The sequence below is a fragment of the Rhodanobacter sp. 7MK24 genome (assembly GCF_014842995.1).
Taxonomy (GTDB): domain Bacteria; phylum Pseudomonadota; class Gammaproteobacteria; order Xanthomonadales; family Rhodanobacteraceae; genus Rhodanobacter_A.
Map to the genome: position 1 here is coordinate 1 of NZ_JACYXL010000005.1, position 57,671 is coordinate 57,671.

Annotated in this window: 44 protein-coding genes and 1 pseudogene (1 of these 45 running past the window's edge); 17 read left to right on the top strand and 28 right to left on the bottom strand. The window is 63.7% G+C overall.

The window, feature by feature from the left end; all coding sequences use genetic code 11:
* Positions 1 to 95 (top strand): integrase core domain-containing protein (locus IHE49_RS10215; RefSeq protein WP_192157515.1); only part of this gene is annotated, 95 nt, incomplete at its 5' end.
* A 45-nt stretch (positions 96 to 140) separates the two neighbouring features.
* On the opposite strand, the pseudogene IHE49_RS10220 reads toward IHE49_RS10215, so the two are convergent.
* From IHE49_RS10220 to IHE49_RS10235, 4 genes and pseudogenes are all read right to left on the bottom strand, one after another.
* Positions 141 to 638 (bottom strand): annotated as a pseudogene (locus IHE49_RS10220) (IS3 family transposase); the annotation flags it as partial.
* A gap of 51 nt (positions 639 to 689) precedes the next feature.
* Positions 690 to 1,517 carry a hypothetical protein gene (locus IHE49_RS10225; protein WP_192157519.1) on the bottom strand — a complete coding sequence of 276 codons (828 nt, stop codon included), beginning with the start codon at positions 1,515 to 1,517 and terminating at the stop codon, positions 690 to 692.
* A 49-nt stretch (positions 1,518 to 1,566) separates the two neighbouring features.
* A complete protein-coding gene (gene dsr1, locus IHE49_RS10230) occupies positions 1,567 to 5,370 on the bottom strand; it encodes an anti-phage defense-associated sirtuin Dsr1 (RefSeq protein WP_192157521.1) in 3,804 nt (1,267 codons plus the stop codon).
* Between the two features lie 109 nt (positions 5,371 to 5,479).
* On the bottom strand, positions 5,480 to 6,565 hold the full coding sequence (locus IHE49_RS10235) for a site-specific integrase (protein ID WP_192157523.1): 1,086 nt from the start codon (positions 6,563 to 6,565) through the stop codon (positions 5,480 to 5,482).
* A gap of 104 nt (positions 6,566 to 6,669) precedes the next feature.
* Between IHE49_RS10235 and IHE49_RS10240 the strand changes: the two genes are divergently transcribed.
* The 3 genes from IHE49_RS10240 (at position 6,670) to IHE49_RS10250 (ending at position 9,915) form a co-directional block, all read left to right on the top strand.
* The gene (locus tag IHE49_RS10240; protein ID WP_192157525.1) at positions 6,670 to 7,554 is read left to right on the top strand and encodes a DNA-binding protein; all 885 of its coding nucleotides are present in this window, start codon (positions 6,670 to 6,672) and stop codon (positions 7,552 to 7,554) included.
* Between the two features lie 24 nt (positions 7,555 to 7,578).
* Positions 7,579 to 8,124: a hypothetical protein gene (locus IHE49_RS10245; protein ID WP_192157527.1), complete on the top strand. Its 546-nt coding sequence runs from the start codon at positions 7,579 to 7,581 to the stop codon at positions 8,122 to 8,124.
* A gap of 714 nt (positions 8,125 to 8,838) precedes the next feature.
* Positions 8,839 to 9,915: an oxidoreductase gene (locus IHE49_RS10250; protein ID WP_192157529.1), complete on the top strand. Its 1,077-nt coding sequence runs from the start codon at positions 8,839 to 8,841 to the stop codon at positions 9,913 to 9,915.
* Positions 9,916 to 10,044: 129 nt separating this feature from the next.
* On the opposite strand, the gene IHE49_RS18660 is transcribed toward IHE49_RS10250, so the two are convergent.
* The 13 genes from IHE49_RS18660 to IHE49_RS10310 all read right to left on the bottom strand — a co-directional run bounded on the left by IHE49_RS18660 (position 10,045) and on the right by IHE49_RS10310 (position 29,900).
* The gene (locus IHE49_RS18660) at positions 10,045 to 12,336 is read right to left on the bottom strand and encodes an EAL domain-containing protein (protein WP_192157531.1); all 2,292 of its coding nucleotides are present in this window, start codon (positions 12,334 to 12,336) and stop codon (positions 10,045 to 10,047) included.
* Positions 12,337 to 12,784: 448 nt separating this feature from the next.
* The gene (locus IHE49_RS10260) at positions 12,785 to 14,005 is read right to left on the bottom strand and encodes an EAL domain-containing response regulator (RefSeq protein ID WP_192157533.1); all 1,221 of its coding nucleotides are present in this window, start codon (positions 14,003 to 14,005) and stop codon (positions 12,785 to 12,787) included.
* Positions 13,980 to 16,667: a response regulator gene (locus IHE49_RS10265; protein WP_343227571.1), complete on the bottom strand. Its 2,688-nt coding sequence runs from the start codon at positions 16,665 to 16,667 to the stop codon at positions 13,980 to 13,982. Before IHE49_RS10265 ends, IHE49_RS10260 begins: the two co-directional genes overlap by 26 nt.
* A complete protein-coding gene (gene cheB, locus IHE49_RS18465) occupies positions 16,664 to 17,725 on the bottom strand; it encodes a chemotaxis-specific protein-glutamate methyltransferase CheB (protein ID WP_343227567.1) in 1,062 nt (353 codons plus the stop codon). Before cheB ends, IHE49_RS10265 begins: the two co-directional genes overlap by 4 nt.
* Positions 17,722 to 20,049, bottom strand: coding sequence for a response regulator (locus IHE49_RS10270; RefSeq protein WP_192157537.1), 2,328 nt, complete (start codon positions 20,047 to 20,049; stop codon positions 17,722 to 17,724). The genes cheB and IHE49_RS10270 overlap by 4 nt, the downstream gene beginning before the upstream one ends.
* 6 nt (positions 20,050 to 20,055) lie before the next feature.
* Complete coding sequence (locus IHE49_RS10275; protein WP_225578365.1) at positions 20,056 to 21,765, bottom strand: methyl-accepting chemotaxis protein; 1,710 nt, start codon at positions 21,763 to 21,765, stop codon at positions 20,056 to 20,058.
* A gap of 29 nt (positions 21,766 to 21,794) precedes the next feature.
* Positions 21,795 to 22,331 carry a chemotaxis protein CheW gene (locus IHE49_RS10280; RefSeq protein ID WP_192157539.1) on the bottom strand — a complete coding sequence of 179 codons (537 nt, stop codon included), beginning with the start codon at positions 22,329 to 22,331 and terminating at the stop codon, positions 21,795 to 21,797.
* The gene (locus IHE49_RS10285; protein WP_192157541.1) at positions 22,328 to 23,770 is read right to left on the bottom strand and encodes a protein-glutamate O-methyltransferase CheR; all 1,443 of its coding nucleotides are present in this window, start codon (positions 23,768 to 23,770) and stop codon (positions 22,328 to 22,330) included. Before IHE49_RS10285 ends, IHE49_RS10280 begins: the two co-directional genes overlap by 4 nt.
* Positions 23,748 to 24,218 (bottom strand): chemotaxis protein CheW, encoded by a 471-nt coding sequence (locus tag IHE49_RS10290; RefSeq protein ID WP_192157543.1) that lies wholly within the window; start codon positions 24,216 to 24,218, stop codon positions 23,748 to 23,750. The genes IHE49_RS10285 and IHE49_RS10290 overlap by 23 nt, the downstream gene beginning before the upstream one ends.
* A gap of 395 nt (positions 24,219 to 24,613) precedes the next feature.
* Positions 24,614 to 25,618 carry a cell division protein ZipA gene (gene zipA / locus IHE49_RS10295; RefSeq protein WP_192157545.1) on the bottom strand — a complete coding sequence of 335 codons (1,005 nt, stop codon included), beginning with the start codon at positions 25,616 to 25,618 and terminating at the stop codon, positions 24,614 to 24,616.
* Positions 25,619 to 25,699: 81 nt separating this feature from the next.
* Complete coding sequence (smc, locus tag IHE49_RS10300; RefSeq protein ID WP_192157547.1) at positions 25,700 to 29,209, bottom strand: chromosome segregation protein SMC; 3,510 nt, start codon at positions 29,207 to 29,209, stop codon at positions 25,700 to 25,702.
* 143 nt (positions 29,210 to 29,352) lie between these two features.
* Positions 29,353 to 29,604 carry a BolA family protein gene (locus tag IHE49_RS10305; RefSeq protein WP_192157549.1) on the bottom strand — a complete coding sequence of 84 codons (252 nt, stop codon included), beginning with the start codon at positions 29,602 to 29,604 and terminating at the stop codon, positions 29,353 to 29,355.
* Positions 29,601 to 29,900, bottom strand: coding sequence for a YciI family protein (locus IHE49_RS10310; RefSeq protein ID WP_192157551.1), 300 nt, complete (start codon positions 29,898 to 29,900; stop codon positions 29,601 to 29,603). The genes IHE49_RS10305 and IHE49_RS10310 overlap by 4 nt, the downstream gene beginning before the upstream one ends.
* A gap of 137 nt (positions 29,901 to 30,037) precedes the next feature.
* Between IHE49_RS10310 and yidC the strand changes: the two genes are divergently transcribed.
* The gene (gene yidC / locus IHE49_RS10315) at positions 30,038 to 30,673 is read left to right on the top strand and encodes a membrane protein insertase YidC (RefSeq protein ID WP_192157553.1); all 636 of its coding nucleotides are present in this window, start codon (positions 30,038 to 30,040) and stop codon (positions 30,671 to 30,673) included.
* A gap of 59 nt (positions 30,674 to 30,732) precedes the next feature.
* On the opposite strand, the gene lysS is transcribed toward yidC, so the two are convergent.
* From lysS to prfB, 3 genes are all read right to left on the bottom strand, one after another.
* On the bottom strand, positions 30,733 to 32,238 hold the full coding sequence (lysS, locus tag IHE49_RS10320; RefSeq protein WP_192157555.1) for a lysine--tRNA ligase: 1,506 nt from the start codon (positions 32,236 to 32,238) through the stop codon (positions 30,733 to 30,735).
* A 165-nt stretch (positions 32,239 to 32,403) separates the two neighbouring features.
* A complete protein-coding gene (locus IHE49_RS10325; RefSeq protein WP_192157557.1) occupies positions 32,404 to 32,751 on the bottom strand; it encodes a hypothetical protein in 348 nt (115 codons plus the stop codon).
* 87 nt (positions 32,752 to 32,838) lie between these two features.
* Positions 32,839 to 33,964, bottom strand: a protein-coding gene (gene prfB / locus IHE49_RS10330; protein ID WP_192157559.1) for a peptide chain release factor 2 whose coding sequence is annotated in 2 segments (ribosomal slippage) — positions 32,839 to 33,888 and positions 33,890 to 33,964 — 1,125 coding nt in all. Because the reading frame shifts where the segments join, the coding sequence is not laid out codon by codon here.
* Between the two features lie 122 nt (positions 33,965 to 34,086).
* Here prfB and IHE49_RS10335 point away from each other — a divergent pair.
* Positions 34,087 to 35,376: an aspartyl protease family protein gene (locus IHE49_RS10335; RefSeq protein ID WP_192157561.1), complete on the top strand. Its 1,290-nt coding sequence runs from the start codon at positions 34,087 to 34,089 to the stop codon at positions 35,374 to 35,376.
* A gap of 339 nt (positions 35,377 to 35,715) precedes the next feature.
* Here IHE49_RS10335 and asnB read toward each other — a convergent pair whose 3' ends face one another.
* The 5 genes from asnB to abc-f form a co-directional block, all read right to left on the bottom strand.
* Positions 35,716 to 37,380 carry an asparagine synthase B gene (gene asnB / locus IHE49_RS10340; protein WP_192157564.1) on the bottom strand — a complete coding sequence of 555 codons (1,665 nt, stop codon included), beginning with the start codon at positions 37,378 to 37,380 and terminating at the stop codon, positions 35,716 to 35,718.
* Positions 37,381 to 37,844: 464 nt separating this feature from the next.
* Complete coding sequence (locus IHE49_RS10345; RefSeq protein WP_192157566.1) at positions 37,845 to 38,216, bottom strand: STAS/SEC14 domain-containing protein; 372 nt, start codon at positions 38,214 to 38,216, stop codon at positions 37,845 to 37,847.
* A gap of 351 nt (positions 38,217 to 38,567) precedes the next feature.
* The gene (locus IHE49_RS10350) at positions 38,568 to 40,427 is read right to left on the bottom strand and encodes a DHH family phosphoesterase (protein ID WP_343227568.1); all 1,860 of its coding nucleotides are present in this window, start codon (positions 40,425 to 40,427) and stop codon (positions 38,568 to 38,570) included.
* Positions 40,379 to 41,293 (bottom strand): phosphoglycerate mutase, encoded by a 915-nt coding sequence (locus tag IHE49_RS18470; protein WP_225578366.1) that lies wholly within the window; start codon positions 41,291 to 41,293, stop codon positions 40,379 to 40,381. The genes IHE49_RS10350 and IHE49_RS18470 overlap by 49 nt, the downstream gene beginning before the upstream one ends.
* A gap of 6 nt (positions 41,294 to 41,299) precedes the next feature.
* Positions 41,300 to 43,246 (bottom strand): ribosomal protection-like ABC-F family protein, encoded by a 1,947-nt coding sequence (gene abc-f, locus IHE49_RS10355; RefSeq protein ID WP_192157574.1) that lies wholly within the window; start codon positions 43,244 to 43,246, stop codon positions 41,300 to 41,302.
* A 135-nt stretch (positions 43,247 to 43,381) separates the two neighbouring features.
* Here abc-f and IHE49_RS10360 point away from each other — a divergent pair, with 135 nt between their 5' ends.
* The 4 genes from IHE49_RS10360 to IHE49_RS10375 all read left to right on the top strand — a co-directional run bounded on the left by IHE49_RS10360 (position 43,382) and on the right by IHE49_RS10375 (position 46,328).
* The gene (locus tag IHE49_RS10360) at positions 43,382 to 43,729 is read left to right on the top strand and encodes a hypothetical protein (protein WP_192157576.1); all 348 of its coding nucleotides are present in this window, start codon (positions 43,382 to 43,384) and stop codon (positions 43,727 to 43,729) included.
* 188 nt (positions 43,730 to 43,917) lie between these two features.
* Positions 43,918 to 44,955, top strand: coding sequence for an agmatine deiminase family protein (locus IHE49_RS10365; protein WP_192157578.1), 1,038 nt, complete (start codon positions 43,918 to 43,920; stop codon positions 44,953 to 44,955).
* 8 nt (positions 44,956 to 44,963) lie between these two features.
* Positions 44,964 to 45,713, top strand: coding sequence for a helix-turn-helix transcriptional regulator (locus IHE49_RS18665; RefSeq protein WP_192157580.1), 750 nt, complete (start codon positions 44,964 to 44,966; stop codon positions 45,711 to 45,713).
* Between the two features lie 90 nt (positions 45,714 to 45,803).
* Positions 45,804 to 46,328 carry a YbhB/YbcL family Raf kinase inhibitor-like protein gene (locus tag IHE49_RS10375; RefSeq protein ID WP_192157582.1) on the top strand — a complete coding sequence of 175 codons (525 nt, stop codon included), beginning with the start codon at positions 45,804 to 45,806 and terminating at the stop codon, positions 46,326 to 46,328.
* 68 nt (positions 46,329 to 46,396) lie between these two features.
* On the opposite strand, the gene IHE49_RS10380 is transcribed toward IHE49_RS10375, so the two are convergent.
* Positions 46,397 to 48,196, bottom strand: coding sequence for a chloride channel protein (locus IHE49_RS10380; RefSeq protein WP_192157584.1), 1,800 nt, complete (start codon positions 48,194 to 48,196; stop codon positions 46,397 to 46,399).
* A gap of 168 nt (positions 48,197 to 48,364) precedes the next feature.
* Here IHE49_RS10380 and IHE49_RS10385 point away from each other — a divergent pair, with 168 nt between their 5' ends.
* The 4 genes from IHE49_RS10385 (at position 48,365) to IHE49_RS10400 (ending at position 51,847) form a co-directional block, all read left to right on the top strand.
* The gene (locus tag IHE49_RS10385) at positions 48,365 to 49,255 is read left to right on the top strand and encodes a carbon-nitrogen hydrolase (RefSeq protein WP_192157586.1); all 891 of its coding nucleotides are present in this window, start codon (positions 48,365 to 48,367) and stop codon (positions 49,253 to 49,255) included.
* Positions 49,256 to 49,514: 259 nt separating this feature from the next.
* Positions 49,515 to 50,747 carry a TraB/GumN family protein gene (locus IHE49_RS10390; RefSeq protein WP_192157588.1) on the top strand — a complete coding sequence of 411 codons (1,233 nt, stop codon included), beginning with the start codon at positions 49,515 to 49,517 and terminating at the stop codon, positions 50,745 to 50,747.
* 403 nt (positions 50,748 to 51,150) lie between these two features.
* Positions 51,151 to 51,483, top strand: coding sequence for a cytochrome c (locus IHE49_RS10395; RefSeq protein WP_192157590.1), 333 nt, complete (start codon positions 51,151 to 51,153; stop codon positions 51,481 to 51,483).
* A 13-nt stretch (positions 51,484 to 51,496) separates the two neighbouring features.
* A complete protein-coding gene (locus IHE49_RS10400; protein WP_192157592.1) occupies positions 51,497 to 51,847 on the top strand; it encodes a cytochrome c in 351 nt (116 codons plus the stop codon).
* A 118-nt stretch (positions 51,848 to 51,965) separates the two neighbouring features.
* Here IHE49_RS10400 and IHE49_RS10405 read toward each other — a convergent pair whose 3' ends face one another.
* A complete protein-coding gene (locus IHE49_RS10405) occupies positions 51,966 to 52,574 on the bottom strand; it encodes an NfuA family Fe-S biogenesis protein (RefSeq protein ID WP_192157594.1) in 609 nt (202 codons plus the stop codon).
* Positions 52,575 to 52,729: 155 nt separating this feature from the next.
* On the opposite strand from IHE49_RS10405, the gene IHE49_RS10410 reads away from it, so the two are divergent.
* Together IHE49_RS10410 and IHE49_RS18670 are read left to right on the top strand one after the other, a co-directional pair.
* Positions 52,730 to 53,071 (top strand): 4a-hydroxytetrahydrobiopterin dehydratase, encoded by a 342-nt coding sequence (locus tag IHE49_RS10410; RefSeq protein WP_192157596.1) that lies wholly within the window; start codon positions 52,730 to 52,732, stop codon positions 53,069 to 53,071.
* A gap of 14 nt (positions 53,072 to 53,085) precedes the next feature.
* Complete coding sequence (locus IHE49_RS18670) at positions 53,086 to 54,576, top strand: CPBP family intramembrane glutamic endopeptidase (protein WP_192157598.1); 1,491 nt, start codon at positions 53,086 to 53,088, stop codon at positions 54,574 to 54,576.
* Here IHE49_RS18670 and IHE49_RS10420 read toward each other — a convergent pair.
* A complete protein-coding gene (locus IHE49_RS10420) occupies positions 54,554 to 55,558 on the bottom strand; it encodes an RluA family pseudouridine synthase (protein WP_192157821.1) in 1,005 nt (334 codons plus the stop codon). The genes IHE49_RS18670 and IHE49_RS10420 overlap by 23 nt on opposite strands.
* A 345-nt stretch (positions 55,559 to 55,903) precedes the next feature.
* Here IHE49_RS10420 and IHE49_RS10425 point away from each other — a divergent pair, with 345 nt between their 5' ends.
* A protein-coding gene (locus IHE49_RS10425; protein ID WP_192157600.1) for an Rne/Rng family ribonuclease crosses the window boundary here: on the top strand, positions 55,904 to 57,671 show its 5' portion. Its footprint extends 1,253 nt past the window's final position; the window shows 1,768 of its 3,021 coding nt (coding positions 1-1,768); its start codon is at positions 55,904 to 55,906; its stop codon lies off the right edge, out of view.

Here is a 57,671-nt window from a genome sequence, read left to right on the forward strand (position 1 = left end):
AGATCGAACGCTGGCGCCGGGAGTACAACGAGGAGCGACCGAAGAAGGCGTTGGGCGGGCTGACACCGGCCGCCTACGCGAAGCAGTTAAAGTAACTCCGGACTCTAAACCGACCCGCTACTCAAAGCGGGGGGACGTCGGTATTGCACGCCCTGATCGGAGTGAATCACCACGCCGGCTTCGGGACGTCGCCGCCAAATCGCCATCAACAACGCATCCATGGCCAACTCGCGCGCCAGGCTCGATTTCATCGACCAACCGATGACTGCGCGCGAATACAAGTCGATGACCACGGCCAGATACAGCCAACCTTCGGCCGTTCGTAGGTACGTGATGTCGGTGACCCATGCTCGATCAGGATGCGCCACGTTGAACTGGCGTTGCAGCCGACTGGGCGCGACGACTGCCGGCTTGCCGCCCTTGTAACGACGACGAAGCGGAGAACGTACGGAACGAAGACCATGTTTGCGCATCAATCGCTCCACACGCTTGCGACTGATGTGTTCACCGACCTCGGTCAAGTCACAATGCACGTTGCGGCTGCCGTACACACCGCCTGACGCAAGGTAAGACTCTTCGATGTGCACCATCAGGCGAGCATCTTCCTTGGCGCGTGCTGACAGCGGTTGCTTCAACCATCGGGGGCGTACCACGGAGGAGGGAATTAAGCGACGTCGTATTCACATCGGTTACTCATTGACAGCCCACCCGGCGTCTTGAAGTAAAAAGGCAAGCGCACTGATCGCCAGCTCTGCATCAAGGCGGGAGACAGGTCGGGTGCCATGACTGGCGGCAGCATTGGCTTTAGCGCGACTATGCAGCTTATTGATCAGATCACCCGCATCGGCAAGTGCATCCTTTTTTTCGGTGCCTAGATACTTCACTAACTTGCCAAGATCGTTCTTACCGCTCTGGATTGAAGCGGGATACATGGCGCTGATTACATGGGAGGCGGCATTCCGGCAGGCATCGATCACGGACTGAGAGGCTTGCACCGATGCTGCCTCAACCACGACATTGAGCGAACTCACGACATCATGCCTATTGGACTCTGGTATCCCTTCAAGTATTAGCTCGGGAAGCACACCGAACAGTGTCTTCGACTTGAGCGTGAGAAAGTGCCCTTCGAGGCCGATCCGTTCCGATAGAACAACAATCCAGCGGGAACCGCTACCTTTCTCCCCAAGCTCGATTTCCGTTCCCGGTGGAATTTGAGTGTCCGCAGTCTTGTAAGCGCGATTCACATTGAAGACATTCGCGGGGTTGCTCAATTCTCGGTTGGGGAAACGCGCTACGCAATTCGCATCCCAACCATTACGTAGGTCTCTTTGGAATACTCGGCCACGTCGAATTCGCGTCGCTGAATTGAAATAGTCTTCGTGAAACAATAATTCTTGACCGGGCGCTCCTTCAGCTACGGAAAGAGGAAGAATCATGGGATTGCCCTGGATTCGTCGCAGCCACGATTCGCTCCCTTCATACCAAAGCCCCTGTGCCTCGGCAATGAACTGAATCATATTGACTCCTTCTCGCCTTTAAGTGCACGTGAAATTGAGTTCATTCATATCACTGTATTTTGCGACGCTCGAGATATTCCAACAGAGATCGATAGCGGAAATCAGTATTAGCGCTTGGCCAAGCGTTACCGATGGCAGACAGACAACTCTGCAAATTCATCGGAGCCCATTGCTTCTCCTCAATTATCGCATGCAACAAAATTAGAGCATCGCGCGGATACTGATCGCATAAATTCGATTGACTCAGAAGCAGAACAACGTGATCGGGATGATCTAAAGGTTTTAGCCACGCCTGAACCACACTTAGAACGTCGGGGAAGGCATTCCCTGCTGTAATTGCAAGCTGTGCCAATTGATCAGCAATGGCGGGGGACTCATAGGCAACAGATTTCGGCCAGACTCCCTGCCAATATGGCTTAATTCTGTTTGCCCAAAAGATCTCGCGCTGCTCTCCCGCGCCACTTAGCGCGCCGACAAGCGCCCGTGCTGCTTGTATCAAACCTTCTGGAGGCAACTTTTCAGTGGCGCTCTGAAGCTCGGAATAGGTGAACGTATCAGCAGAATCGAACGCGGCATAAGTGAGAATGTTGGCGTATTGCCGGCCCCGCTCGCCCAGTTCCGCGTAATGGTTGGCGGTGTCGAGAAATTCTGACTTGAATTTGGCTAAAAGTGGTCTATAGAGCCTTGGTGACCAGAGAAATCCCTCCCATGCGGCTGCTGCTTCAACTTTGGAGCTTTCCCAAGAAAAGTTAGGTAGCAGATACTGCTCAGTCCACGCTTGATCTACGCGGAAGAGTGCGACGACATTCGAGGCCAGAAGTACCCTGGCGCTTAGATATTGCTTGATCGTGATATCACACAAGCTTGAAAAAATTCCCTTTAGTGACGCCGAAAGGCCTTGGCCATCCTCAAGTGTGTCGCGGAACCAGCAATTTAAAAGTGCCTGCGTGACACGGCCAACAGGATGGTTTATTGCATAAGTCATTACTTCCTCTTCAGGAGGCATATCAGGGTAATTCAATGAAAGGACTTGTCGATTTAGACTGAAAAATATTTCGTCTTGACCCAGAAAAACTTTCGATTGTGCCTCAAGCCACCAGGTGAATTCGCCAGAAATTCCAAGCAATACCTCGTCAGGAACCTTTTGCAACACCCTCGCTAAGTAACGCCAGGATCGGCGCAAGAAGATCTCAGCACTCCACACCTGCAACGCATCTCGCCAATAATCAGTAGGCCAACTGTCTTCTTTTCCGAGGGCGCCCAGGGCGCAGGCTGCCAGGGGGAAGTTCTCGCGACAAATATCGCCCCAGTCCGACCGATTAAAAGGCCCCTCAGGGCGAGGGCTCATGAGCCATGTCATAAGCTCGCGACGTCGGCGTGGTGCTCTTTCCAAAACAAACGGAGACTTGAAGTCTGGGTCCCCGGTTCCGCTCATCCAATGCGAGAATTCGTCCCTATCATCTTCCAACTTCCACGTTGGGTGGATGGAACTAATTTCTTGAAAACGCTCGGATGCTGTTTGCCCTAACTCCACACCGCCAGAAATGAGTTTCGCCAGATGTAGCCATATGGTGTGCTCCAAAAGCGCTTGCCATTCTTGCGATTGCAGATCGCTCCTAAACATGTCACGGGGCGGCCCAGCCAAAATGGACGATTCCACTCGAGCTAACTCGGCTGAAGGCAAGTTTGCTGCAAGAAGCACAAGAGCCCGCATTGTTTCGCGCTGCGTTTCGACTGACCATAGCCACCAACTGTTGTCGCTTAACAACCAGTCAACCCATGTGTTAGCTAGGTACTCTTTACACTGTGTCGACGCGAAAAGAGCGAGCCGCTTAAACGCTGGATACGGCTGTAACCACCAATCATGTGCAATTCCTGCGGCCCTAATTGGATTCGTCGCCGCAATTGCCAGCCACGCATCTCTTAGAAGCTCAATAGGTACAACCCAATCACGGAAGCCACGATTTTGCCAATGGGGGCTGATGGATGGTAAGTCCCAATGACTGCGGCTACTCTGTTTATCGGCTTCCCCAAGTTCCTGCATCAGATCGAGTGCGTCGCGCAGTGCGATCTTAAAGTCATCAATGAAATCCGGGAGCACTTCTTGCCAAGCCGGCAATTGCGCCAATTCTTTCGTGACGAGATCGGCATAGTTTGCAGATAGCACGACGTCCCATCCGATGAAATCTTTCAGCTTCCTTGATGCTTCTTCTACGGTCGATTCTCCCCTCCATCTAAATGGTTCACGCAGTAAAAGCTTTGGCGACAAAAGCGTACGCAATTCGTAACGCACGCTGGAAGTTGCACCGTCACGTAAAAAAAGATTTTTCCATCGATAGAAATCAGGTTCGTTTTGTTGTGCCCTCACTCGGTCAGAGAGAACAAGTCGCCACAAAGTACGCATTTCTTTACTTGGGATTGCATTTGCTGCATTTGATCTTATGTTTTCGAGCTCGGTACTATTACCCCCGGTTTCCAGCTTAGAGATGTGATCGAGTTGATGCTCCAGAATTGCTTTCAAGTGACTATGAAGGTGTGCGCCGCGCTTAACGAACCACCACAAAAGGGCGGGGTCATTCAAGTGGCGTGACAGCCACCGCGCGAGGTGGAGCATTACGTCATCCCAAACGCCATCCCTCCTAAAACTCACAACCAGGCTCATCCACGGAGCATGTGTATATGGCGATGGTCTGCTGATGAGGCTAAATGCAAGCTTCTCATCTAATTGTTGTTTGGGAACGACACCGAAGCGTTCCAAATCAGAGTGGCGATATCGCTCGTCGCAAAATGGCTCCAGCCACTCGAGTGAAGGTACCGGATTAAGTTCTGCGAAATGCTTTGCGGGAAGGCCTTTGTTGTCACTTAATGCCCATATTAGGCGCCCTACAAAATCGTCTTGCTTCGTACTAGATAGCGGACGAGCCATTGCATACTGCGCAACAATTTGTTGCTTACCTCGTATTCCGTCACGATACGTTTCTGACCAAGCTTTCAGAGTTTGATGCAGAATCAAATGCTTCTTGTCGTCTGGTGCCACCTCATACAGAATTGGCGTTACGCCCTTGGCCTCCCACTCGATTCGCTTCTCGGCTTGTTCTCCTGGCTTCGTGTCGCCGAAAGCAAAAGCCTGTGGCGTGACTTCGCCAAGCATCCTGTCGGCAGCTAAAGCATCCATCATGTAACGAAGCACGGGATCGTTGATGCTGTAACCCACAAAGCAAACGATGTAGTTTCGGAATAGCTCGCTAACAAATCGCGATGCCCATCGCTCAGTAAGATATGCGAGACCAAAGTCCCCGCTTGATAGCACCAGGCGATTTAATTGGCTTTCCTCAGACGTCTCCGGTAGCAAGCCATGTAAATAGACAACTCCATTCCAACGACTGTTCTTGGGGATTGGAAGAAATGGTGCGGGATAAAGTGGCACCTTGGGCGCTGATTTGCCCATCAAACGAAGGAAGATGCGATCGAAATTCGTTGTCACTAGGCGTACAGCATTGTGTCGATCGTGTGCTAGCTCAAGCAACGCTTTGTGAGTATCAGTTGCGCGCTTGAGTCGAAGGTTTGGTTTCAGAACCCTCATGAGAGCAGTTCTAACTGCATGCCTGCGACCAGGGTATCGTCGCTCAAGTAGATCCAGAGCTGCGTCGTATTGATATTTACCGAACGCCTCCCGTTCGATAGGAAGAAATTCTGTATTGAGCTCTTTATATAGCTTTTCAACTAACCCTTTAAAGTCCGGGAGCCCTGCGGGATATGAGATACCAGCGCCGCAGAAGAAAATAACGCGCCCCTCTTCATGCGCGAGCAAAAGGGCCTCGGGAATGTCAGGACCGTCCTTGATGAACTGCATAGGTTTTGCACGTTCCTTTACGCCACGAGGGCATTGGACACTGAAATGACGGAAGTTAGTCAGTTACGTACAGAACTTGATGGCTCTTGGTGATGTTCAGACGGATTAGTCAGTCCTCAAGCAGTCGTGCCGCTGGATTCTCATCCGCCTGTCCAGACTGAAAATACCCGATCACGCTGGATACGGCGCGGTGCTCGGTCATCGCCATGATCGCCGGCAGCGACACCCCTTGGCGACTTGCCTCGGTCACAAACCCCGAACGCAGGCTGTGTCCACCGAAGTCCCCCTCTAGCGCCGCAAGACGCGCCCGCCGTTGCACGATCTCGCCCACAGCAGCCGGGGACAAAGCCGGACCGACTTTGTGTTTCCACAGCCGCCGAAAGATCGCCCCTTCGGAAATCTCGCTGGCGGCCAGCCACGCCTCAAGCGCGTGAGCGGCGCGCTCGAGAATGGGTTTGTCCGGTGTGGAGGAGGCGGTCACGCCGGCCTGTTGAGTTTTACTGTGCTCCAGCCGATAGATGTAGCCCTGTGGGCCGATGCGACGCAAGTCACGCAGATCCGCGGCAGCGATCTCGCTGCGCCGGCGGCCGCCGCTCGCAAAGCCGAAGCAGAGCAGGGCGCGGTCACGCACCCCTTCGAGCGTGTCATCGCAGGTAGCGAGCATCGCCTCCAGCTCCGCCAACGTAACGGCCGTTTTCTTGTGCGGCCGCTCACCGCGCTTGACCGCCGCGCGTGCAGCGCGGCTTAGGACGGTACGGATGGCCGGCTGTTCACACGGATTGGTTGCATGTTTGAGGCGATGGGCTGTCGACAGCACAGCCACCCGGTGGCGAACCGTGGCCAGTGTCCACGGACCCAGCTTGGCTTTCAGTCCTGCAGCAACCAACGCCTGGTCGACAGCGGGTGGCAATTCCCACGCTAATTCACGTTCGGCCGAGCGCCGCGCCACATGATCGACGACGAACTGCAGCACCGTGGCTTCCGCCACCGGCAGCGTCATGTCAATGCCATAGCGCGCCGCGTGCCATCCCGCCCAGTAACGCAAGGCGCTGGCGTAGCTCCGTGTGGTGTTCGCGGCAGCCGCTTCGGCAAGCAGTTCGTGCACGGCATGGGCGGCTTGCTCGGCCAGCTGGATCGGCAGCGCCAAAGCGGAGGCAGGTTGGGCAAGGACAGGGATAGTGGAATTATCATTCATAATATGTAATATACATTACGAAATAGGGTGTATAGCCACGATAATCATCACTTATCGCGAGTACAAAGCCAAGCGGGCAGGGCGCCGATCGAGGAGACCATTCCATGCGCACAGGCATCACCCAGGACCAGGTCAACGCGGCCGCGGACACGCTGGTCGCCGCCGGCGACAAACCGACCGTGGAAAAAGTGCGCTCGGCCTTGGGCACCGGCTCGCCGAACACGATCACGCGCATGCTGGACACGTGGCGCAATGGGTTGGCGGAGCGCCTGCAGAACGTCCTGCAGCTCCCGGAGCTCCCACCGGAGGCGGGGCAGGCGATGACCGCACTCTGGCAACTGGCCGTCGAGCACGCTGACCGCCTCCTCCAGAGCCGGATGGCCACGGATCGGGCCACGCTCGCGACGAACGAGGCCCGTCTCGCCGAGGAACGGACGCGCTGGGCGGCGACGCTCGCGGAGGCCGAGACGGCCATCGCCCAAGCACGAACACGGCAGGAGCTGGCGGAACACGCCTGCGCCAATCTGGACAGCCAGCTCCGCGATAGCCACGCTCTTCGGGAGGATTTGATCCAGCAGCGGGATCGGTTGCAGGCACTGGTCGATCGGGTAACCAGTGAGTTCGAGGCCCTCCAAGCCGATAAAGCCGCCCGCCTCGCCGCCGCAGAGCAGGAACGGGAGCGCACCATGGCGCACGTCCGTGCCGTCGAGGATCGAGCCCATCAGGAAATCGACCGCGCCCGGCAAGAGACCAAACAATGGCAGCAGCGCCTCGAAGCGGCCGAACGGAGCTATCGTGATGCGGTGCAGGCCCTGGAGGTGCGCTGCGAGGCGCTACAGGAACAGTCGCGAAACGCCGAGAAGGAGGTCGCGCGTCTCTCGGGGCACGTCGCGGCGCTCGAAACGTCGCTGGCCAATGCCAGCGCCCGCCCGAAGGCTAAGCGAGCTCCGCGATCGGCCAGGTCTCCGAAGACCGCCAAGGCCAAGTAACAGACGTGAGGATCATCCACGATCATGAGCGACCGTGAGGGGTACCGTATGGCTGCCGCGACACCCACGCTTGAGGCAATCGCAGCGCGGCTCGCCGGAGGCTTCATCCATCGTCTGACGCCCTTGTTAGGGACGCCGGCGCGCTTAATCTGTCCCTCGGACGGGGCGGAGCAGGCGATTGTCGTCGCGATGACGCGAGCTGCAGCCGTACAGGCGATTCCGGCGGAGGTCATCGACTTGCGGCCGGCGCCTGCCGAGCGATTGGACGCCGTTACGGCGCGACTCGACGGCTGGCAAAGCGAAGCGGCCGATAGTGGTGACCATGTGGTGCAATCACTGCTGATCTTGCTTGGGTTCGACGCCTTCGGCGACGACACGCAGGATGGGCCCACCTATCCGTTCCGATCCAAATTTCAATTCGACCGGAAATTCCTATGGCTATTCGTCGGTCGAGACGCCTCCCGTATGCGGTTCCTGTTCGACAGCTACCGGCGTCCGCTGTACCGCGCAGCAGGCGATATCACCCCTGACGACTGGCAACCAAACGAGTGCAAAGAACCAGTGGTTTGAGTGCACTAACCCTATCTCCTCTTCAGAAGATTGGCGACACGGCTCGACAGATGGAGAGGTGGAGCGCCCTGTACTGCGCCCGGCTCGGCTGATCCACTAGCTCTATTCCTGGGATCTTCGGAAGAGCAAGGGTTTTCCAAGCCTCCTCGTCTGGCGGCCGACTAGTCAGCACGTTAGGTGCTAGACATAACTCGTAGTCGACCGCTTGCCCCTCGTCGTCGAATTTGAGTCGGAACCAGATGCGTAAATAGCCTCCGCTTTTACGCTTCACGATAATCGAAAAGGGAAATGCGGACGATTCCGTCGAAATCGCTTTGTACACTGACCATCTATGAGCGCAGCGGTTGCAACATGAGGACAGTTATCCTCACCAATTGTGGAGAGTTAGCGCGTTGGCTGGGGACACATCAGGGCGTGCAACAATAGGTTTCACTGCGCTGCATTCTCCAGTTAGAGGTTTGTCTGCGCTGCATTCCCCGGTGCAGAACTTCATCTGCGCCATTTGCAGAGGTTAACCGCCGCGGAAGTAGAGGTTTCTCTGCGGAGAACAGTGGTGTCGGCTGCGACGCTTGGCTGGCTTGGGCGGGCCATCTTTGATTTCGCATAATGTATATTATGTAAAATAATGAAACTACCACCAGAGGCTCATCTGCCAGCAGGTCCACTGGCACGCGTGGCCTATCATCGCGGCACCCCTCCGTTTCCGGACCCGCTATGCATGACTCCACCGCTCCGCTGCGTGTGGCCTTGGTCGGTTACGGTTTCGCCGGCAAGACTTTCCACGCACCGCTGATCTGTAGTGTCCCTGGTTTGGTACTGGATACGGTGGTCTCGCGCGATGCCGGCAAGGTCCATGCGGACTTGCCTTACGTCGATGTCGTCGCCGATGCGGCGGCTGCCTTCGTCGACCCGCGGCTGGATCTGGTCGTGATCGCGTCGCCCAACGACACGCATGTGCCGCTGGCGCACGCCGCACTGGAAGCCGGCAAGCATGTGGTGGTCGACAAGCCCTTTGCGCTCGATCTGGCTCAGGCGCGCGAACTCGTTGCCATCGCGGAACGCGAACGGCGCGTGCTGTCGGTATTCCAGAATCGTCGCTGGGATACCGGTTTCCTCGGCGTGCAACAGTTGATGGAGTCCGGCCGGCTGGGCAAGGTCACGCATTTTGAATCGCGTATCGACCGCTTTCGCCCGCAGGTGCGTGCGCGCTGGCGCGAACAGGCGGTCGCAGGCAGTGGGCTCTGGTATGACCTGGGACCACACCTGGTGGATCAGGCGTTGTGCCTGTTTGGCGTGCCTGACCGTGTCCAGGCCAGCCTCGCCATGCAGCGGGATGGTGGCGAAGCCATTGATTGGGCGCATGTGGTCCTCGAGTACGACCAACGACGGGTGATCCTGCATGCCAGCATGCTGGTGGCCGGTGGCAGCCCCCGTTTCATCGTGCACGGCACGCAAGGCAGCGTGGTGAAGCAGAAGATCGATCCGCAGGAGACGCAGTTGCTCGCTGGCATGCGGCCGGGTGATGCAGGCTGGGGCGAGGACACGGACAACCTGCTGCTGTACGACGGCAACGGCCGCGCCGAGCCGCTTGCCCCGCCCCGTGGCGACCAGAGCCGTTACTACGCCGCTTTCCGTGACGCGGTACAAGGGCGCGGCCCCAACCCGGTCCCGCCACGGCAGGCCATTACCGTGATGGCGGTGATCGAAGCGGCGATGATGTCAGCCACGGAAGGGAAATCCGTCGTATTGGAGCTGAGCGCAGCGGAACGCGGTGCGTGGCCAAGCCACTGAGCCTGCGATGCCGTGCCGTACCGCAAGGCGTGGTGCTGCCAGTGCAAACCCTTGTAAGCACCCTCTCTGACTCTCGACTGGACACTCCGTATCCACAACCTGCGCCACTCTGCAGCGTCATTGGGCACGTCATTCGTCTGGACGGATGAGTCCGCTCTGCCCTGTTGCCCAGAGCGCGAAGTCGTCCGGCGACAGTGGCGGTGAAAACAGGTAACCCTGGTACAGGTCACAATTGTGTCGGCGCAAAAAATCTCTTTGTGCTTGCGTCTCTATGCCTTCGGCAACGACCGTCAGTTTCAAGGTCTTGCCGATGTTGATGATGGTTTGCGCGAGGGATTCGGACTTGGCGTTGTCACCGATGCCTTGGACGAAGCTCTTGTCGATCTTGAGCTCCTTGATGGGAAACCGGTGCAGGTAGTTCAGCGACGAATAGCCCGTGCCGAAGTCGTCGATGGCGAGCATGACACCCATCGCGTGGATTTCGTCGATGGATGTCCGGATATCGTCGGTTGCCTCGTCGAACATCACGCGTTCGGTCATCTCCAGGATGAGGTCCCCCGGAGCAAGGCCGTGAGCTTCCAGCGTCCGGGCGACAAAGTCAGGATAGCCCTGCCGTTTGAGATCCATGGCGCATACGTTCACCGAGATGCTTGGCACCTCCAAACCCCCTGCCCGCCACGCGGCAAGCTGGCGGCAGGCCTCGCCAAGCACCCAGGCGTCCAGCTCCGCAATCAGTCCGCTCTCTTCCGCGATGGGGATGAAATAATCCGGCGGAACGAAATCCATCTTGTCGTTGCGCCAGCGGACCAGGGCTTCCGCTCCGTACAGAATGCCCATCGCGTCGACCTTGGGCTGGTAGGCAACGCTGAGCGCCTGTGCCTTGAGGTCATGTTGCAGGGCGATCTCCAGGTCGAGGTGTTCCCTCGCCTTGCGCTCGTATTCCGGCGCATAGAAATGGATCCTGTTGCGGCCGCTGCTTTTGGCCTGGTACATCGCGAGGTCCGCGTTGCGCAGCAGGACATCGGTGTTCTGCCCGTCGTACGGATACATCGCGATGCCGATGCTGGCACTGATCGTGATGCTGGTGTCCTGTTCCGAATCGAGGACAACGGGCTGGCGGATCGTCTGCAGGATGCGTCCGGCGGCATGCATGGCCTTCAGCACGTCGCAGTCCTGCAGAAAGGCCAGGAATTCGTCGCCACCGAGGCGACTGATCGAATCCCCGGTATGGAAATGTTCGCGAAGGCGCTCCGCGATCTTGCGCAGCACTTCATCGCCGACGGCGTGACCTTGGGTGTCGTTCACGCGCTTGAAACGGTCCAGGTCGATGAACAGCGTGGCGAAATTCGAGGCATTCTGTTTCGCGTGCGCGAGTACGCGGCTTGCCTCCCGTTGCAGCTGTATCCGGTTGGGCAGGCCCGTCAACGAATCAAACCTGGCCAGTTGCTGCAGTTGGCGTTCCATTCCAAGCCTTCGATGCAGCAGGCTGGCGAACATCAGCGACAACCAGATGGAAAGCACGTCGATCACCACCGTGACGGCGCCGATGGTGATGGCACGTCTGTGCCACCCAGCGTAGATGTCCTCGGTCGCGAAGCCGACCACGACGATCAGCGGGTATTTGCCGATGTGCTTGAAGCTGTACAACCGTTCCACGTGGTCGAGCACGGCGATATCGACGTAGCTCCCCTGAGCTGACTGGACCAGTGGCGGAAACGAGTGGCCCCCTGCCAGCGTGCTGCCTACGTCGCCTGGATGGTACGGCTGACGCATCAGGACCGTGCCGTCGGTGCGCAACAGCGTGATGGTGCCGTGCTCGCCAAGGATCGCGTCCTTGAACATTTCATGGAAGTAATTGAGGCGAAGCGTGCCGGCGACAATGCCGGCGAACTGCCCATCTTCCTTGTCGAGCCGGAGGCTCAGCGCAATGGTCGGCTGCCTGGAATCCCTGGACCTCGAGATGAAAGGCTTGCTCAGATAGAGGCCAACGTCCTTGTTCTGTTGCTGGACCTGAAAATAGTCCCGGTCGCCTACATTCAATTTCCGCGGCACAGGCGAGCGTGAGTCGAGAATGAAGTTGCCGGCCGCATCGGTCGCGAACAGCGTGCCGAGTTGCTTGGCGTCCCTGATCGTGCCGAACGCCGCGAGTTGCCGGACATCCGGAGGGAGACCGTCGAGCGCAGGCGTCTCGATGCAGGTCTCCACTTCGCGCATGGCAAGTCTGAAGATGTCGAGGTTGCGCTCGGTTTCTTTCTCCAGAGAACTGGCCAGGTTCCCGGTGGCATCGCGTGCTTGTGACATCGCGTCCCGTCGCATCTGATAAAGCGACAAGGCCATCACACTCGTGGTGGCGAGCGTGATGGCGATTCCCGAGATGATGAAAAGGGCCGGTGTCTTCAGAAATGAACCCGGGACTCGCACTGCGCTTCCCCCTTATCCTGGTGTCTGACACCGCAAGGCTGGGCAGGGATTGAGGTGAGCCCGATTCCGTTGGCGGGACAGCTAACCGGTGCCGTATTCGCGGCGGATATCCAGCACGGACGTGGATGCCTCCTCCCCTGGACCAGATTACGAGAAATCCGCACCGCCCGCGCCTACTATTTTCAGATGACGCTACGCTCAGGACTGGCCACTTTCTTTCGGCAGCCAGCTGCGATCGAAGCCGATCGATACCTTGACGGTTGCCCATCGTCGGCCAGGAAGTGTCACTTCAGCGCTGCGGAACCGGCAAGTCGAAAGCGGCCATGCCCTGCCCTAGATGGATGAGCCGCCGGCGGTGCTGCCAGAAACAGATTCGCCACTACCCTGCCCGGCAAGACGTCCTGTCGCGCTAGCCGACGTTGCTCGGCCTCGGGCGCCAGGTCGCAGCCTAATGTTCTCTTGCTTCGGAAGCAGGAGGAATCAAGGTACTTCGGCGGGTTTCCCATTCGGCCAGCCAACCGTCAACCTGATCTCCACGCATCGGCTTGGCGACCAGGTAGCCCTGCACCATGTCGCAGCCAGCCGCCCGCAGGAGATCCCAGTCCTCACGGTCTTCCACGCCTTCGGCGACCGTGCGCAAGCCCATGTCGCGCGCCAGGCTAAGGCTGGCTTCGAGGATGGCACGCAAAGAAGCGTTATGGCTCGCCCCATGGACAAAGCCGCGATCTATTTTCAGTTCGTCGAACGGCAGGTCACGCAATTGGGCCAGGGAGGAGTACCCGGTGCCGAAATCGTCGATGGAAAGTTTGACCTGCTTGAGGCGCAGCCTGCTCAGCACATCCAGTTGTACCTGGGGGTCATCCATCAACTGCGTCTCGGTGATCTCCAATACGAGATGGTGCATCGGCACCCCGGCAACGTGCGCTTGCTCAAGCAGGATTTCCGGGTAATCGAGCGACGAAACACTACCCAAAGGCACGTTTATAGCCAAATCGAATCGGTGGCCGGCGTCCAGCCAGTGCCGCAGATCATGCAGCGCCTTACGCGTCACCTCGACACTCAGCGGCCCCACCAGCCCGTGCTTCTCGGACATCGGAATGAAATGGCAGGGCATCACCAGGCCATCTCGCGGATGCTGCCAACGTGCGAGCACCTCCAAGCCAACCACCTTGCCGGTCGCCAGTTCCACTTTCGGCTGATAGTGGTTGCGCAATTCCCCTTGGGAGATGGCCCGCTGGAGTTCGGCCGGTGTATAGCGTGGCGCTGGAGTAGCCGAATCCGGCGAGGGAGACGCAGGATTGCCCGTAGCCAGCACTTGAAGCAGCGACTCCGTGGTCACCGGCTTGCCCAGGGTTCCAAGCACATGCAAGCCATGCGCACGGGCCAACTGCTCCACGGCCTGCCGCGTCCGGGGATTTTCACCACTGACCAGCACCAGACTGCCGGCGTACGCGAGGCGTACGAGATGGCGGACGAATTCCACGCCATCCATCCCGGGCATCTGCAAGTCGCAGAAGACGATCCCGATGTCCCGATCATGTTCCAGCAGATCCAGGGCGGCCTGCCCGCTGCTGTGACAGATCATCTCCACGTGCATCCCGACTGTCCGCAACTGAAGCGAAAGCAGTTTCAGGATAAAAGGGTCATCGTCTACCAGTAGGGCTTTCATCGCCGTTCCATCCGGAAACATTCGAATTTGCATCCAGGCGGGACTCCAGCTCATGCAGCTGTTCCCGCAGTTTCAGCAGCAGCTCCCCGGCTGCTGCTTCGAAGTTCGCGACGGCCCCTACCGTGACCGCCTTGTCACCAAGTAGCGAACTGTTCTCTAGTTCGGCGCAAATGTCACCTACTTGAAGAGCCCCGACGCTGCGCGACGAAGATTTGAGCCGATGCGCCATCGCACCCACTTCACCGAAATCATCTCCCGCCGCCGCCTTCCGGATAGCGGCCATTCCCGTCATCAGCGCGTCGAGGAAGTCCTTTAGCAACACGTACAACAGCGCCGGCTCGTCGCCGATCAAGTTCTTGAGCACATTGATGTCCAGTGTCGGTCGATCCTGCGCAGGCTCGGCCTGCTGAGGTTCGGCATCCTGGTGACCCTCCTTGGTCACGGGCGGCGGCAACCATTGCTCCAGCAATTTGCGTAACGCAGGCAGTTGCAGCGGCTTGGTCAGATAGTCGTCCATTCCCGCCGCGAGCGCACGGCTCGCTTCGCCGCGCAAGGCGTTTGCCGTCAGGGCAATGATCGGGGAATGGCTTTGCGGCGGCTCTTCGAGGCGAATGGCGGCAGCCAGCCCGTATCCGTCCAGCACCGGCATATGCAGGTCGGTGAGCAACATTGCATAGCGGCCGCGGCGCCAGAGCTCCAGCGCTTCGCGCCCGTTCTTGGCCAACTCGGCCGAGTAGCCCAGCAGGTTCAACTGCCGCAACAGCACTTTCTGGTTGGTGATGTCGTCTTCCGCTACCAGGATCAATTGTCCGCATGCGCGCGCCTGGGTGATGGTGGGTGCGCTGGCCTCGGGTTCCGGCTGGCTGGAAGAGCGCCATTGTTCCGTAGCGGGCGACGCCAGCCCCGCCGCGGCAGCCGCGGCATGCAGCAGCGAGCGCCGACGCAGCAGATTGCCGTCCATCGTCACCACGCCGGCGCTCACCAGACGCGCCACGCGGCGGCGCCCCTTCGACACCAGCAAGTGGTGCACGTTCGGCTGGGCATCGAACCGGTCCAGCCATGCCGCGCGGCCCGCCTCGTCGATGCCACCGTGCACGAGCACTATCGGTTTGGTCGCATCGGCGCAGATCCGTACCGCGTCCTCATCGTCCGTCACCACGGTTACCTGTGCTCCCGCGTACTGGAGGTAGCTGCGCAGGTCGTCCGCACGGGCGTTCTGGCCATCGACAATGACGTACTCCACTCCCGACAAATCAGGAACTCCCGGAGCAGCAGCACCGGCCACGGCTTCGAAGGGCAGATGGACGGTAAAGGTCGTGCCGATGCGCGGTATGCTGTCAACGAGGATTTCACCCTGCATCAAGTCGACCAGGCGCTTGCAGATGGCGAGGCCGAGACCGGTGCCACCGAAGCGCCGGGTGGTCGAGACCTCGGCCTGGCGGAACGACTCGAACAGGTGGGCGCGTGCCTCCCGGGGAATGCCAATACCGTTGTCGCTGACCTTGAAGGCGATCTGCAAGGGTTGCTGGCGGCTCACTTCCACGCGGATGTCGACGCGCCCCCGCCGCTCCCGCTCGCCGCTGCTGAACTTGATGGCATTGCCCACCAGGTTGTACATGATCTGGCGCAGGCGCACCGGATCGGCAAGGACCTGGGCCGGCCCCTCGGGCGAGACGAACACGAACAGATCCACGCCCTTGCGATCGGCCAGCGCGCTCAAGGTGTCGCAGACGGCTTCGGCCGTGTCGCACAGGCTGGTCGGCGTGAGCTCCAGCTCGAGCTTGCCGGCTTCGATCTTGGAGAAATCCAGCAAATCGTCGATCAGGTGCAGGAGTGCAAACGCGGATTCCTTCACCGTGCGTACGGCGTCAGTCTGATACTCGGACAACTTGCTGTGCGCCAGCACATCGACCATGCCCACGATGCCGTTCATGGGCGTGCGGATCTCGTGGCTCATGGTGGCCAGGAAAGCGGATTTCGCTTCGTTGGCGATTTCCGCCTGTTGCTTGGCGGCGGCCAGTTGCTTCTCCATGGCCTGGCGCTGGCGGATCTCTTCCTCAAGACGTTCGTTGACCGCAGAAAGGGCGATGTTGGCCTCGCGCAACTCCTCTTCCGAACGACGCAACTCGTCGTTTCGCTGGATGGCTGCTTCGTAGGTGGACAACAGCAGGTTGAGGATCTGCAGGCGATTGGACGTGATGAAGTGGCTGCGTCCCTTGAAGCTGATCTCGACCCCCATGTCGGCGCGATCGGACTGGCGAAGCCGGCGGTGCAACAGCACGAAATTCACGCGGTTGAGCAGGAAGGTATCGTCGTAAGGCTTCAGGATGAAGCTGTCGGCACCCGCTTCAAGACCGCTGAGAACGTCTTCCGGATTACTGAGCGTCGTGACCAGCAGAAACGGCACATCGTTCAGGTCGGCGTCCGACTTGACTGCGCGGCAAAGGCCGTAGCCATCCATTTCCGGCATGACGATGTCGCTGATGATCAAGTCCGGCTTGTGCCGTTTTGCCTCGGCCAACGCCAGACGGCCGTTTTGGCAGATAGTCACCCGGTAGCCCTGCTGTTCCAGCAGATACTGCAGGCTGAGGGCTTGGGTGGAGCTGTCTTCGGCGACCAGGATCTCGACTGCGTCGCCGCCACTAGCTTGCTTGCTGTTCACGGAAGCGCCTTGGGGTAGGAATGCGGTTGGACGACGCGTTGCAGGGCTTCGCCGATCCTGTCGAGTGGCAGGACCTGGCTGGCCGCTCCAAGCGCCACAGCTTCGCCGGGCATGCCGTAGATCACCGAAGTGGCCTTGTCTTGCACGAGGGTGATCGCGCCCGAGTCGCGCATCGCCAGGAGGCCCTGGGCTCCATCCTTCCCCATGCCTGTCAGCAGAACGCCCACGGCGTTGGGCCCGCATTGCCTGGCGATCGAATGGAACAGGGTATCCACGGCAGGTCGAAGTCCGTGTACCGGCGACGCTTTCTCGAGCCGCAGCCGACGATGCTCGCCCACGGTCAGATGGAAGTCGTCCGGTGCGAGGTAGGCATGGCCCGGGCGCGCCTCGATGCCGTGCGCTGCGATCTGCACACGCACTGCCGTGGTTTGCCCCAGCCATTCCGACAGGCCAGGCAGGAACCCGGCGCTGATGTGCTGGACTATCACGATCGGCACGGGGAAATCCTTGTCCAGCCGCCCCAAAACCGCCTGCAAGGCCGGCGGCCCTCCGGTGGAGGCACCGATGCCCACGAACTGGATGCGACTGGACGACGATGGGGGTTGCGACGCCTGTGCCTGCGGTTTGCGGGCCCAACGCCGCACCACCTTCACCTCCGACATCAGATGCAGGGTCTGCAGCAGTTCCCTGCCCAGACGCACAGCGTCGGGATGACTGTCGCCGACCGGCTTTTCCACCAAGGCCACGGCGCCAGCATCATAGGCGTGGAAGGCGGTTGCCACGGCATAAACGTCGGTCACCGCCGAACACATCACGATCGGAACGGGCTGGGTCTCCATGATGCGGCGTGTCGCCTCAAATCCGTCCATGCCGTCCATCTGAATGTCCATCAGCACTACATCCGGCGGATTGGCCTGCACGAAGGCCACCGCCTGGTCGCCTCTCCCGACGGCCCCAGCCACGCGCAACGCAGGATCCTGTTCGATCAGGTGCACCAGCAGCATCCGGATGACTTCCGAGTCGTCTACCACGAGGACGCTGATGCGATTTCTGTTCACGAGGATTCCCGGGCACCGGCCAGCCGGCGCACTGCCTCCAGCAATTCACGTTGATCGAAGCTGCCTTTGGCGATATAGGCATTTGCGCCCACGTCGATACCGCGCTCGCGATCCTCGCGCCGGGACAACGCGGTGACCAGCACGACCGGGAGATCGGCAAGCTTGTGGTCGGCGCGTATGCGCAAGGTCAGGTCGAAGCCGTTCAACCGCGGCATCTCGATGTCGGAAACCAACAGGTCGAACGATTCGCTGCGCAATGCCGTGAAGGCCTCGATACCGTCGGCCACCGCCCTCACCTTGCAGCCGGCGGACTCCAGGATGCCCTTCAATAGCAGTCTGGAGGTGATCGAATCCTCGGCAAGCAGCACGCGTTGTGCAAGCGGCCTGCCGCCTTCCTTTGCCTCCGGCCGTACCGGAGCCTGCACGGCAGTGTGCCTGGCAGACTTGAGCAGGTCGGCCACGTTGAGAATCGGTACCGGCTTGCCCGAGGCCAGCACGGTAGCCCCGGCGATATTGCGCACACGCACCAGCGGTCGCCGCAGGCGCTTGACCAGGACCTCCCCCTCGTGCAGCACCTCGTCAACAACCAGGGCCACACGCTGGTGCCCTGCGCCCAGAAGCACGACGGTCATGGGATCGGCTGCCGATTGAAAGGCAGGCATCTCGAGCAATTGGTGCAAACGGGCAAGTGCGACGACTTGCCCGTCGATTGTCAGCGTTTCGCGCTGGCCAACGGTTTTCGAGCTGGCACGCGGCACCTGGATCACCCGCTCGACATGTGCGCTGGGGAGGACAAATACCTGGTTGCACGCCTCCACGAACAAGCCGCGCAGCATGGCCATGCTCTGTGGCAACAGTATCCGGAAGCGCGCACCGCAGGGCTCGCGGTTCTCCACCTCGACTCGCCCACCCAGTCGTTCGACCTGCTCGCGCACGATGGCGAGTCCCAGCCCGCGCCCGGAAATTTCGGTGATGATCGGACTGGTGGACACGTCGGAACGGAAGGCCAGTTCCAGGGCCTGTGCGTCATTGAGCTCTCTGGCGGCATCCTCACCCAGCACGCCGGAGCGCAGCGCCGCCTTGCGCAGCCGCTGCGGATCGAGGCCGGCACCGTCATCCGCGATTTCAATGCTTATCTGATTGCCATGCAGTAGACGAGCCTGCACCTGCAAGGTCGCGCGAGGCGGTTTGCCGGCAGCCTGTCGCTTCGCCGGCAGCTCGACGCCATGGTCCAAGGCATTGCGCACCAGATGCACCAGCGGATCGCGCAGCAACTCGACCATGCGCTTGTCCAGTTGCACATCCTCACCCGAAATCTGCAGGTCGACCTGCTTGTCCTGGTCACGCGCGAGGTCGCGCACCAGCTTGGGCAAAGCCTCGGAGAGCGCCGAAAACGGCAGCATCCGCAAGGTCTTCGAATCGTCCAGCAACTCGTCGATTTGCTTGCCGGCAAAGTGGCTGTCGCGCGCGGCCGATCGCGCGATGGCGCGAACGTCACCTTCCAGGGAGCGCTGATGGCCGTAATTCCATTCCAGGAATTCCAGCGCCCTGGTTACCGATTCCAGCTCGATCCGGGTGCCGGGATCACTCGTGGCAACCAGACTCCGCAGCCGGCGCAGTGCCGGCTGCGCTGCCAGCCAGTGCTTGGACCATAGACCAAAGCGCAACTCCAGCAGCCGCAGTTCTTCAGTGCGCTCGGCTCCCGCCTGTTTGACCGTCAGCAGTTCTTCCGCCGCGAGCAGGACCCGATCCAGACGCGGTGTCTGGACGCGGACAGTACTGGTCACCTCACGCACCAGCACCGGCACCGCGCCGGTATCGGCATCGGGCACGGCAGGCGGCTGATCGACGGCTTCCTCGGCAGAAGACTCGGGCTCGTGCAGGCTCTCCGGCTCGCATTCGACCGCAGCCTCGCCCCGGGCGATCGCCTCCAACTGGGTCAGCATCGCGGCAATGGCATCGGGCGAGAGGTTCGGTACCGTGCCGCCACCAGCATCCACATCGGCACTGACCATGTCGAATGCCCGGTGCAGCACATCGAAATTGCCGGCCGGCAGCACCCGACCGCGCCGCTTGCACAGCGCGAAGATTTCCTCGAGCGTCTGGCAAAGCTTTTCTATCCGCGGGAAGCCTGCAGCGCGCGCCGCCCCTTTGAGACTGTGCGTGTGCCGGAACACGGCTTCCACGTGCTGTCCGCGTTCGACTGGTGAACCGCCCTTTTCCAATGCCACCAGGCCGGTGCCGATAGCGAGCAGGTGGTCACGCGCCTCCGTCAGGAAGACGGCTCGCAGGCGTTGCAGGAATTCGGCGTCGCGTTCGTTCATTGCCGGCTAGAGGCGGTAGCCGGCGGCAAGTTGCTTGAGCTTCTCGCCAAGCAGTTTGATGCCGTGCGCCGCCGCTTCCATCTGCTTGGCACTGTCCACATTCTGGTTGCTCGCCAGCTTGATGCTTTCCATCGCCGTGGCTACCTGGTCTACACCGACCAGCTGTTGCTGACTGGATGCGGCGATCTGCACGGCTGCCTGGGAAGCTTCGCTGACGCTGCCGGTGAGCGCCTGGATGGACTGACCCGCCTGCGTGGACTGGCGTACGCCTTCGGCTACGGCGTGGCTGCCCTGCTCGGTCGCCAGTACCGCCGCGCTCGTGGCCTGCTGGATGTCGCCGAGAATGCTGCGCACCTGTGCCGTGGCCTGGCGCGACTGCTCGGCCAAGCTTTTGACCTCCTGCGCAACCACGGCAAAACCCTTGCCGTGCTCGCCGGCCTTGGCCGCTTCGATCGAGGCGTTTACGGCCAGCAGCTTGGACTGTCCGGTCAGATCATCGACGGTAGCCACGATCTGGCCGACCGCCTGGCTCTGCTCGCTGAGCCGCACCATGCTTTCAGCGATCAGTTCCATCTGCTGCTGGATTCGCGCCATTCCGACTGCGGTGTCATCCGTAGCCTTGCGCCCTTCCTCCGAGATGGAGGCCACCCGCAAGGCGGAATCGGAGACTGCCCGGGCCTTCTCGCTGGACATCTGCGCGGTCTGCCGGACCTCCTCCACCGTAGTCGTGGTTTCGCTGACGGCGACGGCGGTCTGGGTGGCGCTGGCGGCGAGTTCGCTGGTCGAGGTCGAAATTTCACTCGCCGAGCTGCTCAGCACATTGATGCCTTCGTGGAGATCCGCCGTCAGGTTGCGCAGGTTCTGGATCATCGACGCGAACGCCTTGCCCAGTACGTCGTGCTCGGATTGCGGCTCGATGCTGACGCGAAGATCGCCCTCGGAGATGCTGTGCGCTATCCCGGCCATCTGCCGCAGCGAGCGGCTCATGCGCCCGAAGGCCTGATGCAACAGTCCGACTTCGTCGCTGCGGCCCAGCGATAGTTCTTCGGAAGGAAGATCGCCGATCGCGATCCGTTCGGCTGCCGTCGTCAGCGAACGCAGCGGGCCAGCGATCGTACGGGTCAGCAACCAGCCAATCGCTATCGCCGCCAATAACGCCAGCACGCCCACGACGGCGAAGGTGCTGCGGGCACTCGAGGCCTGCTGCGTACCGAGAGTCAAGGCGCGGTCCGAAAGTTTTTCAGCAAGGTCCCGCATGGCGAGGTAACGGCTGTTCTGTTCCCCCAGCGAGGTAGCGCGCGCTGCCTCGACCTGGCCTTTGCGGAGCAGGTCGAGGACCTGGCCATCGCGAACCTGCGCATATACCGCATATTGGTCGGCGAACTGGGCGATCATCGTCTCCAGTTCCGGTTCCATCTGCGTGAGGTTGCGCATGCCTTGCAGGTAGGCGGCTGCGGATCTGCCGTTTTTTCCAGCCTCGTCGAACAGATTGTTGCGCGTGGTCGCATCGCTAATGGAGAGCAGCGTCAGGACGACGGCGCGATCGTCATTGAGCGACGCCTCCAATGCGTTCGCCTCCACCGCTACATTGCGGCTTTGCGTAATTTCCTCCATGGCGTGCTGGGCCATGACGCCCAACAGCACGAGCAGCGCTACGATAAGCCCGAGGCCGAGCACCATCTTGGTGCCGGTCTTGAGGTTGTTGAACCCGTTCATGGCAACCCCCTACTGATGCCTATGGTTGTTTACGAACTCACGTCCTCATCTATGACAAGACGCGGATCGTTGAGGATGGCGTCTGTGTCCAGTATCACCAGCCGTTCCGGCGTGACTCCCACGATATATTCCGCTGCGACTCCCCCCACGGTCGACGGCGCCGGCTGGATGCGGCTCTTGCCGATGGCCGAGACACCTTCGACCGTGTCAGCCAGCAGCCCGATTTCCACCTCGTCCCTGCGCAGCAGCACAATCCTGTGCAGGTCGGTGATGCCTGGTTCGGGCAGACCGAAAAACTGCTTCAGGTCGATCACCGCCACCAGCCGCCCTCGCAGGTTGACCAGGCCGCGAAGGAACGATGGCGTGCAAGGCAGCGGCGTGAGATCCCTGAGCGGCTGCACGTCGTTCACCTGACTGGCCAGGAGGGCGTAACGCTCGTGGGCAAGAGTGAACTCGAGCACCTCGATCTGCTCCTCGAGCGGCTTGTCGGAGGGCCGTTGCGCCAGCCGTCGCGCACGTTCGCGCAAGATGACATGAGAGGCGTCGAGGCCATCGGACGAGTTCATGCATGGTCTCCCACGACCATCAAGTCCCTGACCAGGGCGGTCAGTTGCCGCACGCTAATGCCCTCGGCATGTTCGGGGTAGGCGTCCGGGGGCAGCCGTTCAAGCAAGGCCAGGACATTGCGATAGTGGCGTGCCGCATGCTTCTCCCGTCCGCGGGTGCGCTCCAGATTGGCAAGCGCCAGGCCGGCCATTACGCCATCGGGTGCCAGGTACAGGCTGCGCTCGAATGCGGCGCCGGCCTCGGGCACGTTGCCCGTCTCGGCAAGAATCATCCCTCTCAGATAATGGGCCGCCGGGTCCAGTTTTTCGGCGGCTATCCAGCGATCGCACCAGACCAGCGCTTCGTCCATGCGGCGCTGGTCGGCCAACGTCCTTGCCCATGCGGCGGTTGCCTCCGCGGAAAGTACCGTTTCCTTCGCCTTTGGGGGAGGCGGCCGCCGCTTGGGAGCAGATGGCGGCGTCGCTGGTTTAGGAAAACCGGACGACACTTCATGCGTTGCGTAAACCCGTGCCGGAAGCGTCTTGGCCGGTGTCACCTCCGTTGCGCCCTCGTCTTTTGGAGCAACTCCGCGGCGATACTGCACTTGGCCTTTCTGGTAAAAGATCGCGCCGTCGCAATGGACTGCACGAAAGCCGGCAAACAGGGTCTGCGAGGCCTCGCACGGCGCGACTGCCAGCCAGCCATCCTCGCGCAAGGCCCCATGCAGTGCCTCGACTACCTTCGATGCCTGCGCCGGCGTGAAGTACATGAGGACGTTGCGGCAGAGAATCAGGTCGAAGCCGCCATCACGCATGCTGGCCAGCGCGGCCTCGTCAGCGAGGTTCAAGGGTGCAAAGCGGACGATGCGCCGGATCGCAGGCGACAGTATGTAGCGCCCCCCTGCCAGCTGACGGAAATGCCGGGCGCGGAAATCCGGCGATGTTCCACGAAACGACCACTGGCCATACACCCCTTCCGCAGCCTTGCGCAGGAAGCGCGGATTGACGTCGGTACCAAGGAGATTGATTTGCCAGCTGCCGATGTCCGGCAACAGTTGACGCAGCAGGATGCCGATCGAATAGGTTTCTTCACCGGTACAGCAGGCGGCGCTCCAGATACGCAGCTGCCGGCTGTCCATGCGGCGCCGCTCCTCAATGAGCGCAGGCAGGACATGGGTCGAAAGTGCGGCGAACGCTTCCTGGTCGCGGAAGAAATAGGTCTCCCCGATGGTGAGGTGACTGGCCAGGGTTTCCACGCCTGCGGCGTCGAGCTTTTCCGACAGCAGCAGCTGTGCGCATGCCTCCACATCGGAAAGGCCGAGTTCGCTTGCCGCTCCCCTGAGCGAGCGCTTCAGATCCGACAATTTCTCGCCCTGCAGGTGCAGCCCGAAGAGCCGCTCCACGACCGAGCCGACCCTTTCCCAAAGAACGGTTGACTCACTGCCCGGCACGTCGGGCATCCAAGGCACTGGCCAGCGCCTTCATGTCGTGGACATCGAGGAATTGCTGTGGGTCGTCGATCAGCAACAGGCCGTCCGGCGTTTTCACCAGGCCCCGCACCTGGGCAACGCCCTGGATCAGTGCCTCCCCCGGCACGAAATCCCCGCTATCGACCGCGGTCACGCCTTCTGCTTCGCTGACCGGAAGTACGAACAACTGCTGCGGTAACGCCAGTACCACGAAGGCGTCCGCAGGACTGATTGGACGCGGTGGCAAACCCAGCCGCAGCCTCAGGTCGATCACCACGGCCACGTGGCCGTGCAGGTTGACCACGCCCAACACGGCCATCGGCGCCCCGGGCAAGGGAGTGACCTCACAGGCGTGTTCCACGCGCTCGACCGCGGCCAGCGACACGCCCAGTCGCAGCAGGTCCAGTTTGAACACAAGCAGGGAAACCGGTGCCGTCATATCGGATGGCCACCACGTTTGCAGAATGATTCCGACCTGCGGCGGTCCATGCACGTTGATTCGCTGCAAGCGACTGCCATACCCCTAGAGCCCGGCAACCATAGCGCGATTAAACGCCGTTTGCCATTACGCATCTTGGCCATTATCGGCAGCACAGTGAGCGGGCTTGAATCGATCGGCTTGAATAGCGATGCACAGGCAAGCCTGATTGCTGCCTACATCACTCGCACGTCACCTGTGCCTGGCCGCTCTTCGAACGGCAATGACCGGGCCGTCGAGGAACTGGATCTCTCCCATATCGGACGCGGCCACAATCCAGCCGTCGATGGCCTACTCGCCTTGATCGACAGCGCCGAAAGCTTCCGGCGGTGCACGATTGTGAAAGCCGCGGACGCTCAGCGTCTGAAATGGATTTCCTCGCCTTGGCGGTCGCGGTCCCAGCCACGCAGCTCGTCGCGGATGTGGGCGATGCGCTGGCGACCGAGCGCGTTGCGTTCTTCGTCCAGCACCTGCCCGTCCAGCAACTCGGCAAGGCGCTGCGCGGTGGGCAGCATGGTGTCCCATGCGTCGAGCGCGGGCAGCGGCGCGGGCAAGGTCATAAAGAAGCTGAGGCCGGGCGTGCGCAGTACGTCGAGTCTGGACAGATCGAAGCTGCCCGGCTTGAGCATGTTGGCGACGCTGAAGATCGGACCAAGCTCGCGCTTGCCGTCGGCGAGCCGATGGTAGATGCCCATGTCGCCAAACTCGAGGCCTGCCTTCTCGGCGGCCACGATCAGATCGGGGCCGTGGAAACTGGAGCCTTCGCGCGCCACCACGAACAGGGTGACGATGCGTTCCACCGGCATCTGCGCAGGACGACGACCGAGGTCGGAGCGCGGCGGCGGCCGGTTCGGCTGTGGCGCGGAAACGGGCGCAGCGCCCGCGGGAGCCGACGCCGGCGTCGCCGGAGCGCTGCCGGCCGGCGCGGCGGCCGGTTCGGCCGAGGCCGACGGCGCACGCAATGCATCCACGATGGCGGCAGCCTGCCCGGCCAGCTTGCTGCGCGACACACCGGTGCTGCGTTCGCCCGAAAGCGTGGCGCCGAGGCGTTCCAGTTCTTCGCGCAGACCTACATCGAGCTCGCCCTGCTTCGGCGGCACCGCGTTTTCGTCGAAACGCAGTTCATCGGTGGCGCTGAAGGAAAGCCCGTCGGCGTCGCCGCGCTCGCCCAGCGTGGGTTCGCGGCGTTCGCCGCCCGTGTTGTTCGGCACCGGTCCTGGCGGCATGCGCCGCTTGCCCTGCTGTTCCTTCTTCGGCTGGCCAAACAGCCAGACCAGGGCGAGCACGACCAGGCCAACGATGAACATCGGTATGCCGACAGCCGGGTTCCAGCCAAGGGCAAGCACGGGTTGCAGCGTCATCATCGGTTCCTCATCGGTTCGTTCGCCGCGGGTGGCGAACGCACTTCCTCAGTTCAATCACGCGGGCATCGCAGGCGGCACTCACGCGGTGCCCGCCAGTTTAGCCGCTTCGGCCAGGTCCACCTGCACCAGGCGCGATACGCCGGGCTCGCGCATGGTCACGCCGCAGAGCTGGCTGGCGGCTTCCATGGTGGCCTTGTTGTGGCTGATGAAGATGAACTGCACCCGCTCGCTCATCTCGCGCACCATGCTGGAGAAGCGGCCCACGTTGGCTTCGTCCAGCGGCGCATCCACCTCGTCGAGCAGGCAGAATGGCGCGGGGTTGAGGTTGAAGATGGCGAATACGAGGGCCACCGCGGTGAGCGCCTTCTCGCCGCCGGAGAGCAGCGAGATGTTGGACGGGCGCTTGCCGGGTGGCCGCGCCATGATCGCCACGCCGGTGTCGAGCAGGTCGTCGCCGGTGAGTTCGAGGTAGGCATGGCCACCGCCGAACAGGCGCGGGAACAACTCCTGCACGCCGGCGTTGACCTTGTCGAAGGTCTCCTTGAAGCGCGCACGCGTCTCGCGGTCGATCTTCTTGATCGCGCCTTCCAGCGTCTCCATCGCGCTGGTGAGGTCGCTGAGCTGGTTGTCGAGATAGGTCTTGCGCTCGCTCTGTTCGGCGTGCTGCTGGATCGCGGCGAGGTTCACCGGTTCGAGGCGAACGATCTTCTGTGCGAGCTCGGCCAGTTGCTGTTTCCACTCCGAGGCATCCACGTTCTCCGCCAGTTCGGCGAGCAGGGTTTCCAGCTCCAGGCCGGAAGCCGCGATGGCTTCGGCCAGCTGCTCGGCGCGCAACTGCAAGGCCTGCGCGGCGAGGCGCTTTTCGGAAAGGTTTTCGCGCAGGTTGGCGAGGCTCTGTTCGGCAAGGTGCCGGCGCTGTTCCAACTGGCGGAAAGCGATATCGCATTCCTCCAGCGAACGGCGCGCCTCCACCAACTGCTTGTCCACCAGCAGACGCTGGTCGAGATAGGTCTGCCGCTCGGCTTCGAGCTCGGCGATGGGGTCGGATCCCGCGGCGAGCTGTTCGGCGATCTCGCCTCGACGCGCTTCGATCTGGCGCAACTGGTTCTCCATGCGCGCCAGTGCCTGTTCCAGCGAGGCCAGCGAGGAACGCTTGGATTCCAGCGACAGCGCCAGCGCGTGAGCCTGGTCGGCGGCCTCGCGCGCGTTCATGCGCGCTTCCTCGCGGGCCTCCAGCAGGGCACGGCGTTCGTTCTCCAGTTCGCGGCGCTGGTCCTCGAGGTCGCCCATATGGCCGACCGACTCGTCCAGCCGCGCGCGTGCCTCGCGGGTCTGCGTCTGCAGCTCGTCAAGCTGCTCTATCAACGTTGCCAGTTCACCGGCCACTTTCTCGCCGCGGGCGCGGGCGGTTTCCAGCTTGCCGCGATGGCTTTGCAGCTGACCGGCGAGTTCCGACTGGCGGCGATGCGCGTTGTACAGCTCGCGCTGGGTGTCGTCGCGGGCGCGTTCGGCCTCGAATTTGCGGGTGCGCTGGTCGTCGAGCTGGGCGGTGCATTCCTCGATGCGCGCTTCCAGCGCGGCGACCTGTTCGGCCAGCGTGCGGATCTCGCGCTCGCGCGCCAGCACGCCCACCTGGTTGCCTTGCGCGCGGCGTACGCGTGCCCAACCCGGGCCCAGCCACTCGCCACCACGGGTGATCACCGACTGGTACGGCGCCAGCGCGGACAGGCCGGCAACGCGCTGGTGCGCCTCGTCCAGCGTCTCGGCAATAAGCACGTGACCGAGGATGGCGATGGCCGCCGCCGGGCCTCGCACGTGCGCGGCCAACGTGCCGGCAGTGTTGGCACTGCCCTCGGCGGCATCGAGCAGTGCGACATCGGCGTTTTCCAGCGCACTGAAGTCCGCGGCCAACGCGTGTGCGCCTTCGACCAGCACGCTGTCGATGAAGCCGGAGAGCACGGTTTCCACCGCGGTTTCCCAGCCGGCTTCCACCTGCAGCGTCTCGCCGAGGCGTGGCGACTTGTCCAGGCCCAGCCGCGTCAGCCATTGGCTGGCTGCGTTTTCTTCCTGGCCCAGCGCAGCGTGCTGCAGGGCTTCCAGCGAGGAGTGCCGGCCACGCGCCGTCTGCAGCTGAGAGCGCGACTCGTTGAGCGCCGACTGCAGCTGGAGTTCCTCTTCCAGCACCTTCTCGTGATTGCTCTTGTGCTGGTCGAGCAGGCTGCCCAGCGATTCCACCTTCTCGCGCTGGGTGTCGTGCTCCAGATACATCTGCTCGGCGGCAGCGTCCAGCGCGACGAGGTCGGTGGCCTTCTGTTCGGCTTCCAGCGCTTCACGGCGCCTGGCGAGATCGATGGCCTGGCGATCGAGATAGTTGAGCTTGGTGCGCTCCACTTCGGCCGCACGGTTGGATTCGCCGGCGGTACGGGTGTGTGTGTCCCAGCGCTGCTGCCAGTCGGCAAGCTTGGTTTCGGCGCTGCGTTGGGCCTCGGCAGTGTCGTCCTGCATCTGCTGCAGGGCTTCGAGCCTGGGTTCGCCTTCGGCCAGCGCCATGCGCAGCGTTTCGACCTGTGCACGGTCGCCGGCGATGTGCTCGGCCAGCTCGTTGTGTTCGCGCTCGGCCTCGCCCTGCGCGCGCTGCAGGCGCTCCGCGGTTTCGCGGTTGTGGCGTACCTGCTGTTCGACGCGGGCGATTTCGGCGCCGACCTTGTAGACCTCGGCCTGCACCGAGCCCAGGTGCTCGCCGGCATCGGTGTGGCGTTCGCGCACGGCCTCGATCTGCGCCTCGATTTCGCGCTGGCCGGCCAGCTGCTTCTCGATCTCGATTTCGGCGGCGGACAGCCCGGCCCCTTCGCCATCGTGCTGGCCCTTCAGCGCGCGGTATTCCAGCGCGCGCAGCTCGGCCTGCTTGCGGGTTTCCTCTTCCTTGTAGGCCTTCCAGCGCTCGGCGGCGCGAGCCTGGCGGTTGAGTTGTTCGAGCTGCTTGTCCACCTCGTCGCGTACGTCCTTCACGCGATCGAGGTTCTCGCGGGTGGCTTTGATGCGGCTCTCGGTTTCCTTGCGGCGTTCCTTGTACTTGGAGATGCCGGCGGCTTCCTCCAGGTGCGTGCGTAGTTCCTCCGGGTGCGCCTCGATGATCTGCGAGATCATGCCCTGCTCGATGATCGAGTAGCTGCGCGGACCCAGGCCGGTGCCGAGGAACAGGTCGGTGATGTCGCGGCGGCGGCAGCGCGCACCGTTGAGGAAATAGGCGGACTGGCCGTCGCGCGTCACCTGGCGCTTCACCGAGATCTCGGCGTACTGGCCGTACTCCCCCTGCACCGTACCGTCCGCGTTGTCGAAGATCAGCTCGACGGTTGCCTGACCCACCGGCTTGCGCGAGGTGGAGCCGGAGAAGATCACGTCGGTGAGCGAATCGCCGCGCAGGCGGCTGGCCGCGCTCTCGCCCATCACCCAGCGGATCGCGTCGATGATGTTGGACTTGCCGCAGCCGTTCGGTCCCACCACGCCGGTCATGTTGGCCGGAAGATGCAGGGTGGTCGGATCGACGAAGGATTTGAAGCCGGCGAGTTTGATCGTGGTCAGGCGCATGCGGTCATCGCAGGGAAATCGGAGGGCGCCCAAAGGGCTGGGCGACAGGGCACTGTGCCAAAGGAGGGGCGGTGCCGCAACGCATTTCTACATGATGTTTCACTGAAGAAATGTGTTGTATCGTATTGTTTATTAATTATTTTCTACTTAGCATCTATAGACAGTGCGTGGATGCCGCGGTTCATCAGGTCATCGAGCGTGGCATAGATCATCCGATGGCGCTTGATCGGCAGCACGCCGGCGAATGCGGAGCTGACGATGCGCACGTGGAAATGCCCCTTGCCTTCCCCTGCGTGGCCGCGGTGCAGATGGCTCTCGTCCACCACCTCCAGCTCGGTGGGCGAGAACGCGGCCGCAAGGCGGACGCGGATCTGCTCGGCCATCGCTTCGCTCATGGCAGGGTCTTGCGGAACGGCTTGACGCTCACTTCGGCGTAGACACCGGCAGCCACGTAGGGATCAGCGCCCGCCCAGGCCTCGGCGTCCGCCAGCGAGGCGAACTCAGCCACGATCATGCTGCCGGTGAAGCCGGCCGGACCGGGATTCTCCGACTCGATCGCCGGGAACGGACCGGCCAGCAACAGGCGCCCTTCTTCCTGCATCTTGTTCAGCCGTTCCAGGTGCTCGGGGCGGGCGGCGAGGCGCTTGTCCAGCGAACCGGGATGATCCTGGGCGATGATCGCGAACCACATGGGCAAGGCTCCGTTGCAAGTCGAAACCGCAATTTTACCCGACTGTGCCGCCAGTCATGTGCATTGCCCGCTTGAAGCGGACGTGGCGATGCCCACTTTGCGTGTCGTCATCAACGACGTGTTGGGGAGAGCGTTACATGTGGACGATGTTCGTGAACGGGATCGTCGCGCTGCTGGGCCATCTGGCGGCAGGGCTAGACGGCAGCTATGGCCTTGCGGTGATCGCACTCGCGCTGGCCGTACGGCTTGCGCTGCTGCCGATGACCCTGCATGCCGCCGAACAGGGCTGGTTGCGCCAGCGCAGACTGGCCACGTTGAAGCCCCAGTTGGAACGCCTGCGCGAGCACCATGCGAAGAACCCCGCGGCGCATGCAGCCGCCATGCAATCGCTTTACCGCGAACACGGTATAACCAGCGGACTCGGCAGCGGCTTGCTCACCGCGCTGGTGCAGGCGCCGATGAGCGCGGGCATCTATGCGGCGATCCGCCAGGGCATGACCAGCATGGGTTCCTTCCTCTGGATACCGAAACTGGCGCGGCCCGACCTGTGGCTGGCGCTGTCGGTGGCAATGCTGGGCATGGCCGCGATGCTGCTCAATCCCATGCTGCCCGAGCAGGCACGCACCCTGCTGCACTGGCTGCCGGTGGCGATCTCGTTCTTCATGGTGTGGCACGTGGCCGCCGGGCTGGGCCTGTACTGGCTGGGCTCGGGCAGCGTGACCGTGCTGCAGAACCTGCTGCTGCGGCAACGCGTCCGACGCCTGCCAGCCTGAAACGCACAAGGCCCGCGAGGCGACTCGCGGGCCTTGTTGCCATATCCCGGCGGAGAGCTTCAGGCCTCGGGCCGCATGTACGGGAACAGCAGCACGTCGCGGATCGAGGCGGAGCCCGTGAGCAGCATCACCAGGCGGTCGATGCCGATGCCGAGGCCGCCGGTGGGCGGCAGGCCCACTTCCAGCGCGCGGATGTAGTCGGCGTCGAAGTGCATGGCCTCGTCGTCGCCGGCGTCCTTGGCGTCCACCTGGGCCTGGAAGCGCGCCGCCTGGTCTTCCGGGTCGTTCAACTCGGAGAAGCCGTTGGCGAGCTCCTTGCCGTTGACGAACAGCTCGAAGCGGTCGGTGATGCCCTTGTCGCTGTCGTTCTCGCGCGCCAGCGGCGACACCTCGACCGGATGCTGGGTGATGAAGGTGGGCTGGACCAGGGTGTGCTCCACCGTCTTCTCGAAGATCTCCAGCAACAGCTTGCCCCAGCCGTAACCGTCCTTGACCTGCACGCCGAGGCGCTTCGCATGCGCAGCCATCGCGGCACGATCGCGCAGTTCGCCGCGCTGAATTTCCGGGTTGTGCTCCAGCACCGCGTCTTCCATCGTCCAGCGGCGGAAGGTCGGGCCGACGTCGATCTGCGCGCCATCCCACTCCAGGTGCGTGGTGCCCAGCACGTGCCGTGCGGTATCGCGGATCACCGACTCGGTGAGGTCCATGATCTCGTTGTAGGTGGCATAGGCCTGGTACAGCTCCAGCATGGTGAACTCGGGATTGTGCCGGGTAGACACGCCCTCGTTGCGGAAGTTGCGGTTGATCTCGTACACGCGGTCAAAGCCGCCGACCACCAGGCGCTTCAGGTACAACTCCGGCGCCACGCGCAGGTAGAGGTCCATGTCCAGCGCGTTGTGGTGGGTGATGAAGGGCTTGGCCGTGGCGCCGCCGGGGATCACGTGCATCATCGGCGTCTCCACTTCCATGAAGCGGCGCGGTTCGGCTTCCAGCCACTGGCGGATGAAGCCGATGATGCGCGAGCGCTTCTGGAAGGTGTCGCGCGCTTCCTGCGTGACGATGAGGTCGACGTAGCGCTGGCGGTAGCGCTGCTCCACGTCGGCCATGCCGTGGTGCTTGTCCGGCAGCGGGCGCAGGCTCTTGGTGAGCAGTCGCAGCGCATCCACCTTCACCGACAGCTCGCCGGTCTTGGTGCGCATCAGCACGCCTTCAGCGCCCACGATGTCGCCCATGTCCCAGCCCTTGAACGCCTCGTAGACTTCGCCCACGGTGCCGGAGTGGATGAACAGCTGGATGCGGCCGGTCATGTCCTGGATCTGCGCGAAGCTGACCTTGCCCTGCACGCGCTTCAGCACGATGCGGCCGGCCACCTTCACGCGACGCTGTGCGCCTTCGATGGCCTCGGCATTGTGCTTATCTTTGTCGGCGTACTCATCCTGCAGGTCGCCGACGAAGCTGTCCATCCTGAAGTCGTTGGGAAACGCGATGCCCTGCCCGCGCAATGCCGTGAGTTTTTCGCGGCGTTCGGCGATCAGCTTGTTTTCGTCTTGGGTATCGTCGCTCATGAGGCTTCCGTGATGGCCGGTGCTGGCAGCGGTGGCTGCATATCTGAAATAGAACCGTTCGTCCCGAGCGCAGGTCCGCAGGATCGAAGTCGAAGGAACTGCGCGAGACGCTTCGACTTCGCTTGCTTACGCAAGCAATGCTCAGCGCGAACGGTCAGAAGGCGGTCAATTGCCCTTGCCGAACACTTTCTTGGTCGCGTCCTTGGTGGCGTCCCAGCCTTCCTTAGCACCGTGGCCGATGGCGGTACCGGCGCTCTTGGCGCCATGACCGACGGCGACGCCAGCTTTCTTGGCACCGTGGCCAATACCCGTGCCGGCTTCCTTCGCGCCGTGGCCGACCTTGGTGGCGACGTTCTTGGTGGCGTGCCCCACCGCACGTGCACCGGTGGCGACACCGTGGCCTACGTCCTTTGCGCCCTGCTTGATGTCCTGGCCTGCGCTCTGCGCACTCGCGCCAAACGCCGTGAATGCGGCGCAGGCAAACAGGATGCTGCAAATCTTCTTGGCATTCATGCTGGCTACCTCAGTCTGTGTTGGGAACCGGGAAAGCTCTATACAGGCGACCTTCCGTATCGCGGCTGAAGCCGCGATACGGATTCCTCAGGCATCGATGCGCTTGGCGCCCGCATCCAGGCCGGACTTCAGGCTGGCCTCGATGAACTCGTCGAGATCGCCGTCCAGCACCTTCTGCGTGTCGGAACGCTCCACGCCGGTGCGCAGGTCCTTGATGCGGCTCTGGTCGAGCACGTAGTTGCGGATCTGGCTGCCCCAGCCGATGTCGGACTTGGTCGCTTCCAGCGCATCCTTCTCGGCATTGCGCTTCTGCACTTCCAGCTCGTACAGCTTGGCAGCCAGCATCTTCATCGCACGGTCGCGGTTGGCGTGCTGGCTGCGCTCGGTCTGGCAGGCCACCACCACGCCGCTGGGCACGTGGGTGATGCGCACCGCGGACTCGGTTTTGTTCACGTGCTGGCCACCGGCGCCGGACGAACGGTAGACGTCGGTCTTCAGGTCGGCCGGATTGATCTCGATGTCGATGTCGTCGTCGACTTCGGGCGAGACGAACACGCTGGTGAAGCTGGTGTGGCGTCGGTTGTCGGAATCGAACGGCGACTTGCGCACCAGGCGGTGCACGCCGATCTCGGTCTTCAGCCAGCCGTAGGCATAGTCGCCTTCGACGCGGAACGTGGCCGACTTGATGCCAGCCACTTCGCCGCCGGAGGCTTCCAGCAGCTCGGTCTTCCAGCCGCGCGATTCGGCCCAGCGCAGGTACATGCGCAGCAGCATTTCGGCCCAGTCCTGCGCCTCGGTGCCGCCGGCGCCGGCCTGGATGTCGACGAAGGCGTTCGCGGAATCCATCTTGCCGGAGAACATGCGCTGGAATTCCAGCTTGCCGACACGGGCTTCGAGCTTGCCGACGTCGTCCGTGACCGAAGCGACGGTTTCCTCGTCGCCGTCGGCGGCGGCCATTTCCACCAGCTCACCCGCGTCGGAGAGGCCGGCGGTGAGTTCGTCGATGCCGGTCACCACCGTGTCCAGGCGCGCGCGTTCGCGGCCCAGTTCCTGCGCGCGCGGCGGATCGTCCCACACGGTGGGGCTTTCCAGTTCGCGGCTTACTTCTTCGAGGCGCTCACGCTTGGTGGCGTAGTCAAAGATACCCCCTAAGCGACTCGACGCGGGCCGTGAGGTCCGCGATCTGCGCGAGGATCGGATTGGTCTCGATCATGGATGGTGAAAACGGTGGAGAAAGGCCGTCCATGTTAACAGAGCGCCCCATGACATGGCCCTGTCCACCAACCCGGATTTGCCGCGTTGGCGTTCGGAATGCCATCGATCCGGGAAATCTTCGTGCGCCTTCGCCCTGTTTTCGCCCTGCTGGCCATGCTTGCCGCCACCGTGGCCGCGATGCCGGTGGCTGCGGCAGACAATCCGCCAGCCGCCACGCCGGCGGATACCGTGCAAGTCATCAACACCGCCCTGGTCAAGGTGGATACCGATGCCTTGGACAAACTCCTCCGACAAAACGATCCGCTGACGCGGGTGCTGGCCGCGATGGCGCTGGACCGCGTGCATGGCCGCCTGGCCCAGTCCAGCACCGAGGCCGCAACCTGCAAAAATGGCCTGATCAACAACCAGCCACAGGTAGCGCTGTATTGCGCGCTGTTCGCATTGGGCAACCTGCGCCTGTCCGGTCAGGACCATGCCGCCAGCACAGCGATGCAGCAACTGCCGCAACAATTCCAGGGCAAGCTGCCGGCCGCGCAATGGGACCAGCTGAACCACTTTGTAGCGCTGCAGACCGGGCAGGCGGTGACTGAAGCGGAGCTGCCGAGCACGGGCTTCGACATCCCGGTACATGCCGGCAGGCATCATGGCGGTCGCGAAAGTGACGACGGTACCATCGACGCGCAAATCAACGGCAAGCCAGTCGCGCTACGTGTCGGCACCAGCAGCGCCTATGTCGTACTGGATCAGGACACTGCCCAAGGCCTGGGCATCCAGGTCGCAGCTGAAAGCGCCGACAAGGACCACCCGGCATCGCCAACCTTCGCCACTTTGGACAGCCTGAGTTTCGCCGGCGCCACCTTCCGGCATGTGCCGGTGCAGGTCGTGCCTGGCGCGCACATCCATGCCATCGGCATGGGCCTCTTCAAGTATCTGCGCACATTCCGCATGGCGCGCGACAACATCCAGATCTACGGCCCGACCGACGCCCGCCCGGCCTGCGATGACGCGATGCTGCTCGCCAGCGATGCAGGCGGAAGCACCGGCCTGCGCCTGGCTGTGCAGCTGGGCATAGACGATGCGCAAAGCGTGGCGATGCTGAGCCTCGACAGCCCGTTCTATCTCTATGGCAACAAGGATGCGCCGGCAGCACCAAGCCATGGAGGCGGACATCGCATGGGTGGGATGGGCGGCATGGGCGGCGGAGGCATGGGGAGCATGGGCGGCGGCCGTGGCGGCAGCGCGCGCAGCACGCTGGAGGTCACGCTCGATGGCAAGACCCTGCGGATGCCCTATGTCGCCGCGCGCAGTCCGAACCTGCCATGGGACTACGCGCTGGGCCATGCCATGCTCGACGACATGGACCTCTACGTGGACTTCAACAGCCAGCACACCTGTCTGCTGAAACATTGAGGCCCGTCGACGCCAGACGGAGTGCACATCCCGGTGTGCATCCATTGCTGCCCGGAATATTTCGCAGTCGCTCTTCTCCCCTTTCCTACCCGGGAGAGAGCCGGGGGAGAGGGGCCGTATCTGCCAAGGCATCTCGCTCTGCCCGAACCTTCTCCCGGCTGCCGCCACCCTCTCCCGGAGGGAGAGAGATTCACTATCCGGCGTTCGCGCGAATTCAAGTCGCCCGGCTTCACTGTTTGGAGCACGGGTCCGCGGTGCCAGGAGTCTGGACACAGGAGTTCGGATATCCCGAACAGCAATGGGCGTGCCCTGGAATAACCGCTTGAACCTTCGGCGTCGTTACAACGCCTTTTCGTGCACTCCGCGCACCGCGCGCCCCGACGGATCGGCCATGCCGGCAAAGCTCGCATCCCATTCGATCGCAACCGGCGAGGAGCACGCGATGGACTTGCCGCCCGGCACGGTGGCCGCGCTGGCTTCGCCCGGATAATGCTGTTCGAAGATTCGGCGGTAGAAGTACGCCTCCTTGGTGGCGGGAGTGTTGAACGGAAAGCGGGCCGCGGCGGCGGCGAATTCGCGGTCGCTCACCATCTGCTCGGCGTTCGCCTTCAGTCCGTCGATCCAGCCGTAGCCCACGCCGTCGCTGAACTGCTCCTTCTGGCGCCAGAGGATTTCCTTCGGCAAGGCACCGTCGAATGCGGCACGCAGCACATGCTTTTCGATCCTGCCGTTGCCGGCCATCTTGTAGGTGGCGTCCATGCCCATTGCCACGTCGATGAACTCGAGGTCGAGGAACGGCACGCGCGCCTCCACGCCCCAGGCCATCATCGCCTTGTTCGCACGCAGGCAGTCGTAGCTGTGCAGTGCGTCGAGCTTGCGTACGGTTTCCTCGTGGAAAGCCTCCGCCGAGGGCGCCTTGTGGAAGTACAGGTAGCCGCCGAAGATCTCGTCCGAACCCTCGCCCGACAGCACCATCTTCACTCCCATCGCCTTGATGCGGCGAGCCAGCAGGTACATCGGCGTGGCGGCACGAATGGTGGTGACGTCGTAGGTCTCCAGATGCCGGATCACCTCTGGCAACGCGTCCAGCCCTTCCCAGAAGGTGTAGACGAAACCGTGGTGCACCGTACCCAGCGCATCGGCAGCAATCTGCGCGGCGGCAAGATCGGGCGAACCTTCCAGCCCGATGGCGAAGGAATGCAGGCGCGGCCACCACGCCTCGCTCCTGTCGTTGTCTTCGATACGCTCGCGGGCGAACTTCGCGGCGCAGGCGGCCACCAGCGAGGAATCCAACCCGCCGGAAAGCAGTACGCCATAGGGCACGTCCGTCATCAGCTGGCGATGCACGGCCTGCTCGAACGCTTCGCGCAGCTCGGCCGCAGGCACTTCGTGACCGCGCGTGGCGGCATGGTCGCGCCAGCCCTTCTCGTAGTAGCGGCGCAACTCGCCGGTGGCGCTGTCGTACAGGTGGCCGGGCGGGAACGTGGCCACGTCGGCGCACACGCCGGACAGCGCCTTCATCTCCGAAGCCACGCAAAGGCGCCCCTGCTCGTCATGCCCCCAGTACAGAGGGCATACGCCGATGGGATCGCGCGCGATCAGGTAACGCTGCGCGGCGCCGTCCCACAGGGCAAACGCGAAGATGCCGTTGAGCTTGTGCAGGAAGTCCGCGCCGTATTCGCGGTAAAGCGCGTTGATGACTTCGCAATCCGATCCTGTGGTGAAGTCATAGCCGCTGGTATCGCGCAATTCGCGGTGGTTGTAGATCTCCCCGTTGACCGCCAGCGCCAGCGCGCCGTCGCGCGAGCGCAGCGGCTGCGCGCCGGAGGCCGGATCGACGATGGCGAGGCGCTCGTGCACCAGGATGACGCCAGCATCCACGAACACGCCGCTCCAGTCCGGGCCGCGATGGCGCTGGCGCTGCGACAGTTCCAGCGCCTGCCGGCGCAGGGCGGCTAGATCGTCGCCCGGTTGCAGGTCGAACATTCCGAAAATCGAACACATGGTGGGCGTTCCTCGTTTGCTGGTGATGAAAGCTCTATTTGAAAGTCGGCCACGGATGGCCGGTTTTGCTTTGCGTGGATGGAGCCACGCAATGGTCGATGCACGGCCATGGAGAGCCGGTCTTGCCTTCGCGCGGATGGATCCGCGCACAAATCAGACCCACAAAAAAACCAAGGCCCGCACTGGGCGGGCCTTGGTCGCGTGTCTGGTGGTGTTGCTTTCAGCTACGCGCGGGCCCGCCAACGATTGGCGTTATTGTTCGCGCGATTATTGTTGGCGACCGCCACGATGCCCGGCGCGGCAAGCGCGGTGGCGTTCGGGAACATGGCGGACGTGAAGGTCATGGAACGACTAGAACAGAAGGCCGGCGTTTGCGCAAGTGACGATTGGGCATGAAGGCATTTGGCCGTCCATGTACTCACCATGCACTGACCCGGTGACCCAGTGACCCGGCGCGGCATGCACTATTCCGCTGGTTCTGCGATCCAGCGCGTCGCTTCCTCAAGCCCGGCCAGCGCGAACAGGCGAAAATCGGCGGGCACCAGGAAACGCGTCGCCTTGGTCGCCGTGCGCAGCCACCGCACGTCCGTCACCAGCGCTACGCGGTCCCAGCCGCTGAGGTGGCGCATGCCGAGCATGGCGTCGTCCCACATCGCGCCGGCGTCGAAGCCGGTGAAGTCGGGGTCCACCACGAACAGCATGCGCAGTTTGCGATTGAGCGCGAACACTGCTTCCACGTCCGGCACCAGCACCTGCTCGTAGTCCGCCGCGGTCACCTGGCCGTGCGCACGAAAGCCCACTGTACCGGGCGGCAATCCATCGATCTGTTCAAGCATGAGGGTCTCCGTGGCGAGCAGGTGACCAGTGTGGGACGTATGTCGTGAACGCCGCGCGAGCTCAAAGTCTGTTCACGATCTCCAGGTGCCGCGCACGCAGAGCTCGTGTATGCGCAGGCGAAAGAAGGCCGAAGGCACGCAGGGGAATCCATGGATGGACTCGGCCTTGAGAAGCGAGGAGTAGACGCCTGTCCAATATCGAATGATGAGACCAGCCTATGGGCAAACAAACTCGGCTCATTAGGCTCCCATCGAGTGGCCGCCACGCGGCGCACGGTTGCTAGACAGGCGCTAGGCCACGCGCTGCCACTCGATGGCAACGCCCGGCACTTGGAGATCGCGAACAGACTCTCAGGCCGGCTCGATGTGGCGCAGCAGCAAGCGCGGTGACTCGCGGCCCTGCCAGTCGTTGACCACGAGTTCGTAGGCGGCGCGCAGACGCAAGGGTGGAGAGACGCTGCCGACGTTGAACATCACCGCGTCGTGCATGCTGCCGTCGCGCGGATCGCGCAGTCCCAGCCGCCAGTGGCCCTCGCCCATCGGCTTCCAGTTCGCGCATTCGAACACGTTGTCGAACAGGGGCTCGGGAAAGGCCTGCCCCCAGGGACCGGCGCTGCGCAGCTGCAAGGCCAGCTGCAGCGACAGGCTGCCTGCAGGAAGTTCGCCATCGGTGTAAAGAGCGGCTTGCAGGCGTTCCGGCGCAATCAGCTCCCGTGCGGCCTCGTCGAAAGCGGCGGCGAAGCGCGGGAAATCCGCCGTGCGCAGGCTCAGGCCGGCCGCCATCGCATGGCCGCCGAAACGTTCGATCAGGCCGGGCTGGCGGGCATCGATCATCGCCAACGCATCGCGCAGGTGGAAACCGGGAATCGAACGCCCCGAGCCGCGAAGGTGTTCGGTGTCGGAGCGATTGATGCGCACTTCCTGTGCGGAAGAATCAAGAAGCGGCGATCCGTCGCCGCACTCTTCCAGGGTGGCCGGCGCAAAGGCAATCACCGGCCGGTGCAGGCGCTCCTTCAGCTTGGAGGCCACCAGGCCCACCACACCCGCGTGCCACGAGGGTTCGTACAGCGCCACGCCCACCGCGTCGATATCGCTCAGGCCGGCCGTCATCGCCTCGGCTTCGGCCACCATCGAAGCTTGCAGGTCGCGGCGCTCGCGGTTGATCGCGTCGAGCTCCCCGGCGTAGCGGCGTGCCTGTGCGATGTCGTCGGTGAGCAGGCATTCCACGCCCAGCTGCATGTCTTCCAGCCTGCCGGCGGCATTGAGACGTGGCCCCACCGCAAAGCCGAGATCGCTGGCGCACAGCGTGGCCGCACTGCGCTTGCCGCACTCGATGAGCGCAGCGATGCCGGCACAGGCATGGCCATTGCGGATGCGCCGCAAGCCCGCATCCACCAGTACGCGATTGTTGAAATCCAGCGGCACCAGGTCGGCCACGGTGCCGAGCGCCACCAAGTCGAGCAAGGTGGAGAGGTCGGGCCTGCCCTTTTCGGGAGTGCGGCCGCGGATGGGCTCTTCTCGACCTTGGCGATCCGGACGATCGCCCGGGTAAAGCCGCGCGCGCAGTGCGAGCAGGAGATAAAACATCACGCCCACGCCGGCAAGCGCCTTGCTCGGGAAGCCGTCCCCGGCAAGGTTGGGATTCACCATCGCATCGCAACCCGGCAGCTGCTCGCCCGGCAGGTGGTGGTCGGTGACGATCACGCGCATGCCGAGTTCGCGCGCCCGCGCCACGCCGGCCACGCTGGCCACGCCGTTGTCCACAGTGACGATCAGTTGCGGCCGCGGTTGCAGCGAATCGACCAGCGCGGGCGTGAGCCCGTAACCGTGCACGAAGCGGTTGGGCACGGCATAGGCCACGCGCTTGGCGCCCAGCATGCGTAGGCCGCGCACGGCCACGGCGGTGCCGGTGGCGCCATCGCAGTCGTAGTCGCCGGCGATCAGGATGGCCCAATCGTCGCGGATGGCCTCGGCCAGCAGCTCGGTGGCGGCCTCCAGGCCGCCCAGCGACTGCGGCGGCAGCAGATGCTGCAGGCGATGCGCCACGCCTTCGGGTCGCAGCACGCCTCGCGCGGCATAGACCCGCTGCAACACCGGGTGCACGGCGGTGTCCCAGCCGGACGGTTCGCCCTGCGATTCGCGCCGCCGCAGTTCCAGCACGCTCAACGCGGCACTCCACGCCAGAAGCGCCAGCGGTGCAGCGGCCGCCACGACCAGCGTTCGCCGCTGGCGAATGCGATGTGCAAAGGCTGTCGTTGCGCCAGCGCCTGGATGGCCAAGCACCATACCTCGTCAAACTCCGCCGCAGGCAGGTCCTGCAGGTCGACCAGCCAGCCGGCTGGCACCGACGCCACGGCATCCTGCGTGCGTCCTGCGAACGGAATGCCTGCGCGCGCGGCCAGCGCAAGCAGCAACGCATCGCTGCCGACCACGCCAGCAGATCGGCCTTGCAGCGACGCAGGCAGCCGCCCTGCTCCCCAAAACCACACGCTGTTGACAGGCGGCAGGCCACGCGACTGGCGCGCGACGTTCAAGGGATGCTGGTGCAGCGACACCTGCACTTCATTGAGCAGCATGCGCCACATGCGGCCTTCCGCGCCCTGCGGCAAGTGCTGGTACAAGTCCTCGCCCAACGCCTGCTCGGGCGTGGCGAAATCCGGCAGCCGCACCTCGTGCGCCAAGCGCAATTGCCAATGGTTGGGCGCGCCGGCCTCCAGTTGCAGGCCAACTTCGGCGAAGGCCGGTTGCAGCACCTGTAAGAAGGCTTGCGCCTCGTCCATTTCCAGCGGCATCGAGCCGCAGGCAAGCATGCGCACGCCGGCCATGTCCGGCTGTACCCAGGCGGGATCGGCATTGAGCCAGATGGCGTCGCCCGCATCGCCGGCCAGATGCTGGCGCAGCAGCGCCGCCGCCGGCAGCGTCGCTGCGCCGGCCTGGAAGGCATCGGCTAGCGCCGCGAGCCGGTCATGCCCGCAGTCAGCCTCGCGATCCGCACGTACCAGCAGGCGACGCAGCGGATGTGTGCGATCAAAGCGATCCAGCGCCGGCAGCCACAACTGCGTCGGTTGCGCGCTCATCGGCAATCAGGCTTCCAGTTCTTCGTAGAGGGCCATCCATTCTGTCTCCAGCGTTTCCTTCTCGCGGCGCAGTTCGGTCTGCTGCTGGCCGAGCTTCATCAACGCAGCGGTGGGGCCGTTGTAGGTTTCCGGGTCGGCCAGCTTGGCTTCCAGCGCAACCAGCTCGGCGTCGATGGCGGCCACGCGCGTCTCGATTTTCTTCACGCGCTGGCGCGAGGCCTTTTCGCTGTCGCGCTGCTGGGCCGCATTGCGGCGGCGTTCTTCCGGCGATTCGACGGGTGCCGCAGGTTTCGCCTCGACCTTGGCGGATTTCCTGTTCGCTGAACCGCGCGCCCGCAGCCAGCGTGCGTAGTCGTCGAGATCGCCATCGAACGGCTCCACCACGCCGTCGGCCACGCGCCAGAAGCTGTCGCTGACCATGCCGAGCAGGTGACGGTCGTGCGACACCAGCACCAGCGCGCCGTCGAAGTCGGCCAGCGCATCGGCCAGCGCCTCGCGCATGTCGAGGTCGAGATGGTTGGTGGGTTCGTCGAGCAGCAGCAGGTTGGGCTTGTCCCAGGCGATCAAGGCCAGCGCGAGGCGTGCGCGTTCGCCACCGGAGAAGCCGTCCACCGACTCGAAGGCGCGGTCGCCGGCAAAGTTCCACGTGCCGAGGAAATCGCGCAGTGCCTGCGCGGCCACGCCGGGCGCCTTGTCCTGCAGATGGTCGAACGGGCTGGCGCCTTCGCGCAGGCTCTCCACCGTGTGCTGGGCGAAGTAGCCGATCTTCAGGTCCTTGTGCGCCTTGCGCTCGCCCGCCAGCGGCGTGAGCTCGCCCACCAGCGTTTTCACCAGCGTGGATTTGCCTGCGCCGTTGGGGCCGAGCAGACCGATACGTTCGCCGGCTTCGAGGCGGAAACGCACGTCGCTCAGGATGATCGTAGCCTCGCGACTGGGCGCGTCGTGACCGGGCAGATGATCGTTGCCTTCCTCGCGCGAACCGGCCGGATAGCCGGCGTTCACCTCTTCCAGCTGCAGCATGGAATCGGGCACGCGATCAGGCCTGGCAAACTGGAAATGGAAGGCGCGTTCGGCGCGCACCGCCTCGGTGCCGGCCATCTTCTCCAGTCGCTTCATGCGCGACTGCGCCTGCTTGGCCTTGCTGGCCTTGGCCTTGAAACGGTCGATGAAACTCTGCAGGTGCGCACGCTCGGCCTGCTCGCGTTCGTGCGCGATCTGCTGCTGGCGCAGCTGTTCGGCGCGCAGACGCTCGAACGCGCTGTAGTTGCCGGTATAGAGGCGCGCGCCGCCGTCGACCAGGTGCAAGGTGTGGTCGATCACTCCGTCGAGAAATTCGCGGTCGTGCGAAATGATCAGCAAGGTGCCCTGGTAGCGCCGCAGCCACTCTTCCAGCCACAGTACGGCGTCGAGGTCCAAGTGGTTGGTCGGCTCGTCGAGCAGCAGCAGTTCGGACGGCGCCATCAGCGCGCGCGCCAGGTTCAGGCGCACACGCCAGCCGCCGGAGAACTCCTTGACCGCGCGTTCGTGCGTTTCCGGCGCGAAGCCGAGGCCGTGCAGCAGGCGGCCAGCACGGGCGCGGGCGTCGTAGCCGTGCAGTTCCTCGATGCGGTGATGCGCGCGCGCCATCGCCTCACTGTCGCCGCGCGCCTCGGCGTCGGCTTCGTCGCGCAGTGCGGTAGCCAGCTCGATGTCGCCACCCAGCACATAGTCGATCGCCGGATCGGGCAGCGCGGGCGTTTCCTGCGCGACGGAGGCCAGGCGCAGCCTGGCCGGCAGGTCGATGTCCCCGGCGTCGGCCTCCACCTGCCCCTGCAACGCGGCGAACAGGCTGGACTTGCCGCAGCCGTTGCGCCCGATCACGCCCAGCCGCCAGCCACTCTGGATCACCAGGTCGATGTCGGACAGCAGCAGGCGGCTGCCGCGGCGCAGGGCAAAATGGCGGAACGCGATCATGGGAACACTTCAATCGGGGCGAATCGGCCGCACATCATAACGGCTATGGGGATCACACCCGGCGCCACCAACCGTGGATAGTCGTCGGCAGTTCTGCTACAACGGCGCGGCAACGCCACGTGCGGAGAGGGGATCATGTCCAAGCATCGCTACAACCTGCCCTTGCTGGCAGCCATCGCTATCGGATTCAGCGGCTTCGCCGCACCGCAAATGGCCCACGCCGACAACCTGCTGATCCATCGCGTGCAGCAGGAGAACACCATGAACCTGCCGACGCGCGGCATGAGCATGGCGCAGGTCGAACAGCGCTACGGCGCACCGCAGCGCAAACTCGCGCCGCGCGGCGGTGACAGCAGCAAGCATCCGGTCATCAACCGCTGGGAATACGCGGACTTCATCGTGTATTTCCAGGGCAGTCACGTGATCCATTCGGTGCTCAACACGCCGGCCGGCAACAACACCAATCCGGCCGCCACGAACTGATTGCCGGTTCCCAACCGCGGCCCGCGGCAATGCGGGCCGCTTTTTTCATGCCGCACACTTCTGTGCTGCCCTTGCGGCGCCGTTCGGGCTCGCAAAGCGGCGCCCCGCCGTTTTGCGCTGCGCGTATCGCTTAAAATCAGCGGCCCTGCGCCCCGGTGGCGCCGTCCGACCCGCACGAGTATCTCCTCATGACCGAACCCCGCTGGCGCCTGCCCGCCGAATGGGAACCGCAAGCCGCGGTGTTGATCGCCTGGCCACATGCGGGCACCGACTGGGCCGAACGCCTTGCGGAGGTGGAAACCACCTACGTGGCGCTGGCCGCAGCGGTCACGCGCTTCCAGCGCCTGATCGTGGTGGTGGCTGATGCCGATGTGCGTACCCATGCCGAAACCCTGTTGCGCGCGGCGGGTGTCGAACTTGCCCGCATCCGTTTCATCGAGCTTCCCTACGACGACACCTGGTTGCGCGACTCCGGTCCGATCACCCTCGCCGACGGCGACGGCAACTTCCAGCTCGCCGATTTCCGTTTCACCGGCTGGGGCGGCAAGTTCGGCGCCGAACAGGACGACGCGCTGATCGCGGGCCTCGTCGATGCCGGGGTGTTCGGCAAGGCCGGCCACCACCGCATCGACTGGGCGCTGGAAGGCGGCGGCATCGAGAGCGATGGCGTCGGCAGCGTGCTCACCACCTGGAAGTGCCTCAGCCAACGCCACCCCGAACAGAGTCGTGCGGCGATGGACGCCGTCCTGATGGACAGCCTGCACGCCCATCGCATCCTGTGGCTGGATCACGGCTACCTGGAAGGCGACGACACCGATGCGCACATCGACACCCTTGCCCGCTTCGCGCCCGGCGAACGCATCGTGTACCAGGCCTGCGACGACGCCGGCGACAAACACCACGACGAGCTCGCGCGCATGGGCGACGAACTCGCCGCATTGCGCACAAACGATGGCCGCCCCTATCGGCTGCATCCGCTGCCCTGGGCCCAGCCCATCATCGACCAAGGCCGTCGCCTCGCCGCCTCGTACGCGAACTATCTGATCGTCAACGGCGCCGTACTGGTGCCCGCCTATGGCGACGCGGTCGACGACGAGGCCGCGCGCATCATCGCCACTGCGCATCCCGACCGCGAAGTGGTGCAGGTGCCCTGCCGTCCGCTGATCTGGCAGAACGGTAGCCTGCACTGCATCACCATGCAGTTGCCTGCCGGGCTGGTCGATTAAGTTCACGCGTGACCATCGCGCGCCTGGAGATATTCGCAAGGCGGCGCCAGCGCATCGCTGCCGCGCCCTTCGCCGAGTTCTCGATCTTCCAGGTGCGCGCGGGCCGCAAGCGCATAGGCAACGGACAACGCCAGGACGAAATCCCTGCCGGCGGCTTTGCCGCGGTGGCGCCTGGACAGTTGCTGCATGTGGAGAACCTGCCGCCGGACGATGGCGCGTATCGCGCCGTCTGCCTGTGCCTGCCGCAGGCGATGCTGACGACTGCCGACCTGGCGTCCGCCGATGCACCGCCCTGGGCGGCACTGCCTGTCCAGCGCGCCTTGGAACAGGCGTTTGCCCACGTCGAGCAAGGCATCTCCGAACAGCTCCCGGAAAACCTGCTGCGCCACCGTGTCGCCGAACTGGTGGCCGCCGTGGCGCTGGCCGGTTACCGAGCGCCGATGCCGCGCGACCGCGGGCTGGGCGAGCGCATTCGCCTGCTGCTCAACACACAGCCCGCACGCGAGTGGCGCGCAGAAGCCGTGGCCGCGCAACTCGCGCTCAGCACCGCCACGCTGCGCCGTAGGCTGGCCGAAGAGGCGACAAGCTTCCGCGGGATCCTGGAAGAGGTGCGGCTCACCCACGGGCTGGCCTTGGTGCAGGGCTCGCACAAGCCGCTCAAGCAAGTAGCCGCCGAGTGCGGCTATGCCTCGCCTTCGCGCTTCACCGCGCGTTTCCGCGAACGCTTCGGCAGCTTGCCCTCCGAGCTGCGCGATTGAGCGGATCGAGCGAGCGCTTGCGCGTTTGGAGCCACCGCGACGATGCGATGCCACGCACCATGCGTGCACTCCATCCCCGCGAGGTTCCCCATGCGCCGCCTGATTGCCACACTGTTTGCATCCGCCTTTGCGCTGGGTGCCCATGCCGCCGACTTCCGGGTGCAGGTCGATGGCGAACACGGCCACCTGCCCCAGAGCAGCAGCTTCCATGGTTTTGGCTGCACCGGCGGCAACCGCGCACCCGCCGTGCACTGGCAGCACGCACCGGCCGGCACGCGCAGCTATGCGCTGACCGTTTACGACCCGGATGCTCCCACGGGTAGCGGCTGGTGGCACTGGGTGGTGATCAACCTGCCGGCCTCGAACACTGCGCTGCCGGCTGGCGGCGACTTGCCGACCGGCGCACTTGCGGTGCGCAACGACTACGGCCAGGCAGCCTGGGGCGGCCCTTGCCCACCCAAGGGCGATGCGCCGCACCACTACATCTTCACCGTGTATGCGCTGGACGTGCCTTCCATGGAGCTGCCGGAAGGCGCTTCGCCGGCACTGGCCGGCTTCATGATCCACGGCCATACGCTTGGCAAAGCCCAAGTCACGTTGACCTACGGCCGTTGAATGATCGGCGGGAGCGCATGTGGCCCGGGCTTTCCGTGCCCTGCGTTTTCGCGCTCTCGACGCCGCCGTCACGGCTTGCCGTTGCGGAAAAAGCGTTCGCGCACCTTCTCTTCGTCGTGGTAGTGCGTGTAAGGCTTGAGCAGGTCATAGCGAGTGACCATGCCGACCAGGGTGCGACGGTCCGGGCCGACCACCGGGATGCGATCGAGCTTTTCCACCGCGGCGCGCACGGCCACGCTCTGGCAGCTCTCGTCGGGCAAGGCGACCACCGGTTCCTTGTCCACCACTTCGGCCAGCCGCGCGCTGCCTGCAGGATCGTCCCGCAGCCAGCGCTGCACGTCCTGCCGGTTGACCACGTTGAGCAGGCCGCCTTCGGCATCCACCACGGGAAATGCGCGGTATCGCTGGTCTGGGCCGAAATAACGTTCGGACAGCTCACGCACGCTGACATCACCAGGTACGGTGATCATTGTGGTGGTCATCACCTCGCGCACGGGGATGTGCTCGAGCCGGTCCACCGTGTATTCGCGGAAGATGTCCAGGCCACGGCGCGCGATCTTCTCGGTGAGGATCGAGCGCTTCATCAGGAATACGCTCACGCCGTAGGCCATGGTGCAGGACACCAGCAGCACTGGCAGTGCGCTGGCGTTGTGGGTGAGCTCCAGCGCGAACATGATCGAGGTAAACGGCAGGCGCATCACCCCGGCCAGCATCGCGCCCATGCTGAGCAACGGCCACAGCAACGGATCCTGGCCGGGAAACACCATCGACTCCAGGCCGCCCAGGCCGGCACCCAGCGACAACAGCGGTGCCAGCACGCCGCCGGACGTGCCCGAACCGAGATAGATCACCCACATCGCGGACTTCACCAGCATGAACACCAGGATCGCCATGCCTACCAACTGGCCGTTAAGCAACCTGTCGATCACTCCGTAGCCCACGCCCAGCGCCTGCGGCTCGATCACGCCGCCGACGCTTACCGCCACCGCGCCGATCAGCGGCCACCACATCCAATGCACCGGCAAGCGGTGGAACAGATCCTCCGCGCGATACACCAATGCAGTGAGCGCCGTGGCAAGCAAGCCGGCGAGGAAGCCGCACACTGCGGCCAGGCCGAAGGTCGGCAGGCTTACCTCGAATGCCGTCGCCAACGGAAACAACGCGCCGGGGCCGAGCAACCACATGCGCAGCGCGTCGGCCACGAAGCAAGCGATCGCCACCGGAATCGTGCTGCGCGGGCGCAGCTCGAACAGCAGCAGTTCCACCGCCAGCAGGGTCGCCGCGATCGGCGTGCCGAAGGTCGCCGCCATGCCGGCGCACGCACCGGCCACCAGCAAGGTGCGGCGTTCCATCGAGGTGAGATAGAACATCTGGCCGAACAGCGAGCCCACCGCGCCGCCGGTCATGATGATCGGCCCTTCCGCGCCGAACGGGCCGCCGGTGCCGATTGCGACCGCCGCGGACAGCGGCTTCAGGATCGCCACTTTCGCCATCATCTTGCTGCGGCGGAACAGGATCGCCTCCAGTGCCTCGGGGATGCCGTGCCCGCGGATGCGGTCGCTGCCATAGCGCGCCATCAGCCCCACCAGCAGGCCGCCTACCAGCGGCGCCAGCACGATCGCCCACAACGGAGCATGCAGGGCCGGCGCGATGAAATCGAAGGAGAACTGCTGGCGGAACGCCAGGTTGGTGACCAGGCCGATCATCCGGTACAGCACGTACGCGACGAAGGCCGCGGCGATACCCACGAACACGGCCATCAGCGAGAGCTTGAGGATGCTGACACTGGGGCGGAAATCGCTCTGACTCAGCGTGTCCTGCTTCCAGCGTTCGTACTTGCGCAGCAGCCAGTTGGCGACAGCGTTCATGCGGCACACCCGCCGCCGATGCCGCAGCACCGGATCATGCGTCCGTCTGCACCAACCATCGGCCACCTCCGTCAGGGAAGCATCGCTGCGATCCAGAGTAGCCCAAACGGCAGTCATGGCGGACGGCCTTGTTACACTATGCGGCGCAAACTCTCACGCCGAATCGCCATGACCCGCAAAATCCTGAAAGCCGCCTTGTTGCAGGAAACCGACCGCGGCAGCCGCGACGCCAACCTCGATGCGATCGAGGCCGGCCTGCGCGAAGCCGCCAAGGCCGGTGCCGAACTGGTGTTGCTGCAGGAGCTGCACAACGGCCCGTATTTCTGCCAGCACGAGTCGGTCGACCTGTTCGATCTCGCGGAAAGCATCCCCGGCCCCAGTACCGCCCGCATCGGCAAGCTGGCCGAGGAGCTGAAGCTGGTGGTGGTGGCCTCGCTGTTCGAGAAGCGCGCGGCGGGGCTCTACCACAACACGGCCGTGGTATTCGACCGCTCGACGGCGATCGCGGGCAAGTACCGCAAGATGCACATTCCCGACGACCCGGCGTTCTACGAGAAGTTCTACTTCACGCCAGGCGACCTTGGTTTCGATCCGGTCCAGACCTCGGTAGGCAAGCTTGGCGTACTGGTGTGCTGGGACCAGTGGTATCCCGAAGCCGCGCGCCTGATGGCGCTGGCCGGCGCGGAGCTGCTGCTCTACCCCACCGCGATCGGCTGGGACCCCAACGACGCACAGGAAGAGAAGGATCGCCAGCGCGAAGCCTGGGTCACCGTACAGCGTGGCCACGCGGTGGCGAACGGCCTGCCGCTGCTGGCCTGCAACCGCACCGGCCACGAGGCCGACCCTTCGGGCACGGGCGCGGGCATCCAGTTCTGGGGCACCAGCTTCGTCGCCGGACCGCAAGGCGAATTCCTCGCCAGGTCCGGCACCGATCAGCGCGAGCTGCTGCTGGTCGAGATCGACATGCAGCGCAGCGAGCACGTGCGTCGCATCTGGCCGTTTCTGCGTGACCGTCGCATCGACTCCTACGGCGACCTGCTCAAGCGTTTCCGGGACTGAATTTTGCCTTTGCGGTGATCGCTGATCGCGAAAACCACATGAGCGGCCACCCATAACCGTACTCTTCGATTCCATGGCGATCATCCCTATCGCGAAAATCACACGGGCGGCCATTCATGGCCGCACTCTTCAATTTCATGGCGACTATTCCCAGCGACGAAAATCACATGCGTGGCTCCCGTGGCCACACTTCTGACTTGCTTCGCGCGGGGCGCGTCCCCATGCTTGGGGACTTCCCAGTGACCGATATGCCTTACGCATGAGTGTTCCCGAATCCACTTCTCCCCTGCCAGCCGTGCTGCAGGACCAGCCCATCGAACGCGTGACGCGCGACGGTGTGGAGTACGTGGTGCTGGGCACGGCGCACGTCTCGCGCACCAGCATGGAGGCGGTGGAGGCACTGCTGGACCACGAGCACTTCGACGCGGTCGCGGTGGAGTTGTGCGATAGCCGCGCACAGGGCATGCGCGATCCCGAGGCGTTCAAGCGCATGGACCTGTTCCAGGTGATACGCCAGGGCAAGGCAGGCATGGTGGCTGCCAGCCTGGTCCTTTCCACCTTCCAGAAACGCCTCGCCGAGCAATCCGGCATCCAGCCCGGTGCCGAGATGAAGGCGGCGATGGAAGGCGCCGCCGCGCGCAACCTGCCGCTGTGGCTGATCGACCGCGAGGTTGGCACTACGCTCAAGCGCGCTTGGCACAACGTAGGTTTCTGGCAGCGCTTCGGCCTGCTCGGCGGCCTGCTCGCCAGCGTGTTCGAGCGCGAGGAAATCGAGCCCGGCGAGATCGAGAAGCTCAAGCAGGGCGACATGCTGGAAAGCGCCTTCAGCGAGTTCGCCAGCGAGTCCAAGCCGCTGTACCAGAGCCTGATCGGCGAGCGCGACGCCTACATGGCCGCGCGCTTGCGCGAGGAAGCCGCGCGCAAGCCTTCTGCCGAACCGCGCCGCGTACTGGTGGTGATCGGCGCAGGGCACCTGAAGGGCATGTGCGAACTGTTGCGCGAACAGCGCGACGACCCGGCGACGATCGCCGCCGATCTGGCGCGGTCGCCGCCGAAGGCACGGTGGCCGAAATGGCTGGCCGTGGGCCTCGTGTTGGCGGTATTCGCAGCCATCGCCTTCGCCTTCCATCGCAACGCAGCGCTGGGCACGCAGGTGCTCACCGCGTGGGTGCTGTTCACCGGCGGCTTCGCCGCGCTGGGCGCGGTCGCTGCGGGCGCACATCCGCTTAGCATCCTCGCCGCCTTCATCGCCGCGCCGATCAAGCCGTTTCGTCCAGGCATCCCGGCCGGCGGCATCAGCGCCATGGCCGAAGCCTGGGTGCGTCGCCCGCGTGTGGCCGACTTCGACACGCTGCGCGACGACATCGTGCACTGGAGCGGCTGGTGGAAAAACCGCGTGGCGCGCACCCTGCTGAACTTCTTCCTGGTCAGCCTCGGCACCATCGTGGGCGAGTACAGCGCGGGCATCCACATTGTCCGCAGCCTGTTCTGAGCGGCAAAACTTGTTCGAAATCTCCGCATAGCCCGCGTTGCGCAGTCGTCAGGTCGTAGTGCGTGGCGCAGTGCTTGTCTGGCCGGCTGGTCGAGTCGCGCACCGTCGCATGGCGGCCGCTGCTAGGCAGTCCACGGGACGGGGCCCGTTTGCGCAGATGCCCATGTCATCACCGCGTCGCGAATGGGCCACTGCCTGCCCCACAAAGCCGTGCGTCCGTAGACTCTCCCCGCGTGCCCTCGTTCTTCCTTGGCCTGTGCGCAAACAGCTCCCGGCGCGATCCGTGGGGAGGCTTTGAGCAGGCTCTAGCCACCGCAGGTTGTCCATGCCCGGAGCTGCTGTCTATACTGCGACGATTGTTGCATTCATTCGCATCTGCCGCCGCACCTGGGGAACGATCTCGATGATTCGACTGCACACACTTGGCCTGGCGGGCGCTCTTGCCTTGCTGGCCACCGTCAGCGCGCACGCCGAAGGCGGCGACAAGGCCGCTGGGCGCACACTGGTCTACACCTGTGCCGGCTGCCACGGCGTGCCGGGCTATGCCAACGCCTACCCGGATTACCCCGTGCCGAAAATCGCCGGGCAGAACGAGCAGTACATCATCACTGCATTGAATGAATACAAGAGTGGCGACCGCACCTATCCGACGATGGTGGCCCAGGCGCAAAGCCTGACCGACCAGAACATCAAGGACATCGCCGCCTACCTGTCCAGTATCACGCCGACCAAGTAACCAAGGACCCCGCATGCAACGCGCACTTGCCCTGCTTTCGTTCGGCGCCGTTTTGGCGATCGCCTCCACTCCGCTGCTTGCCAGCGGCAACCCTGCGGATGGCAAGACCAAGGCCACCGCCTGTTTCGCCTGCCACGGCGCCGACGGCAACGCGGTCGATCCGCAGTACCCGCGCCTCGCCGGCCAGTACAACGAATACCTGCAACAGGTGCTGCACGAGTACAAGGACGGCCGTCGCAACAACCCGATCATGAAGGGTATGGTGGCTACGCTGTCGGATCAGGACATCGAGGACATCGCCGCTTATTTCTCCAGCCAGTCGACCAAGCTCGACACGCTGAAGGGACACGTCCAGGGCGATTGACGCGCTCCTCTCACCGAAACAGAAAGCCCGCCTCACGGCGGGCTTTCTGTTTGAGGAGTTCAGCCGCGGACGGCCACTTGCCGGGTTATCGCGATCGGGACGCCTGCGAATGCCTGCCTCAGCCCAAGGCCGATTTGCCTTCGTGCTTGCTGTAGTACGGCTGCTTGCCGCCACTGTGATCGGTGGCGTCGCGTACTGCGCTCACTTCGGGCACGCGCTCGCGCAAGGTTTTCTCCACACCCTGCTTCAGAGTGACATCCACCATCCCGCAGCCATGGCAGCCACCGCCGAACTGCAGCAGCACCACGCCTTCGGCATCGACCTCCAGCAAGGTGACGCGGCCACCGTGCGAGGCCAGCCGTGGGTTGATCTCGGCATCGAGCACATAGCGCACGCGCTCGATCACGCCAGCTTCCAGCCCCGGCACGTCGCCCTTGATCTTCGGGGCACGGATGTTGAGCAGGCCGCCGGTGGTGTTCGGTTCGAAGTCGATGCTGGCGCCATCCAGCCACGGCGCGCTGCTCCCTTCGACGTGGAAATCAAAGCCTGCGCATTCGACCGTCCACTCGTTGCCTATCAACTCGACCGGCTCACAGAACTCCAGCTCGCAGTTCGCCGCAGCCGTTCCCGGTGCGGTCACATGCAGGCGGATGCTCATGCCTTCGTTGCCCTGTTGCGCCAACAGGCGGCGGAAATGCTGCTGGGCGCGTTCGGAAATTTCGATCATGTCTCACCTGTGGCAACTGTTGCGACAGCCGCGCCAGCGCGGCCCGTCGAATCAGCACCATTTTAGTACTGTTTTCCTGCGCTGCGGGCTTTGACATTTGCACGCACAACTTCGACGCTGCGCAGCCTCGCCTTTGTGCATCCGATGGAGCTGCCATGAACATCCACGATTTCGCCAGCCAGCATTGCCAGCCGCGCAAGGGCAAGGAACATGCGCTGAGTGCGGACAAGATCACCCAGTTGTTGCAGCTGTTGCCCGGCTGGACGCTCGCTGCAGATGGCCACGCCATCGTCAAGGATTTCCGCTTCCCCGATTTCCACCGCACGCTGGGCTTCATCAACGCGGTCGGCTTCATGGCCAACCACGAGGACCACCACCCGGACATCGAAGCCGGCTACGGCCATTGCCAGTTGCTGTGGTCCACCCACGACGTGGGCGGGCTGTCGCTCAACGACATCATCTGTGCAGCCAAGGTCGAGGCACTGCTGGCACGTTGAGCGTGCGCCCCATCGTGCGCCGATGGCTTGCCGGCACGGCTTTCGCGCTGCTGGTGGTCCTGCTGCTGCTCGGCCTGCGCACCCTGGCCGAGCACATAGTCGCCTCGCACCTGCATGAGGTGGCGAACCGCCGGCTTGCGCTGATCGAGCATGGCCAGCCGCTGTGGCGTTGGCCATTGCGCGAACCGCACGATCTCGTTGCCGGGCGTGCCTTCGGTGCCGCCGATGTTGAATCCGCCGGCGGCGCCCTGCGCATCACCAGCCGCGACGGCTCGCCGTTCGAAATCGGCCTGCCTGTGCACGGCATGCTCGATGTGGAGCATTGGCCCCGGCTGTCGTTGCACGGCGTGGCGGATGCGCCGTTCAAATTGGGTATTGCCTGGCAGCCACGACTGGACCAGCCCGGTTGCCTGGGTTGGCAGGATGCTCCCGTCGCCGCCGGCCCGCTGCAACTTGCGGTCGATCTGCGCCACCTGCATTGGCAAACCGCTGGCGGCAGCGACTGCTCCGCACCGAAGCGGATCGACGTGCTGCGCCTGAGACTGCTACTTCCTGCACACGTCTCCTTGCGACTGGACGAGCTGGCGCTGCACTCCGATGCGTCCCTGCCCGCCCCCGCGCTGCCCACACTGCTGCTGTCGCCCGATCCGTCGACGGCGGCACGTCAGCTCGCCGATCCCATGTTGCCGGCAGCGCCCTGGATCGCCCTGCCCGCAGGCGCCTCGGCGGAAACCCAATTGACGCTGCGCGAATTGACGTGGCGGCAACGACCGGGCGCGCTGATCCTGCCGCATGGCGACGCACCGGCAACCATGCGGGAATCCAATGGTCATGGCTGGCTGCCATGGATCGGTGCCGGTGGTTACCTGCTGGGACTGCTCATGCTGGCATCGTGGTGGCCACGCCTGCCTGGGCGCCTATGGCTGGAGTTGCTCGCCTGCCTCGCCGGCCCGCTGTGGCTGATTGCCGGTCTTCAACTCGGGCTGCGGTTGACCGTACCCAGCGTGCTGGTCTTCGTCGGCGCCGTATTGTTCGCGGCGCAAACCGAACGGCAGCGTCGCCCGGCGAACTGGTGCTGGTGGGGAAATCCCCGTGCGTGGCTGTTGCCATTCGCGCTGCTGCCGCTGGCGCTGCTGCTGGTCATCCGTTTCGGTGGCCAGCTCGCGGTGCCGGCATTGAGCCATGCGCTTATGTATCTGTCGTGGGCGTTGTTGCAGCAATGGCTGATGCTGGTCGTGGTGATGCGTCGCCTCGAAAGCAAACAGGTGCACGGCACTTTTGCCGTGCTGCTCACCGCCCTCGTGTTCGCCTTGATGCACACGCCGAACGGCGCGCTGATGCAGCTCTGCCTGCTGGCCGAATTGTGGTGGGCCTGGTGTTTCCAGCGGTCGCGCGCACTGCTGCCGGTGGCCGCGGCACATGCCACCTGCGCGTTGCTGGTAGAAGCCGGGCTGGAGGGTGGCTTGTTGCGTTCGCTGGAGGTCAGCGCCCGTTTCTTTCTCTAGCGGCAGCCTGGATGTACGGCAGGTGCTTGCCCTTCACGGCCAGGACATCAAGAAAGGTCTTCAGGTCGTCCGGCAGCGGCGCGGAGAAGCTGTAAAGGCGCCCATCCAGCTCGAAGCTGAGGTGCGAGGCGTGCAGGAACAGCCGTTGCAACCCCATCTCGCGGAGGCGCTTGTTCATCTCGCGATCGCCATATTTCGGGTCGCCGGCCAATGGGTGACCGACGTGGGCGGCGTGCACGCGGATCTGGTGGGTGCGTCCCGTGCCAAGCGTGGCCTGCATCAGGCGGGCGCCCGGATACTGCTCCATCTCGCGGAAGAAGGTCAGTGCGGGCTTGCCGTCCTCGCTGACCCGCACCATGCGCTCACCACCTTGCAGGGCGAACTTGCGCAGCGGCGCGTTGACGTCGAACTTGGCCTTGGGCGGATGGCCGACCATCAGGCACAGGTACTGCTTGGTGACTTCGCCGGCGCGGATCGCCGCCTGCAGGCCGGTCAGGCCGGCCCGGGACTTGGCCAGCACCAGCACGCCGCTGGTATCGCGGTCGAGCCGGTGCACCAGCTCCAGGGATTCGTGGGGGCGCGCCGCGCGCAGCAGCTCGATGGCGCCGTGGCTGACTCCGCTGCCGCCATGGCTGGCGATGCCCGAGGGCTTGTCGATCACCAGGAAGTGCTTGTCCTCGAAGATCACCGCCCCGGCTACCGAGGCGATCATTGTCTCTGGCGCCGCACGCTCTTCGGGGCGTTCTGCCTGCCGTATCGGCGGAATTCGCAGCATATCGCCGTCGGTTAGCCGCGTATCCGGCTTGGCACGCTTGCCGTTCACGCGCACCTGGCCGGTGCGCAGCAGCCGGTAGATCATGCTTTTCGGCACACCCTTGAGCAGGGTCGCCAGCGCATTGTCGATACGCTGGCCGTCCCGCTCGGGTCCGATCGCGACTTGACGCACACCTTGAGGTACGTCGCGGGAAGTTGCCGTCTGCATTGAAAAAAACCTGTCGAAATAGGATACTCGGCGAGCGCCATTCCCTGCCCGCCGAGACCGGTTCGGGCCGGGGCCCCGCCCGTCACGCCGGCGAGGATTGCGCCGACTGCCCAAGGATTGATTCCCAAGCAGCGGTCGCGACTCCCTTTCATCGTAACGGTTCGGGCCGTCGTTTGCCCGAAGCCCGTTTGGCTTGGGCGCGGCTGGTGCAGCAACCCGAACATCCGGGCGCCGGGAACGGCGCCGTCACATGAGCCGCTCCACCGCAGCGGCGCGATCCCCGGCAGGCCGCCATCCCGGCGCCACCGCGGCACGCGACGCGCGGGCGAGCTGAGGAAAACTACAATGAAGCGCATGTTGATCAACGCAACTCAGCGTGAAGAGTTGCGTGTGGCCATCGTCGATGGCCAGAACCTTTACGATCTCGACATCGAAATCCCCTCCCGCGAACAGAAAAAGGCCAATATCTACAAGGGCCGCATCACCCGTGTGGAGCAATCCCTGGAAGCCTGCTTCGTGGAGTACGGCGCCGAGCGCCACGGCTTCCTGCCGCTGAAGGAAATCGCCGAGCAGTACTTCACCCCTGGCCTGAACCCGCACAAGTCGGGCATCCGCGACCTGCTGAAGGAAGGCCAGGAAGTCGTCGTCCAGGTCGAGAAAGAAGAGCGTGGCAACAAAGGCGCCGCGCTGACCACCTTCATCTCGCTGGCTGGCCGCTACATGGTGCTGATGCCGAACAACCCGAAGGCCGGCGGCGTCTCGCGCCGGATCGAGGGCGAGGATCGGCAGGCGCTGAAGGAAGCACTGGAACACGTCACCGTACCCGACGACGTCGGTCTGATCGTGCGTACCGCCGGTCTGGGCCGCGACGCCGAAGAGCTGCAATGGGATCTCGACTACCTGCTGACCCTTTGGCGCTCGATCTCCGACGCCGCCAGCAAGCGCAAGGCGCCGTTCCTGATCTACCAGGAATCCAAGCTGTTCATCCGCGCCCTGCGCGACTACCTGCGCAGCGACATCGGTGAGATCCTGATCGATGAGGAATCGCTGTACGAGGACGCCCGCGAGTTCATGCAGCAGGTGATGCCCACCTCGCTGCGCAAACTCAAGCTGTACAAGGACGACACCCCGCTGTTCAGCCGCTACCAGATCGAGACGCAGATCGAGAGCGCGTTCGACCGCCAGGTGCGCCTGCCCTCCGGCGGCTCGATCGTGATCGACCAGACCGAGGCGCTCACCGCGATCGACATCAACTCGGCCAAGGCCACCAAGGGCTCGGACATCGAGGAAACGGCGTTCAACACCAACCTCGAAGCCGCGGTGGAGATCGCCCGTCAGTGCCGCATCCGCGACGCCGGCGGCCTGATCGTGATCGACTTCATCGACATGGACAGCCCGCGTCATCAGCGCGAGGTCGAGGACAAGCTCAAGGACGCCCTGAAGCTCGACCGTGCCCGCGTGCAGGTGGGCCGCATCTCGCGTTTCGGGTTGCTGGAGCTTTCCCGCCAGCGCCTGCGCCCCAGCCTCGGCGAAGCTACCCAGATCGTCTGCCCGCGTTGCGAAGGCCACGGCCACATCCGCAGCGTGGAGTCGCTGGGCCTGTCCACCCTGCGCCTGATCGAAGAGCATGCGATGAAGGACAACACCGGCCAGGTGCTGGTGCAGGCTCCGTCCGCGGTGGCCAACTTCCTGCTCAACGAGAAGCGCGCCAGCGTGGTCGAGATCGAGCTGCGCCACAAGGCGCACGTGGTGATCGTGGCCGACGACAAACTGGAAACGCCGCATATCCAGATCCAGCGGATCAAGGAAGCGGACATGGGCGAGCACAGCAAGCCCAGTTACGAGCGCCTCACCGCGGTCGACGCCACGCCGATCCCGAAGATGGGCCAGGCGTTGGGCAGCAACGAGCAGCCCGCCGTCAGCGGCATCGTGCCCGCCACCCCCGCACCCGTGCGCGAGGAGACTGCAGCACCTGTGCAGCAACAACAGGCGCCACGTCGTCAGGCGGCGGCACCTGCCCCTGCTTCCGCTCCGAGCGGCGGCATCATTTCCCGCCTGTTCGGTTGGTTCCGCAACGGCGCCGCAGCGACGGACACGACTGCGCCCGCCGCAC

What these genes read in the sequence shown, in the direction of transcription:
- IHE49_RS10225 (WP_192157519.1), bottom strand. Translation starts at nt 1,517, where the DNA reads ATGATTCAGTTCATTGCCGAGGCACAGGGGCTTTGGTATGAAGGGAGC.
- IHE49_RS10390 (WP_192157588.1), top strand. Translation starts at nt 49,515, where the DNA reads ATGAGTGTTCCCGAATCCACTTCTCCCCTGCCAGCCGTGCTGCAGGAC.
- IHE49_RS10365 (WP_192157578.1), top strand. Translation starts at nt 43,918, where the DNA reads ATGACCGAACCCCGCTGGCGCCTGCCCGCCGAATGGGAACCGCAAGCC.
- IHE49_RS10420 (WP_192157821.1), bottom strand. Translation starts at nt 55,558, where the DNA reads ATGCAGACGGCAACTTCCCGCGACGTACCTCAAGGTGTGCGTCAAGTC.
- dsr1 (WP_192157521.1), bottom strand. Translation starts at nt 5,370, where the DNA reads ATGCAGTTCATCAAGGACGGTCCTGACATTCCCGAGGCCCTTTTGCTC.
- IHE49_RS10285 (WP_192157541.1), bottom strand. Translation starts at nt 23,770, where the DNA reads ATGCCCGACGTGCCGGGCAGTGAGTCAACCGTTCTTTGGGAAAGGGTC.
- IHE49_RS10380 (WP_192157584.1), bottom strand. Translation starts at nt 48,196, where the DNA reads ATGAACGCTGTCGCCAACTGGCTGCTGCGCAAGTACGAACGCTGGAAG.
- IHE49_RS10360 (WP_192157576.1), top strand. Translation starts at nt 43,382, where the DNA reads ATGTCCAAGCATCGCTACAACCTGCCCTTGCTGGCAGCCATCGCTATC.
- IHE49_RS10280 (WP_192157539.1), bottom strand. Translation starts at nt 22,331, where the DNA reads ATGAACTCGTCCGATGGCCTCGACGCCTCTCATGTCATCTTGCGCGAA.
- zipA (WP_192157545.1), bottom strand. Translation starts at nt 25,618, where the DNA reads ATGACGCTGCAACCCGTGCTTGCCCTTGGCTGGAACCCGGCTGTCGGC.
- IHE49_RS10395 (WP_192157590.1), top strand. Translation starts at nt 51,151, where the DNA reads ATGATTCGACTGCACACACTTGGCCTGGCGGGCGCTCTTGCCTTGCTG.
- IHE49_RS10270 (WP_192157537.1), bottom strand. Translation starts at nt 20,049, where the DNA reads ATGAACGAACGCGACGCCGAATTCCTGCAACGCCTGCGAGCCGTCTTC.
- asnB (WP_192157564.1), bottom strand. Translation starts at nt 37,380, where the DNA reads ATGTGTTCGATTTTCGGAATGTTCGACCTGCAACCGGGCGACGATCTA.
- IHE49_RS10240 (WP_192157525.1), top strand. Translation starts at nt 6,670, where the DNA reads ATGCGCACAGGCATCACCCAGGACCAGGTCAACGCGGCCGCGGACACG.
- IHE49_RS10305 (WP_192157549.1), bottom strand. Translation starts at nt 29,604, where the DNA reads ATGAGCGAAGCGATGGCCGAGCAGATCCGCGTCCGCCTTGCGGCCGCG.
- IHE49_RS10250 (WP_192157529.1), top strand. Translation starts at nt 8,839, where the DNA reads ATGCATGACTCCACCGCTCCGCTGCGTGTGGCCTTGGTCGGTTACGGT.
- IHE49_RS10275 (WP_225578365.1), bottom strand. Translation starts at nt 21,765, where the DNA reads ATGAACGGGTTCAACAACCTCAAGACCGGCACCAAGATGGTGCTCGGC.
- abc-f (WP_192157574.1), bottom strand. Translation starts at nt 43,246, where the DNA reads ATGATCGCGTTCCGCCATTTTGCCCTGCGCCGCGGCAGCCGCCTGCTG.
- smc (WP_192157547.1), bottom strand. Translation starts at nt 29,209, where the DNA reads ATGCGCCTGACCACGATCAAACTCGCCGGCTTCAAATCCTTCGTCGAT.
- IHE49_RS10260 (WP_192157533.1), bottom strand. Translation starts at nt 14,005, where the DNA reads ATGAAAGCCCTACTGGTAGACGATGACCCTTTTATCCTGAAACTGCTT.
- IHE49_RS10400 (WP_192157592.1), top strand. Translation starts at nt 51,497, where the DNA reads ATGCAACGCGCACTTGCCCTGCTTTCGTTCGGCGCCGTTTTGGCGATC.
- yidC (WP_192157553.1), top strand. Translation starts at nt 30,038, where the DNA reads ATGTGGACGATGTTCGTGAACGGGATCGTCGCGCTGCTGGGCCATCTG.
- IHE49_RS10385 (WP_192157586.1), top strand. Translation starts at nt 48,365, where the DNA reads ATGACCCGCAAAATCCTGAAAGCCGCCTTGTTGCAGGAAACCGACCGC.
- IHE49_RS10310 (WP_192157551.1), bottom strand. Translation starts at nt 29,900, where the DNA reads ATGTGGTTCGCGATCATCGCCCAGGATCATCCCGGTTCGCTGGACAAG.
- IHE49_RS10345 (WP_192157566.1), bottom strand. Translation starts at nt 38,216, where the DNA reads ATGCTTGAACAGATCGATGGATTGCCGCCCGGTACAGTGGGCTTTCGT.
- IHE49_RS18470 (WP_225578366.1), bottom strand. Translation starts at nt 41,293, where the DNA reads ATGAGCGCGCAACCGACGCAGTTGTGGCTGCCGGCGCTGGATCGCTTT.
- IHE49_RS10290 (WP_192157543.1), bottom strand. Translation starts at nt 24,218, where the DNA reads ATGACGGCACCGGTTTCCCTGCTTGTGTTCAAACTGGACCTGCTGCGA.
- IHE49_RS10245 (WP_192157527.1), top strand. Translation starts at nt 7,579, where the DNA reads ATGAGCGACCGTGAGGGGTACCGTATGGCTGCCGCGACACCCACGCTT.
- IHE49_RS10235 (WP_192157523.1), bottom strand. Translation starts at nt 6,565, where the DNA reads ATGAATGATAATTCCACTATCCCTGTCCTTGCCCAACCTGCCTCCGCT.
- IHE49_RS10375 (WP_192157582.1), top strand. Translation starts at nt 45,804, where the DNA reads ATGCGCCGCCTGATTGCCACACTGTTTGCATCCGCCTTTGCGCTGGGT.
- IHE49_RS10325 (WP_192157557.1), bottom strand. Translation starts at nt 32,751, where the DNA reads ATGAATGCCAAGAAGATTTGCAGCATCCTGTTTGCCTGCGCCGCATTC.
- IHE49_RS10410 (WP_192157596.1), top strand. Translation starts at nt 52,730, where the DNA reads ATGAACATCCACGATTTCGCCAGCCAGCATTGCCAGCCGCGCAAGGGC.
- lysS (WP_192157555.1), bottom strand. Translation starts at nt 32,238, where the DNA reads ATGAGCGACGATACCCAAGACGAAAACAAGCTGATCGCCGAACGCCGC.
- IHE49_RS10405 (WP_192157594.1), bottom strand. Translation starts at nt 52,574, where the DNA reads ATGATCGAAATTTCCGAACGCGCCCAGCAGCATTTCCGCCGCCTGTTG.